Here is a 57671-nt window from a genome sequence, read left to right as displayed (position 1 = left end):
CCTCACGACCCGGTTCAAATCCAAGTCCTTTCAGAATGCTTTGGGCATACTGGATTTGTTCATCATTCATATCCCGCTGCAACACCTTCTCAACGGCCAGCTGATGTGCATCAAAATACTCCGGTTGTTTCACTTTGATTGTCGGTTCGATCCCTTTTTTATGGATCCAGTTCCCTGAAGGCGTCAGCCACTTATATAACGTAAGTTTAATCTTACTGCCATCACCCATTGGTACAGCTTGCTGTACTGTACCTTTCCCGAAGGTCTTCTCACCGACCAATGGATAGTCTCCCGCCTCTTGCATAGCGCCAGCCAGGATTTCCGAGGCTGAGGCGCTGCCTTTATCCGTCAAGACGGCAATGGGATAACCTTTCGCTTTCTTAAGGCTTGTAAAAAACGATTGTGTTTCCCCCGTTCTTTCCGCAATTTGCAAATAGGGTTTGTCTTTCGTGATAAACTCGCCAAGAATCATTTCCACACTGGAAAGCAGACCGCCTGGATTGCCGCGTACATCTATGACCAAGCCCTTGATCCCCTGCTTTTCCAGCTCCTTCAACTGCTTTTTGAAATCAGTCGCAGTATTTTCCGAGAATGTGGTCAACTCGATATAACCGATTTGTTCTCCGGTGACTTCCTTAATTGATGAAAATACGGTATCCAACGGGATTTCGGCACGCACCATATTGAATTCTAGCGGATTGTCCACCCCGGCCCGCTTTATTTCCATTTTGACGGGTGATCCTTTTTCGCCACGGATTTTCAGGCGTGTCTCATACAGATCGAAACCTTCCACACTCTCGCCATTCACCTTAAGGATTTGATCTTTCGGCTTTAATCCTGCTTTTTCAGCAGGAGAATCTTTGTAAGGAGAAACAATGATGACCTTACCATCTTCCATTCCGATTTCAGTCCCAATCCCTTCAAAAGAGGAGTCCAGGGTTTCATTGAATTGCTTAGCGGTCTCCTTGTCCATATATACGGAATAAGGATCTTTCAACGCTGACAGCATGCCTTGGATGGCACCCTCGACCAGTTTGGAACCGTCCACTTGTTCCACATACTGGCTTACGATCAAACCGTAGGCTTGTTCAACTTTTGCCCATTCCTTATCCTTTGATATTTCTTGGCTTTCATCCATTGCTTCATTCTTGGCCGGAAGGCTTGTCCAATATATGCCCCCCACTGCTCCAATGGCTAGTGACATGATGATTGCTAGAGGAAGTACCCATTTTTTGACCATATTTATCCCCATTTCTGACCTGATATGTATTTCACTATATGAAGGGAATGGAAAGAATATGCTTATAGAAAATGGTGACCCCACACAAAAAAACAGACAAGGAATTTATCCTTGTCTGTTTTTCCATTGATATATTGGGTATTAAATATTTATATAGTTTAATGGATTAACAGCATTTGACTTGCTATAATTCCATGGGCCTTTATGTAGCTCAAAGTGTAAATGCTGACCGAAGGAATGTCCTGTGTTACCCATGATGCCAACTTGTTGACCTTTGGCAACTACAGCACCTTCGCCTACTTGTCTAGAACTTAAGTGTGCATACACAGTAGTCCATTGCTGACCTCCGATTGAATGGGTAACGAAGACGACGTTACCGTATGTACTTGAGAAGTAAGAACGGCTTACGACTCCGTCGGCTGCCGCTACAACTGGAACCGTTCCGCTAGCAGCTATATCGATGCCGGCATGCTGTTTATTCCAACGTTCACCCATTGTTGAAGATACATATCCTGCACTAGGTCTAGTGAAAGTACCAGATGATACAGCTGGCGCTTGACTTACATTAGACGAAGATTGTGAAGATGATGATGATGAGCTGTTGCTTTTTGCACTATATCCTGAAGAAGTGGATTGTTTTTTTGTTTCGGTTGCCTGTGATGCTTGTGCTGCCGCTTGCGCAGCTTCTTGCTCTGCACGTTTTTTCGCTTCAGCTGCCGCTTTTTTACGAGCTGCTTCCAATTCAGCAAGACGTTGATGCTCTAAGCTGATGGCTGATTTGATCGCTTTTTCTTGGGCGGCAAGATTCGCTTTCTCTTCCTCTAGACCCATCTTCTCGTCTTCATGCTTTTTAGTTTGTTGCTTTAATTTCTTAACCAAAGCATCCTTTTCTTGCTTCTGCTGTTTTTGCTGCTTTTGAATTTCCAATAGTTCAGCTTTTGCCACTTCTAAACTGGCTAGCTTCGTTTCTACGGCTTTTTGCTTTTCTTCCAGATCCTTTTTATCCAGCTCATGCTGCTTTAAAATATCGCGGTCGGCTTCAGCGATTGTCGCTACAGCTCCGACACGGTCAACTAAATCCCCAAAACTGGATGATCCGAATAATACTTCAAGGTAGTTCACGTCCCCGCCAGTCTCTTGGAAAGAAAGGGCCCTTTCCTTCAATACTTCATTACGTTTGGCGATCCGCTCTTTTAATACTTTAATCTCTTCTTTCAATGCCTCGATCTCTTTTTTCGTTTGAGTAATTTCAGCATTTTTAGCATCGATCTTTTTTGCAGACTCGGCAATTTTCGCTTCAATGGCAGCGATTTGATCTTCTGCTGTCATTTGCTTATCCTGCAGGTTATCGATTTTCTTTTCCGTTTCGGAAATATTCGATTCAACACCCGAACGTTTATCCTGGATGGATTCTTTCTGTTTTTCTAAATTCGAAATCGACTCAGCATACACCGAAGGTGCCGCTAGAATGCTTCCCAACCCGATCATGATGGAGGCATTCATGGCAATGATATTTTTTTTCAACGTTTCATTTCCCCTTTCAACCCGTTACATCCATGCCTTGTAACGTCTCTCTATGTCTGGCTTCTTTTGGCTTTCGAGTAAAGATACACTTTTATACTTTCAAGAACTTCCTGACGGACATCAAGCTGCCCCATATCCCGATAACGGCACCAATTACGATGAGGATGGCCGAAACTTGATAAATAAATGGATTTGCAGGCAGGAAATCTATGAATTTGAACGTGATTTGCGGTGCTGCATATTTATATAGATTGTAGTAGAATACTGCTATCAGACCTATCGGAATGATGGAACCGAGGATTCCCAACCAGAGACCCTCCAAGAAGAATGGCCAACGGATGAACGTATTCGTCGCCCCTACCAACCTCATGATCTCAATTTCTTTTCTTCTGGCTACAATGGTAATTTTAATCGTATTCGAAATCAGGAACATTGCAGTAAATAGTAAGCCTACAATAAGAACGATTCCTATGTTTCTAGCAATATTAACAAAGCTGAATAGTTTCTCGACGTAGCCTTGTCCATATTTAACACTTTGGATATACTCCAAACCTTCGATCTTTTTTGCCACCTTGATGACATCTTGCGGGGATTTCGTTTTGATGACATAAACGTCCCTTAATGGGTTATCTTGTTCAAATGGTTTAAAAGCATCACCATTATCTCCTAAATCATCTATTAAATTAGTAAGCTCTTCATCTTTTGGAGAGAAAATCACTGATTCAATGCCGTGCATCTCCGTAATTTGCTTACCGATAGCTTTTATATCGTCATCATTCGCCGCATTATCAATATGTGCCCGAACTTCGACATCTTTCTCCACATTTCCCGCGATATGATTTAAATTCATCATGAGCACTAAAAAGACGCCAACCAATGTTAGAGTGACCGTTACTGCACTGACTGAAGCAAACGTCATCCATCCATTACGGCCAATATTTTTAAAACTTTCACGGAAGTGACGGAGCAATGTTCTAAATTTCATATCCGTAATCACCTCGATGTTCATCGCGTACTATTTTTCCACTTTCAATGGCAATGACACGTCGTTTAATATTGTTGACGATGTCCCTATTATGAGTGGCCATGACAAGCGTAGTTCCGCGTTTATTAATTTCTTCAAATATGTTCATGATTTCCCATGATGTTTCGGGATCAAGATTACCTGTAGGCTCGTCGGCTATGACTACCTTAGGGTCATTGACGATCGAACGGGCTATTGCAACCCTTTGCTGCTCCCCACCGGATAACTCTGAAGGAAGCATCCTCGCTTTATGTTTAATGCCAACCAGATCGAGAACTTCCATGACTCTCTTTTTGATTTCTTCTGGTTCCTTTTCAATAACTTCCATGGCAAAAGCAACATTTTCATATGCAGTGAATGTTTGAAGGAGTTTAAAATCTTGGAATACCATACCGATATTACGGCGGAATAGAGGAACTTTCGAATTGCGGATACTTGGCAGGCTAAGGCCATTGACCAAGATATTACCGCTTGTAGGCTTTTCTTCCCTATACATCATTTTGATGAAGGTCGATTTTCCGGCACCGCTCGGACCCACTACATAAACGAACTCGCCTGCCTTTATTTTCACATTGATTCCATTAATGGCAATTACGCCATTTGGATATGTCTTTTTCACATCTATCATTTCTATCATTCTAAAACCACCTAATTTGCTTGGATTATCACTATGTACCAACAGCTTTTTCGACAATTTTCACTGAAATCTGACAGGAATCTCTCTTACTTGAGCACAGAAACATTATAACATCATATTTTGTCAAATTAAGCATAAAAAATATTACAGTTTCATTTCAGTTAGACATATATCAACATCTATGTAATAATTCCAGGATTTGATTGCTTGATAAAGGATTAAATGTGAGTTGTTTCGAGGTTTTTAAGGAGGCTAAATGAAACGTCCTGCTAAGGCAGGACGTTTCGTCTATCATTACTTATGTCCAGCAAGCCATTCAGCGACCATGCTCGCTTCCTTGCCCTGGATTATACCTTTTGGCATTCCTCCACCTTGGCCATTCGCTATGACTTTTTCGATATCTTCTTTCGAAAGCTTAGAACCGACCTTCGTTAAATTCGGCCCCACGCCGCCTTCAAGATTCACTGCATGACAGCTTGAACATTTGTTTTCATAAATTTTAGCGGCATCACCGGCACCTGCCGTAGTCGTTTCATTATTTTCACTTGCAGGCTCTTTATCTGCAGCATCATCGTTCCCGCCGCATGCAGCCAAGGCCAAAGAAGTACCCAAAACTAAGGCTAACCATTTCACTTTCATTGAATTTACCCCCTCTGATTTATACCAGCACAAGAACATTATACCAATTTCAATCCAGTTTAAAACCCTCCCCAAGTACCTCCGATGCGTCCATTACAATTACAAACGCTTTAGGGTCAACGAGTTTCACCAATTGTTTCAATTTGGTGAATTCCGACTGGTCTATTACGCACATCAAAATTGGACGAGTATCATCCGTATAGCCGCCATACCCGGATATGCCTGTTATACCCCGGTCCAGCTCATGTATGATAGCATCCCTTACTTCCATTTCTTTATTCGTGATAATTAAAGACATCTTCGAATGGTTCAATCCAATCTGGACGAGGTCGATCGTCTTGCTTGTCACATATAGCCCTATTAATGCATAAAGCCCTTTTTCAATATCAAAAACGATGGCAGCACTTAAAACGATGATTCCATCAATGACAGCCACACAGGTCCCCAATGACAGATGGGTATACTTATGGAAAATCTGTGCCGCCAAATCGGTCCCCCCTGTGGAACCCTTCCCGCGAAAGACGATCCCCAGCCCAAGTCCGACCATCATCCCCCCGCAAATCGAACCAAGCAATGCATCATTCGTCCATGCATCCCAATCCTTTGTCAGAAATACCACTAAAGGCAGAAACAAGGTTCCAATCAGGCTCTTGGCTCCGAAATGTCTTCCAAGGATAATAAGCCCCGCAATGAACAAAGGGATATTAAAACCCCAAAGTACATAAGCCGGCTCCCAACCGAGAGTTGAATCGAGAATCGTGCTAATCCCGCTGACCCCGCCAGATGCAACCTGGTTTGGCAGTAAGAATACATTAAAACCAATGGCAATTATGGCCGAACCGACAATCACCAATCCATACTCCATTAACTTTTGAATTAAAGGGTGCTTCTGCTCCCGGTATCTTTTCTTCATTTTGCATAAGTCTCCTCGAACCATCATTATTATCTAGTATTGGCCGAACGAGGTAGAGCATCCCTTTTCCATCCTGTAAATGTCAGCCAGAAGATTCGTTAAAAAGGCAATCATAAAAAAAAGCCGGACCGGGGATACCGGTCCGACTGGCTGATCTTATAATTTTGAACGCAAGTACGCATCAATGAACATATCGATATCCCCATCCATGACCGCTCCCAAGTTTCCGGTCTCCGCACTGGTACGGTGATCTTTAACCATGGAATACGGGTGGAAAACATAAGAACGAATTTGGCTGCCCCAGCCAATTTCCTTTTGCTCACCACGGATTTCATCCAATTCCGCTTGTTGCTGTTCAATTTCACGTTGATACAATTTGGCTTTCAGCATATTCATGGCCTGGGCCTTGTTTTTGATTTGAGATCTCTCGTTTTGGCACGTTACCACTGTGTTCGTAGGTAAATGGGTGATCCGGACTGCGGAGTCCGTTGTATTGATATGCTGACCACCTGCACCACTTGCACGGTACGTATCGATTTTCAAATCTTCCGTGCGTACTTCTATATTGATCGTATCATCGAATTCCGGCATGACTTCACATGAAACGAATGAAGTATGGCGTCTCCCTGAGGAATCGAAAGGAGAAATCCGGACAAGACGGTGGACCCCTTTTTCCGCTTTCAAATAACCATAGGCGTTATGGCCTTTGAAAATTAAAGTGACACTCTTGATTCCAGCTTCATCACCTGGAAGGTAGTCAAGGGTTTCCACTTTAAATCCTCTTTTTTCACCCCATCTTGTATACATACGAAGCAGCATGGAACCCCAATCCTGGGACTCCGTTCCGCCTGCACCAGGATGCAGTTCAAGAATGGCATTTTTCGAGTCATATTCTTCACTTAGTAAAAGTTGAAGTTCAAAGTCATTCATCTTTTGTGAAAGAATCGTGATTTCTTCTTCCAGCTCAGCCAAAAGTTCTTGATCATTCTCCTCTTTCACTAATTCATATGTCAAATCCAGATTTTCATATGATTCATTCAGATCGGACAATTGATTGACTTGTTCTTTCAAAGCATTCGTTTCATTGATGACATTTTGTGCTTTTTGCTGATCATTCCAAAAATCGGGATGTGTCATCTCATTTTCAAGCTGTGCGATTCGCGCCTCTTTTTCATCTAAGTCAAAGAGACCCCCTAAAGTCCGTTAATCGTTGCGCTGTCCGTTCAAGTTCATTTCTTATTTCTGCTAATTCCATTTCTCTTCACCTCATTAAGTATGTTAAAAAAAATCCCTGAAGAGGGATTCGCTTCATTACAAATAAACCTCTTCAAACTATATGCAAATATATTGCTTTATGCAAACTAAACATGAAAAGAGGCGGCAAGCCTCACACTTAACCGTCCCATAATCATTATACACCTAACTTTAGCCTAAATTACCATGGCAATTCTTATATTTTTTACCGCTGCCGCATGGGCATAACGCGTTTCGGCCAACGTCTTCCTTTTTACGGGCAGGGGCTTTTTTCACTTTTCCCCCGTCTTCTTCCTTCGGATTGACCGCTTGTCCTTTTATGACTTCCTTACGCTCCAAATTGTTGCGGATTTCAGCCTTCATGATGTATTTGGCGACTTCATCTTCCATTGAAGCAATCATGGCTTCAAACATTGCGAAACCTTCAGATTGATATTCACGTAACGGATCGATCTGGCCATAAGCACGAAGGTGGATCCCTTGGCGCAATTGCTCCATTGCATCAATATGGTCCATCCACTTACTATCGACTGCACGAAGAACGATTACTTTTTCGAACTCACGCATTTGTTCTTCGGATAGCTCTTCTTCTTTTTGATCATAGCCCTCTTTCACTTTTGCTAAAATGAACTCAACCAATTCCGTTTCATTTTTTCCTTCCAAATCAGCTATAGTGATTGAACCTTCATTAAATAGGTTACCATTCAGGTAATCCACAAGGCCTTGTAAATTCCAGCCTTCCTCATCACCCATTGGTGCAAAGGCTACAACATTTCGCTGGATGGATGCCGTAATCATCGTTTCGACGATTTCACGTAAGTTTTCACTTTCCATGACATCGAAACGCTGTTTATATATAATTTCCCGTTGTTGACGGAGAACATCATCATACTGCAGTAATTGCTTACGTGAATCAAAGTTATTGCCTTCGACCCGTTTCTGTGCGGATTCAACGGCCCTTGTCACCATTTTACTTTGGATTGGCTGAGAATCATCCATTCCAAGGCGTGCCATCATGTTTTTCATGTTATCCGAACCGAAGCGGCGCATCAATTCATCTTCCATTGATAAATAGAATTGAGTGACCCCTGGGTCTCCTTGACGGCCGGACCGACCACGCAGCTGGTTATCTATACGCCTGCTTTCATGACGTTCCGTGCCGATGACAGCAAGGCCTCCAAGCTCCTTGACTCCTTCACCAAGCTTGATATCCGTACCGCGCCCTGCCATGTTCGTAGCAATCGTAACTGAGCCTTGATTACCTGCATTCGCAATGATTTCTGCTTCACGCTCATGGTTCTTGGCATTCAAAACATCGTGAGGGATTCCTTTTTTTGATAAATAGGCGGATATGACTTCAGATGTTTCGATGGCAACCGTACCGACAAGCACAGGCTGACCCTTTTTATAACGCTCGGCGATGTCTTCCACAACAGCCTTGAATTTCCCATCAGTTGTCGCGTATATAAGATCTGCCCTGTCATCCCTAATGATATTCCTGTTTGTCGGGATCGCAATGACATTCATATTATAAATATTGCGGAATTCCTCTTCTTCCGTTTTGGCTGTACCGGTCATACCTGAAAGTTTTTCATACATCCTGAAATAGTTCTGGAATGTAATCGTCGCAAGAGTCATGCTTTCATTTTGAATTTCAAGTCCTTCTTTCGCTTCGATCGCCTGGTGGAGACCTTCACTGTAACGGCGGCCTTTCATCAAACGGCCAGTGAATTGGTCAACGATGACTATCTCGCCTTCCTGGACCACATAATCCACATCCAAATGCATGGAAACATGCGCCTTTAACGCCTGATTGATATGATGATTCAAAGTAACGTGATTAATATCGAACAAATTATCGATATTAAACGCTTTTTCAGCTCGGTTCATCCCATCTTCCGTCAGCTGAACACCTTTTGTCTTTTCATCATATGTGTAGTCCGTTTCTTTTTTTAAGGTTCTCACAAACGCATTGGCCTGGATATAAAGCTGAGCCGATTTTTGTGCGGAACCGGAAATGATCAATGGCGTTCTCGCCTCATCGATCAAAATCGAATCGACCTCATCAATGACAGCAAAGTGCAGCGGGCGCTGTACCATTTGTTCTTTATATAACACCATATTGTCACGAAGGTAATCAAAACCTAACTCATTATTCGTACTGTACGTAATATCCGCATTGTACGCCGCCTGCTTTTCTTCTTTAGAATGACTGTTCAAATTCAATCCGACGGTCAAACCAAGGAAATCATACAATACACCCATCTCGGTGGCATCACGGTGTGCCAAGTATTCATTGACAGTAACGACATGTACACCTTTACCGGTAAGCGCGTTTAAATAAACAGGCATGGTGGATGTCAAGGTTTTACCTTCCCCTGTTTTCATCTCGGAGATATTTCCATCATGAAGGGATGCCCCACCCATGATTTGAACACGGTAAGGATATAAGCCCAGAGCACGCTTTGCACCTTCACGCGCAACCGCAAAAGCTTCGACAAGCAAATCATCAACGGTTTCCCCATTTTGATAACGCTCTTTAAACTCATCCGTTTTGACACGCAACTGTTCATCCGATAGCGCAGCCGTCTCATCAGCCAATGCTTCGACCTGATCGGCAATTTTTTCTAATCGTTTGATTTCTCGCTTATTCGGATCAAAAACTTTATTTAATATATTAAGCATTCAATAACGCTCCTCTATTATGGTAATGATCGTTCAATGACTAAATTCATATAAGTAAGAAGAAACACAACTTCTATTATTACTAATGCACGCTTAATTTTACCACTTCTATTCTGGAGGTACAACTTCATGTCACTTACCTGGTATAGACCTGAATTCAATTCTTGCGAAAAACAATGGATAAATGAGGAGTAAAACTGTTAAAATAGAAGGAAGTATAAAAAATATGTTGCAAACTCCCTACTATTCCATATGTAAATGAGAATTATCCATAACCTTCCATTAGGTGCTATGTCCTCTCTAGCGATAGCATGTCAAGGTAATCCAACCATACAGGCGTCATGTTTTGAATGATAAGGTGGGCTACTGAAACTTAATAGCGGAAGATAAATAGAACATGTTTCGAGGTGGTATTGATGATTGGTGAACGTGTAAAAAAACTGCGAGAAGAAAAGAAAATGTCGATGACTGAACTTGCCGATAAAGCGGGTGTGGCAAAGTCTTATTTAAGTTCGCTCGAGCGGAACTTACAAACGAATCCTTCTATTCAATTTCTTGAAAAAATCTCCGCCGTACTTAACATTCCTGTTGATGCCCTGCTTTATGATGCACCAAATAAGGAAACCTTGGACACTGACTGGATGAAAATCGTTGAGGAAGCCATGAATTCGGGTGTTTCAAAACAACAATTCAGGGAATTCATCGAGTTTAATAAATGGAGAAAAGATAAAGAAGAGTAGAGTGGTAGTGCACTAGTTTACCTACATAATCCTGAAGAATACAGTTTGAATAAGCTAGACTCTCCAGAATCTCAAGGAGAAATAAACCCTATAAACAGCTAATGAATCGAACCACTGTTTATAGGGATGTTCTCGATCTTGTTCGAAACCTATTTTCCATCGTTCTCCTCAAAAGATACCTCAAGGCTTTCCCTTTTCAAAAAAGCACTGATTTCCTCTTTTTTGAAACCCAAGCTCCTTGCTTCTGAAATCAATTTCACCCATTCTTGATCCATTGCCACATTAGCCACCTCTTCTACCTCCTAAAATACTCTTTGTATTTCAGGCAGACCAGCCATCATAGTCACAAGGACCTTAGACCTGTGCCTTTGCGCCCTAATCTTTCAATAAGTTTGCCTTTGTCATGGTACTTATTACCAAATACAATGCCTATAATCATATTATAACGGATACATACTCCATATATTGCTATTTTATGTCGGTAATCCACATAAAAGCAAAAACTTTTATCCGACAAAATATTACAAAATTAAGAAAATTCATAGTGCAGGTTATTTATCATGGACTAATTCAATTTCGCTTTTTTGTATAATAGTGAATATTGCTTCTCTTAATATTTCGTTAGGGTGTATTGATTCTCTCAATTATAAGTGCATCGAGGGCTTTTTGCGCAGTTAAATCCTCACCGCAGGTCGGGCAAAGCCACCTTCCATATTCCGCACTGCTAAAAGAAGCCCTATGGCATGTATGGCAATTCTTTTGATACATATTATCCAACCCCTCTGCACCTTAATCAAATTGTTTTTTATAAATAACTAGTTGTTCTTTTTAAAGAACTAACAATTCGAGTATAGTGCAAAAGTTAGGGGTGTTTAAATAGGTAAAACTGACTACTTATCTTAATGAAGAACTTTTTTGTTCTTTTAAATGAACTTTTCGATGTTTTAGAGAACAAAATTATAAATCCAACAGCCAACGAATTCTATTAAAAAAGCACAACCCAGAGGCTGGGTTGTGCTTTTGATCTTAGATTAATAGTTAACTAGGTTCAATCAATCCATAGCGCCCATCTTTTCGGCGGTACACTACGTTTGTTGTATTAGTATCCGCATTCGTGTAAACGAAGAAACTGTGACCAAGCATATTCATTTGTAAAATCGCTTCTTCACTGTCCATCGGCTTTAAATCAAAGCGCTTATTTCGGACCACTTCAATATCATTATCGTCTTCGAATTCATCCACCACTTCGTCAACATCCGTATTGAAGGCGAATGCATCGGGTGTCGTCGATAGATTGTTCCGGAACTTACGGTTGACCTTCGTTTTATGTTTACGAATTTGGCGTTCAAGCTTATCATTGATCAAGTCAATGGCAGCATACATATCCGCATTTTCCTCTTCAGCGCGAAGAACCAAATTCTGCATAGGAATCGTCACTTCGACCTTAGATGTATTATTGTTCACTTTTAAATTCACTAACACATTTGCATCTGGTGTATTGTTAAAATATCGTTCTAACTTGCCAATTTTCTTTTCGACGTATTCTCGAATTGCTGGAGTTACCTCAATGTTTTCACCGCGTACGTTGTAATTCATAAAGTGAGTCCTCCTTAAATTAAGACTATACAGTTAGATTCTACAATACCCCTCCGGTTCCCTTTAGAAACACATCATGAAATATGTCGAAATAATGAAACAATTGTCGGAAGGTTTGGAAAGGGTTGATGTCTGCCCTAGCTTCATTATATCAAATGCTATGCTATAAAGAAAAAATTAAGCCTATATTATTTACAGAAAATTTAAAAATATATAACATAAAAACCGTTTGGAATCCAAACGGCAGGGTAATCAGTTTCTTTTATCATAAAATATGCCATCCACTGATAGACTTTCATACGGGTTCGTGTATTTATTGGACGATCGTTTCTTCTTATTTATTTCCTGGATATCCCGCTGTATCTCCTGCTTTTGGAGCTTAAGCAAGTGATCGACCTGTTGGTTGAGCAACAGTACTGCACGGCCCAATTGTTGCTCTTCACCAGTAAAAGGCGGTTTGATTTGAGAAAGAAGCTCATCCCGATGATCAATCAGCTTTGTGATCCTTTCTATTTTATCATCACGCTCTGTGATCGTGCGATCTTCCAGAACGGCAAGCAATTCAGCAGTCAAATCATGAAAGGTTCTAATTACCATTACACTTGACCGCTTTGGGTAAATTGTTTTTTTCGATTGATCTGAATTAATTCCTTCCAAGTATTCCGGAACTCAGTAACAAGTCCTTCCACTTCTTCCAAGGCAGAAACGTCATTTTTCATATTCGCTTCGATCAGACGCCGGTTCATGAAATCATACAGACTCATCATATCTTTGGATACATCCATATCCATATTCAGCGTCACCATCAATTCGCGGATAATATTTTGCGCCTTGATGATGTTCGTATTCTTCGCTTCGATATTTCCTGCTTCAATGCCCTTCTTCCCAAGCATGATGAACTTCAAACAGCCATTATAAAGCATTAATGTAAGCTCTCCCGGGGATGCTGTATTGACTGAATTTTGCTGATACGATTGATATGGATTATTTATCGCCATACTTAACTTCCTTTCCAACTTACCTTAACTAAAATAAGAAGCTAACGATGCACTTTGGCTGTTTGCCTTTTGAATCGCTTTTTCCATCGCTGTGAACTGGTTGTAGTAACGTGATTCCAATTTCGTTAACTTTGCTTCAAATGTTGAGATCTTCTTGTCCAGCCCGTCCACCAATTTTCCGATTGTAAAATTGTTATTAACATAGCCGGCCTTTCCGGCTTTTTCAGTAATCACCTTCATCGATGATTCTATATCATCCCTCAACCGGCGCGCGAGGCCTTTGTCGCTCTTTTCCGAACCATTGGCCATGAACATATCATAAATCGCATTGGGATCCTCACTAATGGCTGTCCGGAGCTTGTCCTCATCAATCGTTAATTTACCGCCCTCCAAATAATTCTTGGTCGTGGTGATCCCCAAACTGCTGAGATTGTTTTTTCCAGTGATTCCATCCACCGAGGTGTATAGAGATGACCTCATTGTGGTCAGGAGACTTTTTAATGTCGAATCACTTTTTAACGTTCCGCTCTTCGCTTTTTCTTCCCACAGCTTCACTTCATCCTCTGTCATTGCCTTCTTTTGCTCAGAGGTAAGCGGCGTAAAGGAGCGATATTTCGCTTCGCCCGTTTTATCTTGAACCTTTTTAATGACTTCATTGTATTTATTCACAAACTGAGTGATTGTATCCAGGATGGCATCCACATCAGCTTTTGATGAGAATGTGACTGTATCGGTCGTTTTTTGCTTTACCGTTATTTCCGCTCCATTAATCTGAAACGTATTCGAAGGCCGGGAAATTTCCAGTCCATTATAAACAATGGACGCATTTTCCCCTTTTGAGCCGCCAGCTCCTTCATTGTTACTGCCCAGTTTTAACGTATCGAAAAAATCTCCGGTGCCTCCCAATTCAATTTCAGGCCGACCTTTAACATCACCGGTATTTTTAGCAGTGATGGAAAACTGCTGGGACGTTTCATCGAAAAATAGAGTCACTCCCGAGTTAGCGTTAATTTTATTTATCACACTCTCTAACGTATCGTCCGCATTAAGGGTAAGCGTGTACGGTTTTTCCACTGTCACTCCATCTTTTACTTCCGTATCAAAACCGCCATCTTTATTGATGGCGAGTATCGTAATATCTTGTGGTGTCGTGAAACCCAATTCCGATAGTTTCTTTTTGGGGTCGGTAACAGCTGATTTTTCCGTACTTGTCATGGTTGCTGCTTTAGCAAGTCCATTCACTTGTATATTCCCGGAAAAATCACTGGTCGAATTCACATTTCTCACTGATACAGCATCTGGATTCGATACCGACACCTTCTTTTTAATGAAAGAAGACTGCTTCCCGATTCCATCACGAATGAGCGTATCCAATTCTGATAAAGCTGTATTTACCGAACGGTAATCATCCCGCTGCCACTCGGAATACTGCTTTTTCTGTGTTAATTTATCCAACGGCACCCGTTCTGCCTGCATCATGCTCTTAACTAGTTCATCAATGTCCATCCCGCTTGCTAAACCACTGATTCGTACCAAAATAAATCACCCGCTTATATTTTTTCATCCACCATTATGCCGACAAACTCCGTCATTGCCGCATAGAAATCCAATAACTTCTTCGGTGGAATTTCCCTGAGCGTCTCATCCGTCACGTCATCGACTACCTTGACAAAGTACTCATTCAGCTTCTCGTGATATTCAAAACGAACGGCCGTATGTGTCGGATTCAGGAAGGTGTTCAAACTATCCACCATTTCCTGCACCTTTTCTTTTGAAGGCTCATCAGTAGATTCCACACTTTGTTCCGAATAGGCAAGCGTATTCATTTCCCGCTGATAATATGAACTGATTCCTTCCGAGATTGCTGTTCTAAGTTGTGAGGAAAGAATATTCGTGGACAAACTCTCCAGCATCTAAATAGCCCCCAATATGATGTCTTTACTTTTTATATCGGTTCTTACAGTTTTATATTTAGTAAAGCTTTTTGATTTTGGTTTCAACTGTAGACTATCATGAATGATCTTTTTCTATAAAAGAGATTCTACTAAAAAACTCCAGAAGAATAACTGGAGTCTAGTTAATTTCCACTCCAGGCACTCGCTTTCCGCAGGCGGTCCGGGAGCCTCCTCGGCGCTTTTGCGCCTGCGGGGTCTCCCTTGGACACGTATCTCCCGCAGGAGTCTCGCACACCCGCTCCAATCAACCTTGTTTTAACATTTAGATAGAAATCCTTTTATCTACAGTCTTTTTTTAAAATTAGAAAGATTAAAACTGAGGGTGATAATCACTTCTCTACGTTCGGAAAAAATTATGACTGATGATTTTAATTTATAGAACTCCCTTTTTATTCAAATGAATCTGCGAACATACTAGGAATGGATATATCCCATCCAGCTTGTGATTGATAGCTGTGTTCACCAGTCATTTCACCATACACAGTAATCACATCTTCATCTACGTATTTTGTAGTCCCATCATACTCAATGAAGATAATATCTAGCCATAAGATTCCTTGGTGATAGATAAACCGATGGTCCCTTACTTTTTAAGGGCCAGTAATCCCATTTTTCTGCATCGTAGTGTTCCTTGCACCCTTCAATCAGTACAAATAAAAGAGCCTAACACAAAGTGTCAGACCCTTTATTAGGCTAACTATTTAATTACCGAAGTAACTGAAGAACGCCCTGCGGTTGCTGATTTGCTTGAGCTAGCATTGCTTGTGAAGCTTGCGCCAAGATAGAGTTCTTAGTTTGCTCCATCATTGTTTTAGCCATATCTGTATCACGAACACGTGATTCAGCAGCTGTCAGGTTTTCAGAAGAAGTACCTAAGTTGTTGATCGTATGCTCTAAACGGTTTTGGTTAGCGCCTAGTTTAGAACGTTCTGCTGAAACAGTGTCAATCGCAGATTGAATTTTTGTAATAGCAGCTGATGCGTTTTTAGCGTCAGAAACATCCAGGCCAGATTCAACACCTGTAGAATCTGTACCATTGCTTACATTTGTATCAGTTGTGAAGCCTGTACCAGTACCAGTCAATCCAAGAGCACTTGCACGCATATCACCAATTTCAAGTGTCAGGCTTTGATTTTCGTTTGCACCGATTTGGAATTGAAGACCTGCTCCGGCTTCAACAGCTTCTTTGGCTTTTACTTCCGCAGACCCATCTACAGTTTCAGCAGCATCTACAGATAGACCGCCAGTTCCAGTGATAGTTGCTGCAGTTGCAGATTCAGCTCCAGTCTTTTGTTCTAATTTAAGTTGTCCGCCATCTTTAGTTGCAGTGTACTTAGCGCTTAATTCAGCATCTGCTCCAATAGCAGCAATTAATCCATCAAGATCTGTGAACTCTCCAGCAGCGGCATCATCAGCAGCGGCAACCGTAAATGTTTTTCCATCTACTACTACTGTGTCGCCTGCAGTTGTACTTAATGTTCCTGTTGATGTTACGCTACCGGCCACGGCAGGAGCAGCTTCCACTGCTGCTTGAGCTGCAGTTGCTGAATCCTTAGAACCATTCAATAATTTCTGTGTATTGAATTCAGTAGTGTTACCGATACGGTTGATTTCAGATGTTAATGAATCCATTTCCTTTTGGATTTCTCCACGGTCACTAGTTGTATTAGTATCCGTTGATGCCTGTGTAGCAAGCTCACGCATGCGTTGAAGGATGTCAGTCGTTTCGTTCAATGCACCTTCAGCAGTTTGGATCAAAGAGATGGCATCTTGTGAGTTACGGGAAGCTTGGTCCAATCCGCGGATTTGTCCACGCATTTTTTCAGAGATTGCAAGACCGGCTGCATCATCGCCTGCACGGTTGATGCGCATGCCTGAAGCTAGTTTCTCCATTGATTTGGATTGTGCATTCGTTGCACTTGATAATTGACGGTGCGTGTTTAGAGCTGAAATATTGTGATTGATAATCATTTATGTTTCCTCCTTGAGCCTTAAGTCCCCACGTCCATGTGGTTGTTTACGATGGGCAGTGAATAAGTCGGACGCCTATTTCACAGCCCATCGTTGTATAGTTAATATCGACCTGCTTGGAAACATATTTAGCGGATTTTTACGATTTTTTCTTGAAATACTCATTTATATTTTCCAGAAAATTGGTTTCTGTTTTTGAAGCTTTTCTATTTTCCTGCTGGATGGACAGGTAGACTTCCTTCCTATGGATATCGACGTTTTTAGGGGCATTGATCCCCAGTTTGATCTGTTCCCCCTCAACGGACAGAATCGTAATTTCGATATCATCGCCAATCATGATCGCTTCATTTGGTTTTCTGGTCAATACGAGCATCATTTCCCCACCTGTTCTGCTGGAGGTTCAAACAGTCTGTGCTTTGTAAGGTATTCACTAGCATTCATGATAAATTGCTTACCCACTTTTTTAGGTCCGTTTATGATGATGGGAGCTTGGAGGTTGGCCGTCGTTTCATTGAAAGGGTCCTGGATCGTTAAGATGACGAAAGTGATGACTTCCAGTTCCGTTTCAATTTGTAAAGAAGATAACACTTCATCCGTAAGCTTCACTTCGTAATCATGAAACACTTCAAAAGGGTCCGTCACAATGAAGGCAAGCTCTTTTGTTTCTATCGATTGCAGGACGAAAAATTGCGTGTCATCCAAAGCTAGCAAGCAAAACTGTTTTTCTTCTAAAAATCCTGGTATCCCGCTTTCAAATACATAAATCTCTTTCTCTGCCAATTCTAGTTCGCCATGAAACTTTGTTTGTATGATCATCTATGTTTTCACTTCCCTATCTCATCCGGTAATAAATTTGGTGAAATCTATATCCAGCGCATTTTTTTGTAGAATTTCGACATCCACACTTCCTGGTGTGTATGTATGGTTCGCCCCATTGATTTGAGCATCAATGATCGGTTTTTGTACGGTTGCTTCAATCTCCACTCGGGCAGGCTCGTAGTCCAGCTTCACGCTGAAATGAGAGGGAATCCATCCGAGATTGAATTGCTTATCATGCCCTATGCTGTTTTGCCTGGCATGTTCAGCGAGTGGATTACCCCCTTTTTCAATATGCCTCAGCTCCGTTCCCTGTTGGGCACGTCTTGCCATACCCGCCAGCCAATCTTGATATCCCTGCTTCGCAAATTCATCGACTCTTCTTGAGAGGCTTTTCAAATCCATGTCTTCCCTTGCTTGTAACTGATCGATCGTCAGCTTGCCTGGGGCCGTTTGAATCTCCAGTATGGCTTGCGGCTGTTCGATAGATTGGACCGCCGCCTTCTGTTCGATTTGCTGTACAGGCTGCTCTATATTCAATCCAATCTTCATTGGGGTGGATTGCAATCTGATTTGTGGAATCTGCATCATCAACACTCCTTATAGAAAAAAGCTATCCATTTAAGAATAGCTTAGCGAAGAAAATCCAATAAACTCGGTTGCATGATTTTTGCTCCGATACTTAATGCAGCACTATGGACACTTTCCTGGGTCGTCAAATCCATGATCGCCTTTTCGATATCGACATCCTCATTTTTCGAAAGGATTTCAGTGGCAAAAACCTCCTGCTGCTTGAGACGGTCCGTCATCAGCTCAATCCGATTCTGCCTTGCGCCAACCTGTGCCTGCATGCCTAAGAAAGTATTTATCGTTGTGTCAAGTCCTTCAAGCGTCCCGCTCACGTCCCCGCCGTTTTCGAGTGCATCGATTGTTCGGTCGATGCTTCCGCCGGCAGCGAGTGCATCACCAAAAATCTTGGAACCGTCCGTATTAATTTTAAGGGAAATCCCGGAAAACACTTCAAGGTTTATGTCCCCTGTGCCATACACCGTATTTCCATTCGCATCTTTAACGGACGATGGTCTCACATTCGTATCCTGACCGTTAAAAATATACTTCCCGCCAATCTGTGTGTCGCCGAGAGTTATGAGATGTTCATTTAATTGTTTAATTTCTTCAGTAATGGTTTTAAGTTGTTCTCCTTCATACGTGCCATTGCTGCCTTGAACGGTTAATTCACGAATCCGCTGCATGGCGGAAACCGCTTCCGTAATGGCATCATCTGTGCTGTCGATCCAATTGGTCGCCTCCGCAATGTTACTTTGATACTGCCCTATTTGATTGAGGGTCGTCCGGTACCCCATTCCCATCATGGCCGCAACAGGGTTATCGGATGGTTTGGAGAATTTCTTTTGAGAGGAAACCTGCTCTTGCAGCTTGGACATCTTTTCGTAACTGCTGCTTAAATTCCTCAACATATTATTGGTTAGCATCGATTGCGTTACCCGCACGTTCGTCCCCTCCTATCATCTGCCTGCCGTACCCATTCCGTTTATGATTTTATCGAGCATTTCATCCATCATCGTCATCATTCTTGCAGATGCGTTGTATGCCTGCTGGAATTTGATCATGTCCGTCATTTCTTCATCAAGGGATACGGAACTGACGGACTCCCTATTTTGATTGACCGATGCAGCAAGCACGACAGAATTGGAAAGGTTTTTTTTGGCGCTTTGGGAATCCACGCCAAGCTTTCCGATGATACCGGTATAATAGGTGTCGAAGCTTCCTGTCAATTCATCAGAGTTTTGGTCTTTAGTCGAGTACTCACTGAACGCCTTCTTTTTAAGGTCAGCCAGGAGTTTGGCATTTTCATTATCACCGGATGCCCCTCCGCTTTTTCCGCCTGCGGCTATTTTTGTGGGATCCTTAACAATTTCACTATTCACCTTGATGCTTTGGGCGGCACTCTTACCAGGTTCAACTTCAAAGAAGTTCAATGTTGAATTGTTGTCATCACCTAAGGCATATCCTTGTTTATGGATGGCATTGAACTCATTCACAAAAGCCGTCGTCATATTATCGAGCTTTTTCAGCATATCAGGATAAGCGCCGCCGATCATGCCATCAGCCTTCATATAGCCGAAGCTTTTGATCAAACCGGATAGTTCTCCCGAGAATTTGTAATCCGTCAATGTTTTCGAACCAAATTTCAATCCGTCTACCATACCTGTCTTTTTATCATGGCTAACTTCAACTTTCGAAGTTCCCGCCATCCCGGTTTGGTTAACACTGACAAGATTGATGGGCGGCGCAAAAGACGAACCGTCTTCTTGCATCAATTCGATGTTGTATAGCCCTGTAGCCACATCACTGGCTCTTCCGTAATCCTTCGGAATGACGTTATTCACTTTAATGCTGACAAGCTGCGAGAGATTGTCCACGAGTACATCACGTTTATCATAAAGATCATTGGGGATATAGCCATGCGGCTCCACTTTACTGATCTGTTGGTTAAGCTGATCAATACTGCTGATGAGCGTATTGATTTCGTTCGCTTTGACGTTTATCTGATTGCCTATATCCGTTTGAACATTCGTTAGCGAGTTGTAGTAGTAGTTCAGGGTATCCGCGACCATGACACCTGTCGAGGCAACGACTTCACGGGCCCCGGAGTTTTCCGTATTGGCCGTCAGCCCCTGCAGCGAATTCCAGAACTTCTCCATCGTGGCGGCTAATCCGCTGTCGGTCGGTTCGTTCATGATCCCTTCCATTTTCGTCAGGGATTCGCTCATGGCCCCGTAATAACCGATTTTATTACTTTGTGTCCTGTATTGTGCATCCAGGAAACTGTCGCGGATCCGCTGAACCGTTTCAGCTGCCACCCCTGTCCCGATTTGGCCGGCAACACGCGGGCTGTTCAAACCGACAGTAGGAAAGCCCGACGTCTGGACCAAGTTGACCCGCTGCCTTGAATATCCTAATGTATTGGCATTGGCCACATTATTTCCTGTTGTATACAAGGCTCCTTGAGAGGTGGATAATCCGCGCTTGGCGGTCTCAAGACCCATAAAGGTTGAAATCATTTGCTCGCACCTCCATCTTTTTTCTGCTTCTTATGCTTTGGAATCAAACATACCCATGCCTATTTTCGCCGTTTTCCTAACCGAATCCCCGTAATTCAGATTCTGGTTCTGCGGCCTTAGAATATCCAAAGAGACATTGATGAATTGAAGGGACTGATAGATCAATTGCTGATTTAAGCCGTTCCTCTCCTTCAGCTTTGACACTTCTTCAATCAATTCCGCTTTTAGCATTGCAAGGACTTCCGTTTCTTCAGGTCCTGTCAGCTCCGTTACGGTATGGATGGAGGCAGGCTGTCCCACCGTTCCATTGGCTGCAAGAAATTCCTCGACTGCCCTTTCTCTTTCCTTATCCGTTTGACTGATGGCTTTAATATGCTTTTGTTCCGAAATCAGCAGGGCAGTAATCGCCTCGGTATCATTTGCTTTCAAAATGGCCGTTTTCCTTATCGCCAATTGATTGAAGCTTTTATGAAGCTTGATCAATTTTTCAAGCGATCCGATGATGTTCCGTGCAGACATTTTCCTGCCTCCTCCGCTCATAAATGAAGGACGGAAAATGGCTCCGTCCACTTCATTCAAGCTTTTTCATTGAAAATTCATTTCCGGTAAAAATCGATGAGACCCTTAGCCGTTGCTTGTGCATTCAATTTATAATTTCCTTTTTCAACTTGGATTTTCAATTCGTCCACTTTTGCTTGTCTTGCAGCAAGAATCGGAGATGATTGCTGCATTTCTTTTGCCGCTGAAGAAATTTCAACTTTATCCGAGGATTTGACCTTGGATTCTTGTATATTCCCCGTTTTATTGGCTTGTAGTTTATAAGGGTTAACACCTGTCATACCGACGTTATTGATTTTCATATTCCAGATCCTCTCCTTCGGTCGATTTTATAAATCCCATTGATTCCTAACACATGAAAATGGCTCTGGACTGTGTTATTCTCCCTATCTTCATTATCGACAAGGTTTGGATTTCTTTAATTGTTTCCTGCTAATCTTTCCTTCGACACCCATTGTCGAATATTGTTCTCAATATCGAATATTTTAACAAATGCCGCATCATGATTCCATGATTTATCCTTTTTGATCATCCTTCATGTAGTACGTATTTTTTTTATCATTTCCTTGAATTTCAGTAAGGCGCTTTTCCTCATTTTCAAATGCCCGCAAACCCGATCGCAGTGAATCGCCGCATTTGCCGCATAACCTTCCGCTCTTGATGTTAGTTCCGCAACTTTCACATGGAATTCCTAGATTAGGAAACTGCACCAGCTTTCCGGTTCTCACAAATTTAATTAATAACGTTTCTTCAACGCCGGTGTCCGTAACCACCTGCATCATGGACGCCGTTCTATTTATTTTTTTGCGAATATATGCATACACTTTATCATATTGGGCTTCTTCTTCTTTATAACAGGCATCGCATACATCCCGGAATTTCGTCATAACGAATAACGAATTACAGTTTGGACAGTTGAATACTTCCATCGAGTTCCCTCCTTCACCATCACAGCGATTATTCTTTAGTGTATATATCGAATAATCCCGGCGATACTTTAGGGATGTTCATTAAAATAAGCTGTTTCACCTAGCCAAGGTGATGGATGATACTTCTTTGGCCCCAGCCGTTATCAATGCTTTCGCTGCATGCCTGAGAGTTGTGCCTGTCGTGTAAATGTCATCAATGACCAAAATTGATTTATGCTCCAGCAAATCAGATTGCATCACCTGAAAAACCTGCGGCAATGAGATCCTCTCCTGCCGTGATTTTTTTGATTGTTTTTCCGTATGGATTCTTGTCAAAGTCTCAACCGTGTGAAGTCCAATCAGATCTGCCAAAGCCTGCCCTTGGTTGAATCCCCGCTCCCTAAGCCGTTCATGACTAAGCGGGATGGCCGTTACCAGGTCAAATTCCATGTCCTTTAACCTTTCTTTCAAAAAAGGAGCGAAAACCTCAGCTAATGCATAATCCCCCCGGTACTTATATTTAGCAATGATATCTTTTAAGTATTCATTGTAATGAAATAGCGATATGTTCTTCGACAAATAGCCTCCCCATTCCCCGTCCCTTTCCCATCTTGAACAATCCAGACAGAGGCCACTGGTCATATATTCCCTGTCCAACTGCCTTGAGCACATTGTACACGTCTCTCCGGTAATCCTATTAAGTTTCCCCTCACATCCATCGCAGATTACCCTTGCCTCGGCCCGTTTAAGCAAGCTCCTCCATGTCAATGCCTGCTTCATTCCCTCATCACAAACAAGACATCTATTCATCGAGCAGCCCCCTTTTCATGGCATCTTTATTCATCATTTGTATATGGTGAACCGCCTCGACCATCGCTTTACTTTTACCGTAATGAAAAAAGGTGATCGTCCCGGCAGGGTTAGCAAGGCTTCTCCCTACCCTGCCGGCAATCTGAACGAGGGCACTTTCAGAAAACACTTCATGTTCAGCACCAATCACGGCTACTTCCAACCGATCAATTGTCACGCCGCGTTCCAGGATGGTCGTTGTCAGTAATCCCGGAATCATTCCATTCCTTAGTGCCATTACCTTTTCCTTTCGATCAGGGTGCCGGGAGTGGACAATCGATAATTTTGGGGACAGTCTTTGGAACAGCGGAATGGCCTGCTCCATCACTTGAATGCTTGGAAAAAACAATAGGAAGGGGATGTTCTGCTTAAGGCGTTCACTTACCCATCCATTAATTGCGGGGGGAATCTTTTGTTGAAGAAATAGTTTTTGCCAATTGCCGCTCCACTTCATTCCAGGGACAGGAATTGGCTGTCGATGATAACGGGCCGGGATTATGACGGCTTTCAATTTACCGCTTCGGTATTGCCGCTGCATCCGTTTCGAAGGTGTGGCGGTCAAGTAGATGGTCGCCGCAGAAACCTTTTTCGATTTATTAACCGCATAATGCAGCGAATCATCAATTGAGTAGGGAAACGCATCGACTTCATCAACGATGATGACATCGAAAGCTTCATTAAAACGGAAAAGCTGATGTGTCGTGGTAACTGTCAGTGGCGAAAAGCCATGTCTATCTGCACTGCCGGCATAGAGGGTCGTGACGTCAATGGCAGGAAAGGCTTTTTTTAACCTTGGGGAGAGTTCGAGAACGACATCGGTCCGCGGTGTTGCCAAACAAATCCGTTTCCCGGCATGCAAGGCTGCCTCAATCGCCGGAAATAGGACCTCCGTCTTCCCTGCCCCGCATACAGCCCATACCAGGAATTCATCTTTTCCGTTCACGGCTTCAACGACACAGTCGGAGGCATTTTGTTGACCTGCCGATAAAGTGCCTGCCCACCTCATAACATTTTCAGGAATCGTAAACTGAATGCCGGGCCCGGTCCACCTATAAAGCTTTGCACATTCACTGACCCGTCCCATCATGATGCATGAGCGGCAGTATGTGCAATCTTGATTGCAAATCTTGCAAGGGAATGTATAAAACAACGTTTGATCTTTGTTACCGCAGCGTACACAGTTAAAACTGCTGTTCCCCGATTGCACGCCGCAAGTTTCCGAGACATACCCATTCTTGAGGTGCTCTGCGAGGAGTTCTTGGGAGAAGGGGATTTCGAAGGCCAAAAGGTGTTTTCCGGTGAGATGGTTCTGAAGTTCCGGGGAATAAGGGGGGGAAATGCTCATGTTTTTCAAACTGCAACCTCCATTTCTTGATAAATTACACTCCTCCTTATCATTCGCTTTTTACTCCCGGATTCCTTTTTGCTCCATAAAAAAACGCCTTACACTTAGTAAAGGCGTCACAGCTTAAATTTTATACCAGCCCATCCCCATTGAACCTTCGCCCAGATGCGTTCCGATTACCGGACCGAAGTAGCTGATGTCGAACTCGACATTTGGGAATCGGGCTTCAAGTTCGGCTTTCCAGTCTTTAGCTTCACTTTCCCGTTTTGCATGAATGATGACGGCTTTATATTTCTCGCCGCTCGACGCGTCTTCCCCAAGTAAATCGGCAATCCTTTTCATCGCTTTTTTTCTTGTACGGATTTTTTCGAATGGGACGATGACTTTATCAACAAAATGGAGGACAGGCTTCACTTGAAGCAAACTGCCAATCAATGCTTGGGCACTGCTTAAGCGGCCGCCGCGCTGCAGATGGGATAGGTCATCTGCCATGAAGTAGGCCCTTACCGATGGTTTCATTTCTTCGAGCCTTGCCATGATTTCTTCTGCACCCTTACCATCAAGTGCCATTTTTGCCGCCTCGATCACGTAAAACCCCTGTACCATGCAGCTGATTTCCGAATCAAAGGCATGAACCCTAATTCCCTCGACCATTTCACCTGCAGATACCGCTCCTTGATACGTTCCGCTGATGCCGCTCGATAAATGAATGGAAATAACATCATCATATTCTTTCTGCAGTTCCTCGAACTTCTCGACAAACTTCCCGATTGGAGGCTGTGAAGTGGTCGGCAATTTCTCCTGCATCTTTACTTCCTCATAAAACTCATCCGCAGTTATATCAACTTCCTCCCGGTAAGCTTCATTGGAAAAAATGACATTAAGCGGCATCATATGTATATGTAAACGATCACGTATTTCCTTAGGTATATATGCAGTGCTATCTGTTACGACTGCGGTTTTCATAATAGTACCATCCTTATAAAAATTTACTCTGTATCATATTCACCATTTTATCTGAAAATGCCCTTATTTGCATTAAATAGCCTTCTGCATTACCAAAAATATGAAACCGAGAATTTGAATCGAGTCATCCATTCAAAAAAAATCCAGCCCTTCAGCACGCATTGCGGTATCTGAAGAGCCGGACTTATCGAACGCTTTAATTACTTCACTTCCACCCAGCCATTTTTAATAGCTAGTACAACCGCTTGTGTACGGTCATTCACATTCATCTTCTGAAGAATGTTACTCACATGGTTCTTGACTGTTTTTTCACTGATATATAGAGTTTCGCCGATGGCCCGGTTGCTTTTCCCGTCCGCTAGAAGTTGAAGCACTTCACATTCGCGTCGAGTCAATAGGTGTAGCGGCCTCCTGATTTCTATCGTATGTACGGAATCACGATCAGCACCCTCTTCAGCTGCTAAGCGGCGATATTCTTTAACTAAATTATGGGTCACCTTTGGATGAAGGTATGAGCCGCCTTCAGCGACTACACGCACAGCATCAATCAACGCATCTGCGTCCATTTCTTTCAAAAGATAACCTTGTGCTCCTGTTTTCAATGCGTGCTGCACGTAGTTTTCATCATCATGAATGGAAAGGATGATGACTTTTGTTTCAGGGTAACGGTTCACGAGCATTTTTGTTGCTTCGATCCCATTCATGTTCGGCATGTTGATATCCATTATAACAACATCAGGTTTATGTGTTTCAACGAGGTCCATAGCTTCGCTTCCGTCATCACCCTCGGCAACAACATCAAAGGATGATTCAAAATCTAATATGCGCTTTACGCCTTCACGGAAAAGCTGATGGTCATCGATAATGATGATACTAGTCTTCAACGGCTTCTTCCTCCTAATTTCTATTTAATATGTTTATTCTCTATTATTTATAAATGGTAGGGAACTTGTATAAATACCAAAGTGCCTGCCCCCGGTTGTGAATCGATCGTCATTTCACCTTCCAGCAGCTCGACTCTTTCCCTCATTCCTACCAAGCCAAATGAACCTTCTTTTTGAATCGAAGAGTCAAACCCCTTTCCATCATCTTTGACGACGACGGTCACCATCTCCTTGGAAATGGACAGTTTAACTTGAATCTGTTTTGGATCCGCATGCTTCAATGAATTTTGTACAGCCTCTTGAACCAGCCTGAATAAAGCGACCTCCATATCGGAAGGAAGCCTTTTGACCTGTCCAAGGTTGACGAAATTCAGATTCACGCCATTATTATAGTCTTCGGTCGTTTGCAGGTACTTTCTGAGGGTAGGTACAAGGCCTAAATCATCAAGCGCCATAGGACGAAGGTCATAGATGATCCTGCGCACTTCATATAAAGCATTCCTTACCATGACCTTTAAACTGCGGATTTCCACTAACGCTTCATCAGGACCTCTCTCCCGTTGCACTCGTTCTATCAAGTCTGAGCGCATCATGACGTTTGCCAGCATTTGCGCAGGACCATCATGAATCTCACGTGAGAGCTTTTTACGTTCCTGCTCCTGGGCTTCGATTATTTTCAGGCCGAAGTCCTGTTTGCGTTTCGCTTCTTGAAGGGCTTCCCCCACAAATTTAAGATCCTGTGTCAAATAATTCTGTACTACCGATATTTGCGAAACGAGATGCACCGCTTTATCGATCGTCTGCTGTAGACCCCTTAACCTTAACTCAAGCTCATCCCGGCGATTACGGAGCTCTTTCTCCAATTGCCGGTTAATTTGTAAATCGACTTGCAGCTTATGTGCCCTTTCATAAGCATCGCGCACCTGTTCTTCAGAAAAATGGTTGAAGTGCATACTGACTTCTGAAAGCCTTTTTCGAGCAAACCTGGCTTTTGCATCCAATGCATCGCTGTCGGTTATCACAATGGCAACCCTGATTTTCACATCATCAAGCTCTTTTGATAATGACTCGAAATCCTTTCGGCATTGTTCGCCGATATCAAAGACTTCATCCTTACTCTCACTAACAGTGCTCACCATTGTTTCTAAGATCTTGTCCAATGCTTTAGCATCAACCTTTTTTATGGACATTAAGATCCCTCCACTTAAATCAAAAGACTTAAACAATTTATTGTCTTAAAGACTATGTATATGGAAAAAAGTTCTTTCCCTTTTTCATGAATGGTTAAATTTCAGGTAAATTTTGTATGAAGTAACCTTCATGAACATATTGTACCAAAAAATGATTAAAAATACGTTAATTCCCTTTTATGATTTCCATAAAATGTACCTATTTACTATACATCTCATATTCCCGGCCATTAAGTCTGCCTATTAAAGGCAGTAAGCCATTTCAATTATCCTAATACAAAATATCCTTTTCAATCAAATGAGATATTCCGCTCCATTGATTATCATATGAAATAGATGCATTTATTAAATGGCAAAATCCCTGAAATGAGAGGACGCGTTAAAGTAAAGCCAGGATATTGGCACAGAACTTTTGTTTTTCCAACAATGTTATTCTTTTAAGCATATATGACCAGCTAATAACAATAACAGGCAATGAAATTAATTATAACACGTACAGCTTTTTCTTATATTAAAGTTTCTTTACACATGCGGTATGTAAATGAATCGTCATTGCCACTTTTTCCGCAAAGCCTTATAATAAATCAACTAATAGGAAGTACGAAGGTGGAATAGTTATGCTCACTCAATATTTAACGGTGGCAGGTCGCGGCGAACATGAAATCGTCATTGAAAAATCCCGTTTTATTTCCCACATCGCCCGAGTTGAAACCGAAGATGCCGCACAGGCCTTTATCCAGGAAATCAAGAAAAAGCACAAAGATGCTACACATAATTGTTCCGCTTATATGATCGGGGAACAAAATCAAATCCAAAAAGCCCTCGATGATGGGGAACCGAGCGGAACGGCAGGCGTCCCTATCCTGGAAGTGCTTAAGAAAAAAGAACTGAAAGACACCGCTGTTGTTGTCACACGATATTTTGGCGGCATCAAACTTGGTGCTGGCGGTCTCATTCGCGCTTACAGCAAAGCGACTTCAGAAGGAATAAATACCACAGGTGTGGTTGTAAGAAAACTAATGCGGGTCATTTCGACAACCGTCGACTATACCTGGCTAGGAAAATTGGAAAACGAATTGCGATCTTCCATTTATCAAATAAAGGAAATTCAGTACCTTGATCAGGTCAATATCCTTGTATATGTTGAGGAAACACAAAAAGAGACATATACCGCTTGGATTACAGAGCTGACAAATGGTCAAGGCCATATCACTGAGGAAGAAATGCTTTATTTGGAAGAGGAACTCGCCTGATAAACTCCTGCATATTTTTCCTTTTTTATGCTGTAATATAATTGAAAAGAAATATTTATTTTACGAAATTATTAAATCATTGTAAAATTAGGTGTAATATATGACGAAATATAAACTGCAGGATTCGAAAAATAGCGATATATGTCTGATGTTCGTTATTTAAAAGGAGAAGAAAAAGATGTCTACTACTAGGCGTGTTTATAAAATTAAAAAAACAAAGAAAAAAAGGCGAAAGAGGCTTTGGTTATTGCTTGTTCCCCTGCTGGTACTTGGTCTGGGAGCTTCTACGTATGCTGCAACCCTGTATATGAAAGCCCAGAATGTATTCAGTGATTCTTATGACCCTGTGGAAGCATCAGCAAAGCGAGATGCAGCGATCGACCCGCTCGAAGATAATTTCTCGATCCTTTTCATAGGAATCGATGATAGTAAGGACCGTGACTTAAAAGGAAATTCCCGCTCGGATGCTTTAATGCTGGCCACATTCAATAAAGATCAAAAATCTATCAAACTATTAAGCATTCCACGTGATTCCTATGTGTACGTGCCAGCCAAAGGCGTAACCACGAAAATCAACGCGGCCCACGCAGCCGGCGGGCCAAAAGCGACGATGGACACCGTAGAGGAGTTATTCGATATCCCTGTCGATTATTATGTTCGCATGAACTTTAATGCTTTCATCGATGTCGTAGATTCATTGGATGGTATCGAAGTCGACGTCCCTTATGAAATTAATGAAATCGATTCACATGACAAGAAGAATGCCATCCATCTCGAAGAAGGATTACAGACCGTTGATGGTGAAGAAGCATTAGCGTTTGCACGGACACGTAAAAAGGACAGTGATATCCAACGTGGTGAGCGTCAGCAGGAAGTCCTAAGAGCCATCATTGCCAAAGCAACCTCTGCCGGATCACTGACGAAATATACAGACGTAATGGAAGCTGTCGGTGACAATATGACAACGAACCTTCAATTCTCACAAATGAAAGGTTTCATAAAATATGTAACGACCGATAAAGGACTCAATCTTGAAACCATCAAACTTGAAGGTCAGGATTCTACCATTAACGGAACCTATTATTATCAGCTGAACGATACATCAGTAGCGAACACTAAACTGTTGCTTCAATCCCACTTGAACCTGGGACCGAATGAAGGCAATCAAACCGAAGCTGCTCAATCACAAACACAAGAATAAAGTGCAACCCCCACTCACTCATGAGTGGGGGTTTCCTTTTTGAAGCGTTCGCCTCCATATAGCTTAACTTATATGAAATGACATGCTTCACAGACAGCCTTAAATGATCCGCACTCAACAAAAAAAGCCACCAACCGTTATTTAAACGGTTGGTGGCTTTTCATTTATACACTAGCAAAATTAGCTAATCTAGTAATCTATTTCCAAAACAATCATGACTTGTTTTTAAAGTTGAGCATCTTCAGCAACGGCTGATAGTTTGAATTGACCAAACCAATTTTCTCCACAAAAATTTCTATGATCAGCAGGAGTCCCGTTACAAGGATCAAAGCTCCCCACACCGTTGCAAATTGAAAGATTATTGCCGCTAAGCCAAAGCAAGCAGCTAAAGCGTAAATGAGCAAGACAGTCTGCTTATGAGTGAATCCCAAGTTTATCAAACAGTGATGTAAATGGGATTTATCAGCAGCCGAGATCGGCTGTTTATTGACGACCCTGCGGATAATCGCGAAAAATGTATCCGAAATGGGAACACCCAAAATGATGATCGGTACGATCAATGAAATCATCGTAACGTTTTTAAACCCTTGCAGGGACAGAACGGCAATGATGTAACCTAAGAATAATGCGCCTGTATCTCCCATGAAAATCTTTGCCGGATGAAAGTTATATTTCAAAAAGCCAAGAGTGCTTCCAATCACGATCAATGCTACCATAGCAACAAATAGGTCCCCTTTAATAAGGGCCATAGTTGCAATTGTCACTAATGCGATCGTTGAGACACCGCCTGCGAGACCATCCAGTCCGTCTATTAGGTTGATTGCATTAATGATGCCGACAATCCACAAAATTGTGATCGGTATACTTAAAACACCAAATTCAAGTGTATCGATAAAGAACGGCAAATTGATGAATTCCACTTCAAGACCGCCCCATAATACGATAATGAGGGCCGCTAAAACCTGGCCCAGGAATTTGGGTGCAGCTCTTAATTCAAAAATATCATCAGCCATCCCGATCAAAATGATGACAAGGGCTCCCACCAGAAGGGGCAGCTGCTCCCCAAAATCATCCATGAAAAGCAAGTAGGTAATGAAAGTAATGAAAAAACTCAAAAATATAGCTAAACCGCCCATACGCGGCATAATTTTACTATGCACTTTTCGCTCATTCGGTTTATCGGTAGCTCCTAACTTAAAGGCCAGCTTTCCGACAAAAGGAGTCAAAAAAATGGATAATAAAAAGGCTACCAACAAGGCCCCTATTAACATCAAGAACATCAAGAACATCAAGAACCACCTCAATTCAACTAAAAATCTAATACCCGTAACGATCTATAAGAAAACCTATATATAAATGCTTATTTTAATTTTTCATCCTCAAATAAACATTATATACGTTATTGGCTAAAATCTCTATAGAAAAGTTGTTTTTTGCAAATTTTTGTAAATCCAACCCTATCTTTGTCAGGTCCCCGGATTTTTTTAATTCTATAGCATTGCAGATGGCCAATTTCAGCTGTTCGACATTGCCGATATCCGTAATCCAGCCCTTGCTCCGATCGGGAATCAATTCCTGTACACCTCCGACATCACTTGTGATTGCCGGAAGACCCGACCTTGCTCCTTCAAGTAAAACCAGTGGAAAACTTTCGCTTAATGAAGTCAATAATGTGATGTCCCCTAACGGGTAGATTCGTTCTAAATCTTCACGATACCCTAAAAAGTGCACATGATCGGATAATCCCTTTTCCGAGACCATCTCTTCCAAAGCGGATTTCCTGCTCCCGTCCCCTGCAAGCAACAGCTTTACATGGGGGAATTCCGATACCACTTCACTTAATGCCGCTAAAGCAAATTCATGACCTTTCACCGATTCAAGCCTTGCAGGCATGATGACGATGAAATCATCCTTTCCAAACCCGAAATCTTCTCTTTGAAACGGGAAAGGCAATTCCTTTTCAAAGTCAATTCCGTTTAGGATCTTTGTTATTTTTGACGAATGGATTCCTTGGTCAATCAAGTCCTGCTTAAAGCGGTCGGAAACTGCCAGTATATGATCGGCATATTGAAATGACCTTACATGAAGGCCCGTAAACAATTTTCCTTTTACACCCTGCCCCAAAAAGTCATGATGGGGTGAACTGTGAACAGTAAGAAGCCAAGGGCATTTAATGAGGCGCTTTATAAAGGCACCATATATATTCGCCCGCGGACCATGTGTATGGATGATGTCTATATTATTTAGACGGATAAAGTCCCGTAAAGGTTTCAAAATTGAAAGGTCATATTTGGAATGTTGCTTGAAAAGTTCGGTTTGTATCCCGGAAGACATGGCCCGCCGGTAAAGTTCACCATCTTCAAATACACCAAGCAAACACTCCTCTTTATTCAATTGGTTCAGTAAGGACATAATATGAAACATTCCGCCGCCAGTTTCATTCCCAGCGTTTAAGTGCAAGATCCTCATCCAGTCCACTCCTTATGTTCAGGAACGCTGCACCGTTTTCCTTAACCGCCTAACCTTTAAAACGAATCTTGGCAGCGCAAGCATCCGTTTCCACCGCGAAGGTTGCTGGATCAGTCGGTACAACCATTCAAGACGCATCTTTTGCCAGAAAACCGGGGCACGGTTCACCTTTCCCGCAAGGACATCAAAGCTTCCCCCAACTCCCATGAATAACCCCTTATTGAATAGCCCATAGTGCTTGGAAACCCATTTTTCCTGCCTAGGGAACCCTAATGCAGTCAAAATGATGTCAGGTTCAAGTTCCGCTATCGACTTAGGCAGGGCATCATCCTTTATATCAATGTAACCATGGTTGTATCCCACCAACTCGAGACCCGGGTATGATTCTTTTACTTTCAGGGCCGCTGCTTCAATCACGCTTTCCTCCGCTCCAAGCAGGTATACCTTCAGCGCTTTTTCATCAGCGATCCGAAATAATTCATTCATCAAGTCGAATCCAGTAATCCGCTCTTGTAAAGGTTGATTTAGCCATTTAGAGGCCATAATAATACCAACACCATCCGGAGTGATGTAATCAGCCGATATAATGATGTCTTTATAATCCTGATGTTCATTTGCATACTCAACTATTTCCGGATTTGCCGTAACGATAAACGTTTTTTCCTGATTCATCAATCTTGGATAGATCATTCCATTCACGAATTCATCCATATTGCTATCAATGAATGGTATGGATAGTATCTCAACAAACTTTTCTGTCATTTCACTTCAGCCTTTCATATGTACTATACATCTAAAGGGTGGGGTATTATTCAAGAAATTTTTTCATACACATCATAGAACGTGATTTTTGATTCAAAGGTGGTTAATCAATTGAAGTTTATAGAAAAGCAATCGTTACCCATTCTATTTCTGTGCCTGCTCGTCCCATCGGCAGTGCCTCACCCTATCGCCGGTTACATGGCAACGGCGCTGATGCTCATTTTTATCGGTATAAATAAAAAAAACCTGTTATTAATTCTATTCATTTATTTCCCTGCCCGTCCCTTATTGATGGAACTGAATAGCGGCTTAACCTATACAGGTGACCTTGTCATCCTCACCTTATTCATTTCTTTGCTTATTGAAAGATTCAAAAAGAACGAATGGCAATTTTCGAAATATCATTTTACTGCGCCATTTTGGTTGTTTTGTTTAATTGGTGCCGGGGCTGCACTCATAACCGGAGTAGGAATCCTCCCCATCCTATTCGAACTCCGTGCATTGCTTATTACATTCTTGCTTCTTTACATTATCGGTGAATTAAATCTAGAAAGAAAGGATATCTTTCGCTTTTTAAAGGTAATCCTAATATTTACAATCTTACTTTGCCTGCATGGCATGGTGGAGAAAATCTTTTCACGTACGATCCTGCTTCCCCATGCATGGGAAATGTGGAATCTTTCTCCAACAAACCGGATGAGGATTTATGGAGCACCTGCCAATCCTAATGTATTTGCCTTATTCTTAAGCATCCAATTATTCCTTAGTTTCTTTCTATTTCAGTCGCTGAAAAAATATAAATGGATCGTCTTCCTGGCAGCCATCCTGCTTTCCGGAACGTTACTGCTTACCTATTCACGGGGCACGATGATCGCATTCGGGCTCTCGGCGCTTGTCTTTATGATATGGACTAGAAATAAACCATTTCTCAAATATGCTGTAGGAGCATTTTGTCTCGGCCTGCTTCTTATTTATTACCCAGTTTTATTTGCATCAAGTAAAGTGGAGGTATCCGCATCGATTCCCATGGAAAATGTGGTAATTGGCAGCCCCCCCTCTTCTGAACACGAACATGCCCTCTCCAATCGTTTTTCAGAAATGTTCTCTGATAAAACTCTGCACCAAAGTACGGAATGGGGCCGGTTATATGTCCTAATCAAAGGAATTGAAATTTTCAAAGATCACCCGATAATCGGTACCGGGCTAGCAACCTTCGGAGATTCTGCCACACTTTCCTATTCCTCACCAATCTATCAGGAATACCAAATTGGTGAAAGGATGTATACCGATAATCAATATATCCAGATTCTGGTCCAAACTGGTGTGCTGGGATTTCTTGCAGTTCTTGCATTCATCTTTTTCACCTGCCGTAAAATCCTAAAGTCGGGAAATGGCACTTTAGCAGCGTTCACCATCTGCCTGATGTTGTCCGCATTATTAGCAGGACTTTTCTACAATATTCTCGAAGATAAAACGTTTACGCTGATATTTTATAGTTGTTTGGGAATCTGTTTACAGAAGGACATCATTTTAAAGGATTGAAAATATGCCTACTCTTTCACATATCATTAAATCGGTCGGGCTCGTCACCATCATTGCAGCCATTGGAAAAGTCCTCGGATTCGGGCGGGAATCGATCATAGCCGCCTATTTCGGGGCATCATCAATGGCAGATGTTTTTTTCGTGGCAAGCCTCATACCGACCATTCTTTTTACGGCTCTCGGCAGCGGTCTTCAGGCCGGCGTTATTCCCATTTACTTGGAAAAGAAAGCGGACAATCCGTTGAAAGCTGATGAATTCATCAGTGTTTTAGGCTCATTCTTCATGCTGGTAGCCGGAGTCCTGACCATCGCCTGCATGATTTTCATAAAGCCGCTCGTCATGTTGACAGCCCCGGGTTTCTCTAATTCTGAGCTTGCCCTGACGGAGTCATTGACCCGGATCATGCTGCCAAGTTTACTATTTTTCACGCTTTCATACATGGCGACGGGGGTCCTGAATGCGAATAAGCGTTTTATTCTGCCGGCACTCACTTCAACTGCACAAAACACGGTCATTATAGCAGCCACTGTATTGTTCGCCGCTCCGTTTGGGATTGAAGGATTGGCTTGGGGTTTTTTATTCGGTGCAGCAAGCCAATTCCTTATTCAATACCCATCATTGAAGAAATACGGAATTCGGCCCATCGTCGCTTTCCTGCCTCATAAAAGGCAGATCGTTCAAACACTGTACACCTTTTATCCAATCATCATCGCCGCTTTGGCGATCCAGTTGAATAGTGTCGTCGACCGGATTATTGCGACTTCGCTCGAAACAGGGAGCGTATCGGCACTGAACTATGCGAATCGCCTGCTGTGGCTGCCATTAAGCATTGTCCTCACGCCGCTGATTACCGTATTGTATCCTTCAATCGTCGAGCGTGCACTTATAGGGTATCAATCTTTTCTTAATTTGACCTTAAAGGGATTGAAATCGCTATTATTTTTAGCGATTCCGTTCATGGTCGTCATGTTAATCAGCGGAAACAGCTTAATCACTCTAGCTTTCCAACGCGGGGCATTCGATGCTTCAGCAACCGAGGTGACTTATAGGGCATTCATCTTTTATTCCGCTTGCCTCCCGTTCTTTGCACTGCGGGATTATCTGATGAATGCCTTCTACGCCTTAAAGAAAACGAAAGTGGCCATGTATTCCTGCCTGATTGCCGTATTACTTAACGTCCTGCTCAGCTGGGTCCTATCACGTTATCTCGGCGTCGGAGGAATCGCTTTAGCATCAGGCATTTCCATGCTCCTGCAATCTCTCTACCTTTTCGGCTACCTATGGCTAAAGACAGAAAGAACGGACAAGGCAGCTTTCAGGGATGTTTTTCAGGAAAGCAGCAAGCTTGCCATCATCGGAATCATCATTTACGGACTCGCTCTCTGGATCCATCCGCTTACCATGACGTTGCCCATCATCATGGAATTAGTGATCATCTCGTCTCTGGTATTCGGATTATATCTCGCATTATCCATTCTTTTTAAAGTAAGCAGCCTGCAAGCGATGAAAAGGATCAGATCATCAAAGTAATACATTAGAAGGAGTGCCATTATGAACATTTTAATCACGACGATTTTCAACTACCCTCATGAAGGAGGGCTATCGAGCCATATCACTACGTTAAAAAAGGGTTTAATGTCGCGGGGCCATAATGTGGACATATTATCTTTCTCTCAATTACCACCTTTCAAGAGGAAGATGCTCGCCCAGGCTCCAGGATTTTTATTAAATAAAGTAAAACAGGGGAGCGGCCAGCTTTTCAATGACCGCCAACGCCAAAAATTATTGGCTTCATCTATTAAAGCCTTGAAAAAGAACTATGATGTCATAAATGCTCAAGACATTTTCGCAACGCTCGCCTCCATCGAATCCGGGATACCAACGGTGCAAACCGTCCATGGGTATTATTCATTCGAGGCAGTCAGCAGGGGCGCCCTTCTCCCGGATAGTGAAGAAGATTTGATCATTCGGGAGCTGGAAAGAAAAGCTTATCAGTCAGCTGCAAAAGTGGTGACGGTCGATCAAAGGATCAAAGACTATATAAATCATTTGGCACATATAGAGGCGGATACGATCAAGAACTTCATTGACGTGTCTGCTTTCAAACCGGAAATGGCAAAGCGGGAGCAAACTCGCCGGGACTTTCAAATACCCCAACATAAAAAGATGCTTTTCGTTCCGAGAAGAATGACGGAAAAGAACGGTGTCATCTACCCGCTCCTTGCTCTGCCGGAGGTGCTGGAAAATCATCATGAAACGGTATTGGTCTATGCAGGTACAGGAGAACAGCGAAGCCGGCTTGAGGAAACGGCAGCCAGGCTCCAAATATCTGATTCCGTACTTTTCCTGGGTTCAGTGCCGTTCGAGAAAATGCATAATCTCTATGAAGCATCGGACATCGTACTCATCCCAAGCGTTCATTCCCACGGGGTGGAAGAAGCGACTTCCATTTCTGCATTAGAAGCGATGAGTTGCCGCTCACCCGTCATTGCAAGCGCAATTGGAGGTTTAAAGGAGATTCTCATTGATGGTGAAGACGGTTTGTTAGTGGAGGAAAAAAATAAGGAAGCACTTGCACAAGCCATCTCCATTCTGCTTAAAGACACTGCTTATGCAACAAAGTTAGCTGCGAAAGCAAGATATAAAATGGAAAGCGAATACTCCCACCTTTCAGCTGCCGAGCGGTTTGAGAAAGCTTATGATGAAGTGCTGAACTAAAAAAAGCAGACCCGAAGCCCGGGTCTGCTTTTCACTTTCATACCAGTGCGGAACTACGCCTTTTCATTTGTTCTTCACGGTATTTTTTCTGTTCTTGTTTAGACATGGCGTTATATTCTTTTAAGAATGCTTCATATTGCGGCATTACCTCGTTCATGGCACCGTATGCCTTTAACTCTCCATATTCAAGCCATAAAGCCTTTTGGCAAAATTTCTTCATCTGACCGATTGAATGGCTGACAAAGAACATCGTTTTGCCTTTTTCCTTAAATTCGTTCATTTTCTCCAAACACTTTTCAGCAAAGTTTTTATCCCCGACTGATAAGGCTTCATCAATAATCAGGATATCTGGATCAATATGCACGGAAATGGAAAAACCAAGCCTGGACTTCATGCCGCTTGAATAGGATTTCACCGGTTGGTCAATGAACTTGCCTAGCTCTGAAAACTCGATGATCTCAGGCTCAAGTTCTTTGATCTGATTTTTGTCGAATCCGAGCATCAGCATTTTCAGTTCGATGTTTTCTCTGCCCGTCAACTGATTATTCAGGCCCGATGCAACGGCAATCAAAGCCGTTTTCCCGTTGGTTTGGACATTTCCGTCCGTGGGCGGGATAATGCCTGCAATAATATTGGACAATGTGGATTTCCCTGATCCGTTGACCCCGACAAATCCTATTACATCGCCTTTTTCAGCTTCAAAACTTACATTTCTCAGAGCAAAATACTCTTCTCCATAGCTTTTGGGCAAAAGGAGATCCAATAATTTTTCCGAGTTTTTATTATATAATTTATATTTTTTCGTTATATCTTTGACTATTACCGATTTTTCCAACTTTTCTCACTTCCAGTTTACTTAAAGTCAACAAAGCGATCTCTAAACCTGACATGCAGCGAGGAACCTATCAAAAACAAGATGATAACGACTGCCCAGAAATAAAGCGTATATTCCCAATGCTCTATTAGATACCATGATTCCCCCAACAATGAAGCTCGATACCCATCCACAATATAATATAGTGGATTCAGCTTCATGATATTGACTAGAACAGGATGGTCCTTAGCATCCAATACCCAAAGGATTGGTGTTAAATAAAACAAGACTTTCATTAAGGACACGATTATATTATGAACGTCACGAATAATGGTTGATAATGTTGAAGAGATTAACCCAAACGAAAATAACAGCAAGACCGTTGCAACAATATAATACGGCAGTTGCAAGATATAGACTGTTGGGAGGTATCCAGTAAAACCTAATAGGATGATGATGACTCCCAGCAGCATTAAATGCTGATACAACTTGGCAAAGATGACATACGAAGGGATGACACTCATCGGAAAGCTCATCTTGGATACCATATTCAGTCGGGAAAAGACGGATTTGGACGTTTGGGTTATTGAAGGGTTCACAAAAAACCAGACAACGATCCCTGCCATTAGCCATGGAAGGAAATTTTCACCGCGATTTAAGATTATAAAGCCGAATACAAACCAATAAATCGCAATCTGTATCATCGGATTGATGATTTCCCATAGGATTCCCAGGTAGTTATTGCTGTTGGCACTTTTCACTTCATAAACAGATAAACGCCTTACCAAATAAAAACTATTGATTTGTTCTTTTAAAACGGTCAAAGCTGAACTCATAAATTACACAGACCTTCCTAAAAACACTTTTTCTACGACACGGCGTGAAGCCTGGCCATCCTCGAGTGCACAAAACCGCGCGTGAAAATGATTGATATCATTGGTATTTTCGTATTTCATCGTCTTGATACTATCAATGACCGCATCAGATGTTTTGACTAATAAACCAGGTGCATTCTTTTCAAAATCAAAGTAAAACCCGCGAAGCTTGTCCCTGTAATTTTCAATATCATATACATAGAAAAGCATCGGACGCCGTAAATTTGCGTAATCAAAGAACACGGATGAATAATCAGTTATTAATAAATCCGAAATAAGATACAAATGACTGATATCCTCGTAACTGGATAAATCATAGGCGAATCCTTGATACGCCGATAAATCCAAGTTCTCTGAAACCAAATAATGAAGACGGAGCAAAATGACATACTCCTCCCCCAATTCCCGTTTCATTCGATCCAGATCCAGTTTTATTTCAAACTTATATTTTCCCTTGCTATAAAACTCATCGTCCCTCCAAGTCGGGGCATATAAAACGATCCTTTTCTCTATTGGTATACCCAACTTCTGTTTCAATGAGTCGATTGTATCACGATTATTCCCATTGTAAAGTATATCATTACGAGGATAACCGGTTTCCAGAATTTTAGAAGTATCGACATTGAAGGCCCGGGCAAAAATTTCACTGGAATAAGCATTCGGTGAAATTAAATAATCCCATTTACTTGATTCGGCATGGAAATTTTCTTTATATTTATCCGTCGTTGTTCCAGGCATATGAACTTCATTCATATCCGCCGCAAGTTTCTTTAATGGAGTACCATGCCACGTTTGCAAATAGATCGTGTGCTTTGGCTTCGGAATCCAAAGCGGGAGCCTGCTGTTCGTTACCCAATAATGGGCCCTTGTCATTTTGAGCAGCCAACTAAATGAAAAACGATTGAGATATGGGATGCCTGCCTCTTCGAAATGAGCTGTATATCTTTTATCTACGCTCCAATACATTTTATATTCAGGATGGTGACTCTGCAAGTATTCATAAATCGCCCGGGGATTGCAGCTATACTGCTTGCCCAAAAAGCTCTCAAAAATAACCAACTTCCGGTCCACCGGCAATACTGTGCCCGCCATTGCAAAAACCACTTTATATGCTCTTAAAAAAAGTGCTTTAGCCTTATTTTTAACTAGCGATAGAAAGGAAGGTCTCTTTGAGGTTTGTATTTTTTCATTTGACATATCCGATCTCCCTTTTTATTGATTAATGATAAAGGAACCATGCTAATAACTCGAATTAAAAATAAGCTCGCCCAATAGAAGGGAGAGCTTATTTTTGGTGTACTTCTAACAGCTACTCCAAAGACTTTATTGCCAGTCCCAAATTATTTGCCACTGTTGTATAAAACTCCACATTTTTCTTATTATATGTCATCTTATTTTTCAGGATCCTTTTAATATTCACCAATTGATAATCATTGTAGCGAATGAACACCGTAAATAACGACTTTTCCATTTTATCAATTTCATCTAATGAAACAGTGAAATGGCCTCTATTACCTTCTATTTGAACTCCGCAATTGATTTCATTGTCAAATCTTGTCCTATCACGTATCAATACAGAATCTATGTTGTCAATATCATCACCATAAATCTCAAAACTTTGGTGGTAGGCATTATCCATAATATAAGAATCCAGTGCACGGGCAAGCATCGGTATCCTGACAAAGCGATATTCATCTTCCAGAAATGGAAGTTCATAATAAGGTAAACCATCTTTTATATGATATTTTTTATTGGAATCTCGCTTTAACCATTCAAACAACTTTATGAAATCATCAATACGATCCTCCATGAATAATTCAAGTGCTAATTTATAAATAGGTACTTTAAATTCATTCTTGAAGTCATATGACAAGTTTTTCGCAGTTTCGACGGCTTCCCCTAATATTTCAATAAAATCTTCTTTTTTCTTGGATTTCACAAAGGTTTGACTGTCAAACGTTTTTACAATATCGTACTCATAAATCCGGTTAAGAGCCACCCTTTTCAATTCAATGGCAATATCCTTGGATTGAATATACTTTATTATGCCAACATCCGCTTTTCTTTTGTCTAACATATTCGTAACACGTGTTAAAGAAGATGAGTTTTCCGAAGTTCTATTGACATAATAAATAGGTTTTTTGGTAGTTGATACAGCTCTAACTTTAAAGAAAACATCAGTAAAAAACCATTTATCTTCACCGAATTTCATATTCGGAAAACCAATTTCATTTTCTTTAACCATATGCAGATTCATCATCCTGGCCGTTGGACCCATATGATAAAAAAAGTGCGGAACATCCATTGGGGTGATGCTTCTTCTTTCTTTAATGGAAGCAAACTCCCCGATCACACTCTCTGACTCAGATTCGACTTTTACCGTTTTGCCCACTACATAATCATCACCGGTTTCCTCCAGTATGTTATAGAGGCTTTCCAGTCCATCATGTGCAAGCCAGTCATCCGCGTCTAAAAAAGTGATATATTTGGATGTTCCCAATTCTATTCCAATGTTTCTCGGGGTCCCAGGTGACCCATTATTTTCTTGAAGGGTAACTGAACAGATATTCTTATATTTGGCTGTATACTCTTGAATGATTTTATTTGTGCCATCTGTCGAACAATCATCAATGATGATATATTCAATCTGATCTATGCCCATGGTTTGATTGATTACTGATTCAATCGATTTTCTGATGAATTTTTCAGCATTATATGCAGCAGTGACTACTGTGACTTTTTTTCCTTTTCCTAAAAATTTATTTCTTAAGCTTACAGGACTATTTTTCAATTGAATATTACCGCTCTTTAAAAGTTCCCTCGCTTTTTGACGTACCAAGAAATTCATACGATTCCTCTCTCCTTTTATGTCTAGAGGTAACATAGACGTTTCGACCAGGCAGCCAAATTCACCAGTTACTTAAGCAACAATACCCTTTATTTTAGGAATCAATCATTAAAAAATTTATCCACGATTCTCTGGGTAGCTTTACCATCCTCTATTCCACAATACTTCTCTCTAAATAAACCATATCTTTCTTTATATTGCATGTTTATATCATCAATATTGGTAATAGTTTCGATAATCTCCTCAGTTGTTTTTAAAAATGGACCTGGTGCTTCCTTTTCAAAATCCATATAGAATCCGCGGATGTTATCTCGGTAATCTTCCAAATCATACGTGTAATACAAAATCGGCCGAGCAGTATTAGCAAAATCGAACATTACTGAAGAATAATCCGTAATCAATATATCAGAAATCAGGTAAAGTTCCTGAATATCTGAATAATTGGATACATTTATCACGAAATCCTCAAATTCGCTTGGGATGCTGAGATTATTACTTATAACAACGTGCATCCTTAACAACAGGATATATTCATCCCCAAGTTCTTCCTTCATTCTTTCCAAATCAAATTTCAGCTCGAAAACAAATTTATTATTTTTCGATGTTTGATTATCCCGGAATGTAGGAGCATATAAGATGACTTTTTTCCCTTTTGGTATCTTCAGTTTTTCCATCACTGACTTGGAAATTATTGAAGAATCCTCCCTGTAAAACAAATCATTTCTTGGATATCCCGTTTCTAAAATTTCCCCTTCATACTTGAAAGCGCTTCTGAAGGCCTTGGATGCGTATGGACTTGGTGATATTAAATAATCCCAAGTTCTCGTTGCACCATGCACTCGATCTAAGTACCCATCGTCTCTTCCTTGAATATTATCTATATCAAATAGCATTTTTTTCAATGGGGTACCATGCCAAGTCTGAATATAAGTCGTTTCCTTCCTTTTGCTTAAATAGGTAGGGAAGTTTTGATTATTTATCCAATAACCTGCTTTGGCTAAATAATAATAGTATTCCGGACTTAAGCGTTTTATCAGCTTCGTATTCTTTCCTTTTATCGGTAAATTACCATTATACACCCAAACTTTTTTATATTTATTATCCCTTTTGACCAGTTCTTCATAAATATACTTGGGGCTATCGGCGAATTGCTTCCCTATCCCACTCTCAAAAAGAATAAGGTTCCGGTCAACCGGGATAACCCTGGACATGATTTTATAAACTTTTTTCATGACAGGGAAATATTTATCACTTTTCCTAAACCGATTCAAAATGAGTTTGGATATCGGATGGTTATATAATTTAGTTAGTGAATTTTGATCTTTTTCTGCATTTTGAATCACTTCGAATATCCTTGAATTAGAATGGACATCGCGATATTTAATAAAACGGTTGGCCTTGTCCATATACTTCCTCTTCATGACAAAATCAGTATTGGCATATTCGGCTAATACACCTAACAATTCATCCAATTCATCAACGATTTCACCTGGAAGATCGTTATCCAAATCCAAATGTGACGGTCTTTTTCCTATGAAACGGTCTCTATCAAATTGATAGTAAATTACCGGTTTATGCAGGAAACTAAAGTCAAAAGCTACACTTGAATAGTCCGTAATCATTATCGCACTTTCCTTGATTAACCTTTGGACATCCACTTCACCCTGGCTAATTACCCTAACTGGGGCATCCTTAAAATAAGACGTGAATTTCTGCATATTAGGGTGAAGGCAAAAAATGATTTCAAACCCATTGTTTTTAGATAAATCATGTAATACCGGGTGATTCACTAATTTCTGATACCTTTCAAAATACTCGCTTTCCAAAAATATTTCATCGGAAGTAATCCAATCTCTCCATGTTGGAATGATCAATAATTGCCTCTTTGTTGAAACATCATCCTTAAACAGCGAGTCGAACCTCGAAAGTCCCGTCGCGAATACTTCTTTTTCGTTGTAACCAAAATCAGTTACAATCATATCCTTTTCGAAGTCTGAACTTACTAGAAAAACATCCGTACTAAAACCGGAAACTGCATTTTTCCCGTAGTTTGCCACCATATTCTTCGTGCCCATAACACCATGTTGAAGGAAAACCTTAACCCCCTTAACACGATTTTTAAATTCAGATGTCCTTAAAGGATATAAATAATCCGGGTGATGTGATGAAATGATACGTGTCGATTCCATCGTCTTTTTAATATGATCCTTTGACTTGAAATAAAGTACATTTCCAAAGGGCTCGACGTTCTTGGCTTCCACGGAATTTTCTTCTATTACATAATACACTTCTTTTTCTGGATGATTTTCCCTCATATATTTAAAAAAGTGATATCCAGTATCCTGGGCTTTATACGTTCTTTCTCCAACTAGCCAGACATCCTTTTTCTTTTTAAATAAAGTCAGGAATCTCCTCCACCCCATCATCCTTTTTAAATACCGATAACTATCTGTAGAGAAGTTAAACACTTCCAAAGATAAATTGGATGCTTTAAAGGTATAGTAAGGATTGACGATAGCAACTCCAGCATTCGAGCTGACATCAGTCTTTTTAGTAAATAATTTAGTTCTGGTGGTTGGTCTTCCGACGCGTACCATTTTCGGCTCTTCCTGATCATGTAAATGTAGTTTCATGTAAATGTCATATACATCATCTTCCAAATCCGCACTGACTAATCGTTCTAGATCCAATATCAAATCATATAGATAACGATTCAGTCCATATTTCTTAATATTCATTTCCTCATTATGAATAAAAGATATATCTGCCTGATATTCTTTGCCACTTTGCCTTCCTCTTACAAGTCCCTCACCTTTTATGATTCTTGAATGCTTGGTGAAAATTTGACCATTAATTTGCATGGTTTTCGACTTGTTTTGGATTTTTTCAATTTGAGACTTAATCGAAATTTTAGGGGCCATATTGAAGTAAAGAGATAAATTTCCTTTATTCGTTATAGAAAATATACTTTGTTTATTTTCATAGGTGTAAATACTCAAATTGTTCACGTACGTTTCCTGAAAACGCCCGAGGCGAATTGGATATTCGATATGAACCTGTTCGTTCACATCTACATATTCACCTTTATGTTCAATACTAAGTATCGTTTTTTTGCTCAGCTTTTCAACCGGAACGGTAACCTTTATATAACAGTCATATACAGTCGGTTCATCATCTTCCAATTTCCGCATTAAATCTTTCATATCTACTTTAAACTCAAATTTAGATGAGCTCACTGATTCAGCAATTTTTATTTTTTGATCTTCGTTTTCCCTAGAATATAGCCATAGTTCTTTTGCGCAATAATGTTCTATTGAAAATTCCCCTTTTAACAACAGCGTATCTTCCTCTTGCGCAATGGTCAGAACTTGTTTTAGCTTAATTTTAGGAGCTTTTTTTGCTTTCCCTTTTCCAAGAAGCTTTTTAATCATTTTAGACCACCTATAACAAATTATTATTTAAATAAAAATGAATCATTTATTGTACTTTAAAATCATAAACTTTTTTCGGTTTTTCCTCAATATCATTAAACAGACAGGTAAAACGACCATAAATTACCTCTAATTCCTTCAATAAACAAAAAAGACAATATTGGTTAGTTCGATGTTGAAAACGAACATACTAAAACTAAAAACATTTCGTAAATATGTACGTCCTTCCATGTTGCCAGAATGGAAAGGGAATAGCAAAAACATGTTTCTTAATTGCAAAGAAGTCTCTTGACATCAAAGTGAACGCTTTCAAAACAGGCCGACTGTTTATACTTGCACTTCATTAATCGGGCTATTAAATGTGAAGAGATAGATTGTGGCCTATACATGACCCATCTATTAACAGGGATTTATGATGCTCCTCTAGTTGTTCTCTCCTAAACGTGGTAAAATTGTGAATGGCTTATTCTGATTGCAGCAAGATAATGAAATTTTTCTTATCATATCGTTATCGTTCATCAGCTTACTTAAAGTAATTTGATGAACTTATTTTTAAATGCCTTTCATTATAAATCATGCATTTCTATAGATACTTTATTATGCCCTGCTGAGTAAGACAAATTAGTCAACATTTTATTTTAGCTTAAAAAATAATATTAACAATAATCATCAATGTAAAAAATTGTGGTTTATTTGTAAAAAAATTGTGGTTTATTTGTAAAGCTATTAAGTTATAATTAGTTAGAGAATGTCATTGCCAAAAAAAATATAGGAATAAAACAAGCAGAATTGAAATGCTGGCTGCCTGTTTTATTGTTCCATTTCATATTCTAATAGACCAAATATATATTAATTTGATTGAATAACAGTTTAAGAGTCTTAAAGGAGGAATAAAAATGAAGAAAGTAATCACTTACGGAACCTTTGATTTGCTTCATTGGGGCCATATCAATCTATTAAAACGCGCTAAAGATTTAGGAGATTATCTGATCGTTGCCATTTCAACGGATGAATTCAATGCTTTAAAAGATAAAAAAGCTTATCATAGCTTTGAAAACAGAAAAATGATCCTTGAATCAATCCGTTATGTGGATGAAGTTATACCGGAAGACAATTGGGAACAAAAGAGGGAAGATATCGTTCGTGAGGGTGTAGATATTTTTGTAATGGGTGATGACTGGAAAGGCCAATTCGATGAATTATCCGAAGTTTGTGAAGTGGTCTACCTTCCAAGAACAATCGGCATTTCGACTTCCCAAATTAAAGATGACCTTTTACAAGTTACTAATGGCTAAAGAATTCGCGATAGGGATTTATCTTTTTTGTTTCAAAATTTTATTCTCTATCTTTAAGCTTTTCCCTTTATATGACAAAACGACCTTTGTCACATCATTCGGGGACAATTGCCAATATATCGCAGATGAAATGGACAAGCAGGACATTTCCGTTCAAAAAGTTTTTTTAATGAAATCGAGCAGTTCTATACAAGTTAAGGACGATGGGGAAACCATCGTCCTTCCGTTTGAATCAAAAAATATCATTGCCATGATCCGATCGATTTATCATCTGGCTACATCAAAATGGATTATCATCGATAATTATTTTGGCTTTCTTTCAGCTATTGCATTCAAAAAGCAAGTGACATGTGTTCAAGTGTGGCATGCGGCAGGGGCCGTGAAGCAATTCGGGGCAAAAGACCCTTCCATTCAAAACCGTTCAGCCGGTGCAAGGAAAAGATTTTTGGAGGTATATAAAAAATTTGACTATGTTACGGCAGGTTCAGAGATAATGGCCGGTATTTATCAGGAAAGTTTTCAACTACCGGCATCCCATATCCTAAGGACCGGAATACCTCGGACCGATTTCTTTTTTAATGATGAATCAAAAAGAATTGCCCGTAATGCTTTGCTGGCCAAGTATCCAGAACTTGAGCATAAGAAAATCATGTTATATGCCCCTACATTTCGTAATGACGGCTTGAACAACGGAGAGATTGCACTTGATTTAGAATTGCTCTACAAGGAACTTCAGGGCGAAAATTATGCGTTATTACTAAAACTGCATCCAGCTGTAAAAGCAGAGCATGATTTACAAGATAAATTCCCGGGATTCATTTACCCTGTAAATAGTGAATTTCACGTTAATCAACTGCTGATCAGTACGGATCTTTTAATTACCGATTACTCATCGATACCATTTGAATTCTCTTTTTTGGGAAGACCCATGATATTCTTTGCATATGACTTAGAAAAGTATGTGCAGGAACGGGGATTCTGGGAGGATTACTCTTCTTCCATGCCCGGACCCGTGGTATCTACCACGGAAGAGATCTTAAGGGAAATACGTACCGCCGATCATTCATTAATGAAGATCGCTTCCTTTAACCAAAAATGGAATGAATACTCCACGGGAAATTCAAGCAGGGATTTAGTTGATTTCCTTTTTAAATAAAACCGCCCACTTCGTAAAACGAAGTGGGTTTTTTCAATAACCCCTCGATGTAGGCACACCCTAAAAACAGGGGGATTTTTACAGCAAATGACAATCGAAAACAGGAAGCTCCACAATGTGAAAAAAGACTCACAATATAGAAAATATTGTAGATTACAATACTCAAACCCCACCAATATAAACCAGTAAAATACTACTATTTTCCCCATGTAATAAAAATGTAATATGTTTAATCCCATTTAATTTGTTAGAATAGGGAAAAAGACATATTAGAGGTGGAAAACCGTGAAAAAAAGTGTTGTCGCATTTTCGACATTAGCCATTTTATCTTCGACTTTTGTTTCTCCTGCCCTTGCCGGTACATATACAGTCAAAAGCGGTGATAACTTAAGTAAAATCGCCCAGAAGCATAATACAACGGTAAAAGACTTAAAACAGCTTAATAACTTAAAATCAGACTTTTTGAGAATCAATCAGAAATTAATTACACCCAACTCCACAACAACATCAAATGCTTCTTCTGTTTCCGTGAAAAAAACAAAGAAAACCACATATACCATTGTTCCAGGTGATACCTTAACCAGGATAGCAAACAAGCATAACCTTACACTTGCTGAATTGATGAAAATGAATAACTTAAAATCCGATAGAATTTATGCAGGCGCCAAACTTATCGTATCCAAATCAACCACCACTACTACCATTGATTTACCCGGCAGCTCCAAACCATCCAATGTGACTCAGACCCCAGCCAATTCGTCTACATACATAGTGGTAAAAGGTGACACTCTTTCCAATATTTCCAGAAAAACCAACTTGACCGTAGCCCAGCTTAAATCAATCAACTCGTTAAAGTCCGATTTAATTAGAGTGGGTCAAAAACTAAAATTAAGTAAATCGGCAAGCACTGCCCCTGCAGATAATAACGATGTTGGAAAAGTGGAAGCCCCAAGTTCGGGGAACAAAGTGGCCAAGCTCGTTTCCGAAGCAAAGAAATTAATTGGTACACCCTATTCGTGGGCGGGTGCCTCCCCATCAGGCTTCGATTGCAGCGGATTTATTTACTATACGTTCAAGAAGGCTGGGTATGAAGTTCCCAGGCTTTCATCTTCCACATATTATGATATGGGTAAAAAAGTTACTTCACCGAAAAGCGGCGATCTTATCTTCTTTGCAACTGGTTCCAATAAATCAGTGGTAAGCCATATGGGAATCTACTTGGGCGGCGGGGAATTCATTCATGCCTCATCAAGTAAGGGAGTAACTATCAGTGCTACTTCAAACTCTTATTTCAAAAGTAAAATCATCGGTTATAGAAGTTTATAAGATTTTCTTGCCAGACTTTCCTCTTAAAGTCTGGCAATTTCATGTAAAAGAATCATAGTTTCTTTATCTCTGGGTTATACAATTTACGAAACATTCGAATGATTTGCCAACGAAGGAATTCGATTTCTCTAGAATCCTTCGTTTTTTTGGATAAAAAAAGGAAAATATGCACTCTAAGTACAAAAAGAAACTATTCTATTTTTGACAAAAAAAAGGTATAGTTAAAAATACCGACTAGGTACTTTTTCACACCTTCCATTTTGTGGGATGGTTAAGGGAGGAATATTAAATGAGATCCGAACATAAAAAAAAGAAAAAGAAACGTAAAACGTTTAAAATAATCGGCTTCACCCTTCTTATCCTTTTCATTGGCGCAGGTGTTTATGGCGCTTCAGTTTATCAATCATTAGCCGGTGCGATCAGCACCATGCAGGGTACAGCCCATAAAACGGATAAGCGGGTAGAGGACATCAAGTTCAAAAGCAAAGATCCATTTTCATTACTAATTCTTGGTGTGGATGAAAGAAAGAATGACTCAGGTCGATCAGATACGATGATCGTCATGACGGTTAATCCTAAAAAGGAATCGATTGAGTTATTGAGTTTACCGAGAGATACGCGTACAGAGATCATCGGTAAAGGTACAACTGATAAAATGAACCATGCCTATGCATATGGCGGAGTTGCCATGTCGATAAATACAGTGGAAGCCTATTTGGATATTCCGATTGATTATTATGTCAAAATGAATATGGAAGGCTTTCAGGATATTGTGAATGCCGTTGGTGGTGTCACAGTCGATAATGATATGGACCTTGCCTATAAAGGATATACCTTCAACAAAGGCACGATCGACTTAAATGGTAAAGAGGCCTTGATTTATTCCCGAATCCGTAAAGAAGATCCCCGCGGGGATTATGGACGGCAAATGCGTCAACGCCAGGTTATCCAAGCTGTCATGAAAAAAGGGTCAAGCCTATCAACACTTACCAATTATGACGATATATTCGAAGCTCTAGGTAAAAACGTGGAAACCAATTTAAGTTTCAATGAAATGTTAAGTATCCAAAATAACTACAAATCATCCCTCAAAAATATTGAACAATATACACTCGAAGGTGACAATCAACGGGTAAATGGCGTTTGGTACAACATCGTTCCAGAAGATACAAAGCTTGAAGCCCAAAATCGTGTGAAAGCACATCTGGGATTATAATGAATGGAGGATGGCTTTTATCAGTCATCCTCTTTTTTTACCTTTTTTCCAATTTGTTTAAAGTAATCGGAACGTATCACTTGATCACTCAGATCGATCTCCTTTTGGTCTACAGGTGAAAATCCATCGACCTTGCCTTCCCCATTTATTTTCATTTGAGAACCATAATCCCCTTTCAATACCAAAGCATCACCCTCTTGCCCATTCAGCATGCTCTCTCCAAAGTATGAAGAACTCTTAATATTGAACAGATCATATAGAGTTGGTAGAATATCGATTTGGCCCGCTACCTTATCAATCGTTCTTCCTTCCATATCCTCCTGATAAATGATCACGGGAATGGGCATATATTTTTCAATCCACTCTTCATCGCTAATTTTACTGCCATAATACGCTTCAACCTCTTGTTTATCTTTTAAAAATAGGCCATCATGATCTCCGTATATGACAATCACGCTGTCTTTCAATTTCCCGTCATCCTTCAACTTCTTTATGAAATCCCCGATGGCGGAATCTGTATAATGAATGGCTTCAAAATATTTGGTCAGGTAACTGTTCTCTTTTCCAACTTCAGGCTTCAATGTTATCTGTTCATTCGGTAGTGAAAAAGGTACATGGCTGGTCAGAGTAACGAAAAAGGCGTAATAGGGATTTCGTTTATCTTTTAAGAAATCATAGCTTTGATTGAAGAAACTGCGGTCTCCCAACCCCATCGAAATCATCTCATCCTGCTGCATATCCTCTATGGAAAGATAGTCATCAAACCCTAGCGAGGGATATGCATGCTGCCTATTCCAAAAGTCTTCTTCATCTCCATGGAAAGCAAAACTTTGATAATCCGACTTCTTCAATTCCTTAGCAAGGCCCGGAAAATCATTATAAGGGAATCGAAAAAAGGTCGCACCTTGCTTTAAAGGAAATAGTCCGGTATTCACGATAAGCTCTCCGTCAGATGAATTTCCAAATACCGTCTGTGGATATACACGCGGGAAGTACACCCCCCCTTTCGCCAGTTCATTCATGAATGGCGTGACCTCCTGCCCGGCACTACTTTGAAATAGCGGAAACGCCTGTAAAGATTCCACCTGGATGATAATGAGATTCTTCCCCTCCAAGGATCCGGAATGGACATTTTCCTTTCTTTTCTTTTTATTGAAGTAATCAGAAACGGCCTTCTTTTCTTCCGAGGACATTCCATGCCTTCCCGAGTCAGTAAAATAGGCATACGTATCCAATGCGTGATGACCGATAGGGCCCCAGTTTCGCAAGAAGGTATTCGCCTCATAACGCCGGGTTATATCTACTTTGTCGATAAAGATATTCTTGACCGGCTTTAATCCTGCTATCATCAGGAATATTACGGCCGGCACTAGAGCCATATGCTTGAGGGGGTATTTTTTCTTCACAAATGATTCAGCAATTGGAATGCCTAACAGAAGAAAGATTGCATCCTTCATTTCCACCATACTGAATATACTTTCACCTAGCCCATTCAGATTACTTTTTTGCATCCACATATAGGACGTTATAGGTGTCGAATAATAACGATAAAACCAGATGTCCCCAAGGAAAAAGAGCATGATCGAAAGAAGGAAAACTGAAAAAATGATGCCCTTTACGACTCGACTCGTTATCCATTCCTTCAGATAGACAATAAAACCGGCAACACCGATGATTATCGTAATGATCCCAATAGAAAGATCGTTACCCATCCTATCATTCGTATAAATGAAAAGTATGGCGACGATTGAAAATGACAATATCTCAAATAGCCTCTCCTTCAATCGTTGATTCAGGTTATTCTTCATGCTCCTGCCACTTTCCTCTTCATTATTTCCAAGCCTTAGTTAAGCCTGATTGCGGAAGATTACTTATAAATATTACTTAGCGTTGCCATTTATGAGAAAATGCACACAGAAAACGGCATAAATATTTGGCACTAATGACTTCCCTAATAAACAAATAGCCTTCATCACTAAAAGGATGAGGGCTTTGCTTTGGCACTTGCCGCCAGATCATGCGGTTGTTTTCCTACTTCCTCTTCCATTCAAAAGCAATCTTCCAACCTTCATCAGGAATCGATTCCGCCAACAAATCTCCTTCCTCGAATAAGAAACGCCATGGCATGCTTGAAAGTGCTGGAATCTCACCAAGCTCTGTAAGATCGAATGTCTTTTTTGCGAGGAATTTCCCATCTCCATCAACTAACAGTAAATCCACGATATCAAACCTGACAGCTTTCTCTATTGAATTTCGTAGAAAAGCCACTATGATTACATCATCTTCCACCCTGGTCAGCTTGATGCCGGATATTGAAATTTGGTTCGGTTTTAATGCAGGCAGCCTTTGATGGTGGAATTTATATACATATTCCTCTTGCTTGGAAATTTCCCACCCTTTGTGAAACATCAGGGCAGTATGAATGGTGTCATCCTGATTTAATAACTCATGTACATCTGAAGCTGCATTATCCCTTTTTCCAAATAAACTCATCGTTCCTCACCCTCCAAAGCAGCTGCATCTTTCTGATTGCTTTTCATATATTCCATAAAACGGATGCTTATCTCCGACTCAATTTTACTTAATAGAAGGTTGAATTGACTGAGAGCCACTTTTTCAAAAAGTGTATATGGGTCCTGCTGACCATATCCGCTTAAACCAATGCCTTCCTTCATACTGTTCATTTCATCTAAATGGTTCATCCAATTTGTATCAATATGCTGCAGCATGAAAGCACGCAACTGGTTTCCCCATTCTGCATCGTTTTGAAAGATCATCAGCCTCAGCCTCGATTCCAATTCACTTAAAGCATCCAACGCTTTTCCTTCAATTTGGCCTTCTAAATCCTGAAAATCACTTGCCTGCCAACCTAACGACGGGAAAACAAGGGAAAGCTCCTCAATATAGGCAGAGGGATCAGGTTCCACCATATGTTCAGGGTAATATTTCACTGTAAGCCGAGTAATGTATTTTTCGATATATTCAAGTAAAATGGCCGACATCCGTCCAGGCTCCATATCAAGTATCCGATCTCTCATTGCATAGATGATTTTACTCTGCTCATTTAATGCATGTTCTAACTTCAATAAATGGTAACGGCTTGATTGATGCATCTGCTCTACCGTTTCCTGAACCATTTTTACGAATTTATCGGGTGCAGGGCTCAGCACCAATCCATTTTCATCCGTTTTGATTTTCTTGATATAACGCCCGATTTCTTCTTCATCATAGTAATCAAACAAATCATCTTCCAAAGAAATGATGAATTGTGTTGAACCAGGATCACCCTGCCGTCCGGAACGTCCTCTTAGCTGCATATCGATCCGACGGCTTTCGTGACGCTCCGTACCAATAATATGAAGGCCGCCCAATTCCTTGACATCATTCGCAAGTAATATATCCGTTCCTCTCCCAGCCATGTTCGTAGCCAGCATCACTTGATTTTTTTGCCCGGCATTCGCAATGATTTCCGCTTCATCCTCTTCCGTCTTCGCATTAAGGATTTGATGTTTAATTTTCCCCTTCTCTAGTTGAAACGAAATTTTTTCAGATTGCTCAATGGAGGTCGTCCCGATCAGAATAGGTCTGCCTCCATCATGAATCCGTTTTACTTCCGTGACGATTTTGTTGATTTTGCTGGTTTCATCTTTATAAATCAAATCAACCTCATCAACTCGAATGATGGGCTCATTCGTTGGAATTTCAATGACGGGGAGCTGATATATTTCCTGGAATTCAGACTTTGATGGCATTGCACTGCCTGTCATCCCAGACATTGAATGATATAATCGAAAATAATTTTGGACGGTAATCATGGCCTGTGTTTCATTCTCTTCGGAAATCTCCAAGCCTTCTTTTGCCTCAATCGCTTGATGAAGACCATCACTGAAGCTTCGCCCTTCCATCACCCTGCCTGTGAATTTATCGATGATTGCAACCTTACCATCGATGACAATGTAGTCCACATCCAATTTCATGATTGCATGGGCTTTTAGCGCCTGTGTAACATTATGTAATAACTCTTGATGTTCCATTCCATACAGATTGTCGATACCAAAGGCCTCTTCAATCTTTGAAGCCCCTTGATCCGTAAAAAAGGCAGACCTTGAATCGCTGAAAATCTCGTAATCATCATTTTCTATAAATGTCTTCATGATTTGCGCCGTGATCTGGTGAAGCTCGGTTCCGTCGCTTGCCCTGCCCGCAATGATTAATGGTGTCCTCGCTTCATCAATCAAGATGCTGTCAATCTCATCGACGATGGCAAATCGGTGCCCTCTCTGAACCTTTTCTTCTCTTCGGTAAACCATATTATCACGCAAATAATCAAAACCGAACTCTGTTGCCGTTCCATACGTGATATCTGCCGCATACGCTTCACGTTTTGCGGAAGGCCCCATTTGGGAAATATTCAAACCAACCGTCAACCCTAGAAATTCATGAATTTGTCCCATTAACTCCATATCACGTCTGGCCAAATATTCATTGGCCGTAATAATATGGACACCATTACCGTACAGTGCATGTAAATAGCTAGGCAAAGTAGAGACAAGCGTCTTCCCCTCGCCCGTATTCATTTGTGCGATGCCCCCTTCACTCAGGACAAAACCGCCTGCAAGCTGAACATCATGGTGCCTAAGATTCAATACTCGTTTAGAAGCCTCCCTCACGACCGCAAAAGCTTCGGCTTGTATATCCAATATATTGTCACCAGCATCCAATACGCTTTTAAATCTATCCTTCATTCCGCTTAATTCCAGATCTGAATAACTTTCATATTTACCCTCTAGCCGATTCACATCTTCTACCAACTTATAAATTCTCTTTAAGTCTTTAGAACCTTCTTTGAAGAACTTTTTCATACTGGATAGCATAGGGTTTTCTCTCCTATTAATTCAATTGAACTTTAGTTAAATTATATCAGTTAAATATTTACTGTTTATTAATTATCATAGAAATTCTTTCTTTTTTTGAAAGATAAATTACGTAAAAAGCGGCTGGATGCCCCTCCATTAAAAGCGCTAAAAAGATTAGCTCCATCCTGAATATCAGGGAGGGGTTTTTTTATCGATTTAAACAAATAATAGGAAGACTTTCACCCAATGGAGGATTACAGATGAATAAGAATTTCATTCATAAACTTGCACAGCCGCATCTCTTCGGATTATTCGTTCTTATATTTTGCCTTATTTACATGAGCTCCCCTATTCAAGCAGAGACAAAAAACACCCCCAAGAATGTCATATTGCTGATTGGCGACGGCATGGGGGTAGGGGCCATAGAAATTGCCCGGCAATTGGAATATGGAAAGACAGGTGTTCTACATTTGGAACAACTGGAGCATGTTGCCCTGATGCGCACGTATTCCGCCAATAATTTCGTCACTGACTCTGCAGCAGGAGGGTCCGCGATTGCCACTGGTATAAAAACCAACAATGAATCTATCGGTGTCGATGCCAATGGTTCCGAGGTGGATAGTATATTGGATGCGTTTCAGAGCAATGGAAAAAAAGTGGGGATCATCTCAACCAATATGGTAGTCGATGCCACACCCGCTGCCTTTGGTGCAAGTGTTCCTAACCGCTGGACAGGTGGCGCAAATATCGCTAGGCAGCTATTTGATAACCGCATCGACGTCATTCTCGGCGGAGGTGCCAACTATTTCGAGGCGGATAAGCAGAATGGCGAGGATTTAATCGCTAAATTTAAACAAGCTGGCTATGGGATTACGACGACGAAAGAAGAACTTAGCTCCATTAATAAACCGGAAAAACTTTTAGGGTTATTTCACCCTACCTATATGAATTTTAAACTGGATAAAGAAGTATTACATTCTCAAGAGCCATCCCTGCAGGAAATGACATCCAAAGCCATGGATATTTTATCAAGGGGTGATAAAGGATTCTTCTTGATGGCTGAAGGTGCGCGTATTGACCATATGGAGCATGCAGCCGATATCACTGGAATATGGAAAGAAACGATCGAATTTGACCAAACCGTGAAAGAGGTTGTAAATTGGGCAAAAAATCGAAATGATACATTGATTGTTGTACTTGCAGACCACGAAACAATGGGGATCTCCGCTTCTGAAACAATGGATATCACTGCATTGAAAAAAATCAGGGTTTCATCTGAATATATGTCCAAACAACTTACATTCGATAAAAATAATGAAATCAATCCAGAAAGTGTCGTTTCCACATTCAAGAAGTATGCACATATATCCCTTACGAATCAGGAAGTCGATCAATTCATCGATAACGTAAGAAAGAATAGAACGCTTGTCTATCCACAACATCAAATCGATTGGGAAATCGGAAGCACTATCGCCAGGCATCATAAGGCGGGTGTAGCTGATCGAAGCATACGGGCGGCCAGTTCCACAGGAGGGCACACAGCCAATATGATTCCCGTTTTCGCCTCGGGTCCAGGCAGTGAAGCCTTCGATGGAGTCCTTGAAAATACGGATATTTCGAAAACCATCTCAAAAGCCGCCGGTGTTCCGTTCACACCCGGTCAGCATAAAACAAAAGAGGAATGAATACATTCAGTCCTCTTTTAAAATTCTATCTAAATTAACTGGATTTTTTCCGTATACATTTCTATTGAGGTCGTTAAAACAAAGTTTTGGGGCATTTACTCGTGAGTTTGGCGCATTTACTCGTGAGTTTGCTCCTTTTACTCGTGAAATTGCGCTTTACTCGTGAGTTTGGCGCATTTACTCGTGATTTTGTGCCCTTTACTCGTGAGTTTGTGCCCTTTACTCGTGAGTCTGGCGCATTTACTTGTGAGTTTGTGCTTTACTCGTGAGTTTGGCGCATTTACTCGTGAGTTTGCTCCTTTTACTCGTGAGTTTGTGCCCTTTACTCGTGAGTTTGCGCCTTTTACTCGTGAAATTGCGCTTTACTCGTGAGTTTGGCGCATTTACTCGTGAGTTTGTGCTTTACTCGTGAGTTTGGGCCTTTTACTCGTGAGTTTGCGCTTTA

General features: G+C 40.9%; 50 protein-coding genes, 1 pseudogene and 1 riboswitch (1 of these 52 running past the window's edge). Of the genes and pseudogenes, 11 read left to right on the top strand and 40 right to left on the bottom strand.

Going from position 1 to position 57671, the window contains the following annotated elements:
• The 8 genes from FNK51_RS06420 to secA (FNK51_RS06385) form a co-directional block, all read right to left on the bottom strand.
• Positions 1-1240 carry the 5' portion of a S41 family peptidase gene (locus FNK51_RS06420; protein ID WP_141992803.1) on the bottom strand. The gene continues 185 nt to the left of window position 1, outside the view, so only the first 1240 of its 1425 coding nucleotides appear in the window; its start codon is at positions 1238-1240; its stop codon lies beyond the left edge, outside the window.
• A gap of 141 nt (positions 1241-1381) precedes the next feature.
• The gene (locus FNK51_RS06415) at positions 1382-2764 is read right to left on the bottom strand and encodes a murein hydrolase activator EnvC family protein (RefSeq protein WP_141992802.1); all 1383 of its coding nucleotides are present in this window, start codon (positions 2762-2764) and stop codon (positions 1382-1384) included.
• 91 nt (positions 2765-2855) lie between these two features.
• Positions 2856-3749 carry a permease-like cell division protein FtsX gene (ftsX, locus tag FNK51_RS06410; RefSeq protein ID WP_141992801.1) on the bottom strand — a complete coding sequence of 298 codons (894 nt, stop codon included), beginning with the start codon at positions 3747-3749 and terminating at the stop codon, positions 2856-2858.
• Complete coding sequence (gene ftsE, locus FNK51_RS06405; RefSeq protein ID WP_076368273.1) at positions 3739-4425, bottom strand: cell division ATP-binding protein FtsE; 687 nt, start codon at positions 4423-4425, stop codon at positions 3739-3741. Before ftsE ends, ftsX begins: the two co-directional genes overlap by 11 nt.
• A 294-nt stretch (positions 4426-4719) precedes the next feature.
• A complete protein-coding gene (cccB, locus tag FNK51_RS06400; RefSeq protein ID WP_141992800.1) occupies positions 4720-5064 on the bottom strand; it encodes a cytochrome c551 in 345 nt (114 codons plus the stop codon).
• Between the two features lie 49 nt (positions 5065-5113).
• Complete coding sequence (locus FNK51_RS06395; RefSeq protein WP_480339391.1) at positions 5114-5929, bottom strand: YitT family protein; 816 nt, start codon at positions 5927-5929, stop codon at positions 5114-5116.
• Positions 5930-6133: 204 nt separating this feature from the next.
• A protein-coding gene (gene prfB / locus FNK51_RS06390) for a peptide chain release factor 2 (RefSeq protein WP_286178587.1) occupies positions 6134-7232 on the bottom strand; the annotation gives its coding sequence in 2 pieces (ribosomal slippage) (positions 6134-7168 and positions 7170-7232; 1098 coding nt in all).
• 170 nt (positions 7233-7402) lie between these two features.
• Positions 7403-9916 carry a preprotein translocase subunit SecA gene (gene secA, locus FNK51_RS06385; RefSeq protein WP_141992797.1) on the bottom strand — a complete coding sequence of 838 codons (2514 nt, stop codon included), beginning with the start codon at positions 9914-9916 and terminating at the stop codon, positions 7403-7405.
• A gap of 416 nt (positions 9917-10332) precedes the next feature.
• Between secA (FNK51_RS06385) and FNK51_RS06380 the strand changes: the two genes are divergently transcribed.
• Complete coding sequence (locus FNK51_RS06380; protein WP_063233922.1) at positions 10333-10656, top strand: helix-turn-helix domain-containing protein; 324 nt, start codon at positions 10333-10335, stop codon at positions 10654-10656.
• Positions 10657-10805: 149 nt separating this feature from the next.
• Here FNK51_RS06380 and FNK51_RS06375 read toward each other — a convergent pair whose 3' ends face one another.
• From FNK51_RS06375 to FNK51_RS06280, 21 genes are all read right to left on the bottom strand, one after another.
• Entirely contained in the window at positions 10806-10946 is a 141-nt protein-coding gene (locus FNK51_RS06375; protein ID WP_286178586.1) for an anti-repressor SinI family protein, read from the bottom strand.
• 31 nt (positions 10947-10977) lie between these two features.
• Positions 10978-11063, bottom strand: a riboswitch (cyclic di-GMP riboswitch).
• A 214-nt stretch (positions 11064-11277) separates the two neighbouring features.
• Entirely contained in the window at positions 11278-11424 is a 147-nt protein-coding gene (locus FNK51_RS26410) for a hypothetical protein (protein WP_181762198.1), read from the bottom strand.
• Positions 11425-11694: 270 nt separating this feature from the next.
• Complete coding sequence (gene hpf, locus FNK51_RS06370; RefSeq protein WP_098371577.1) at positions 11695-12252, bottom strand: ribosome hibernation-promoting factor, HPF/YfiA family; 558 nt, start codon at positions 12250-12252, stop codon at positions 11695-11697.
• Positions 12253-12504: 252 nt separating this feature from the next.
• A complete protein-coding gene (fliT, locus tag FNK51_RS06365; protein ID WP_141992796.1) occupies positions 12505-12849 on the bottom strand; it encodes a flagellar protein FliT in 345 nt (114 codons plus the stop codon).
• The gene (gene fliS, locus FNK51_RS06360) at positions 12849-13250 is read right to left on the bottom strand and encodes a flagellar export chaperone FliS (protein ID WP_141992795.1); all 402 of its coding nucleotides are present in this window, start codon (positions 13248-13250) and stop codon (positions 12849-12851) included. Before fliS ends, fliT begins: the two co-directional genes overlap by 1 nt.
• Positions 13251-13274: 24 nt before the next feature.
• Positions 13275-14786, bottom strand: a complete 1512-nt coding sequence (locus FNK51_RS06355; protein ID WP_141992794.1) for a flagellar hook-associated protein 2 — start codon at positions 14784-14786, stop codon at positions 13275-13277.
• A 14-nt stretch (positions 14787-14800) separates the two neighbouring features.
• Complete coding sequence (gene flaG, locus FNK51_RS06350) at positions 14801-15163, bottom strand: flagellar protein FlaG (protein WP_286178585.1); 363 nt, start codon at positions 15161-15163, stop codon at positions 14801-14803.
• Positions 15164-15910: 747 nt separating this feature from the next.
• Positions 15911-17176 (bottom strand): flagellin N-terminal helical domain-containing protein, encoded by a 1266-nt coding sequence (locus FNK51_RS06345; RefSeq protein ID WP_141992793.1) that lies wholly within the window; start codon positions 17174-17176, stop codon positions 15911-15913.
• 139 nt (positions 17177-17315) lie between these two features.
• A complete protein-coding gene (gene csrA, locus FNK51_RS06340; protein ID WP_141992792.1) occupies positions 17316-17549 on the bottom strand; it encodes a carbon storage regulator CsrA in 234 nt (77 codons plus the stop codon).
• Positions 17549-17992 (bottom strand): flagellar assembly protein FliW, encoded by a 444-nt coding sequence (gene fliW, locus FNK51_RS06335; RefSeq protein WP_141992791.1) that lies wholly within the window; start codon positions 17990-17992, stop codon positions 17549-17551. The genes csrA and fliW overlap by 1 nt, the downstream gene beginning before the upstream one ends.
• 21 nt (positions 17993-18013) lie before the next feature.
• A complete protein-coding gene (locus tag FNK51_RS06330) occupies positions 18014-18580 on the bottom strand; it encodes a DUF6470 family protein (protein ID WP_141992790.1) in 567 nt (188 codons plus the stop codon).
• Between the two features lie 44 nt (positions 18581-18624).
• Complete coding sequence (gene flgL, locus FNK51_RS06325) at positions 18625-19503, bottom strand: flagellar hook-associated protein FlgL (RefSeq protein ID WP_141992789.1); 879 nt, start codon at positions 19501-19503, stop codon at positions 18625-18627.
• A gap of 15 nt (positions 19504-19518) precedes the next feature.
• Complete coding sequence (flgK, locus tag FNK51_RS06320) at positions 19519-21078, bottom strand: flagellar hook-associated protein FlgK (protein ID WP_141992788.1); 1560 nt, start codon at positions 21076-21078, stop codon at positions 19519-19521.
• Between the two features lie 30 nt (positions 21079-21108).
• Positions 21109-21597, bottom strand: coding sequence for a flagellar protein FlgN (locus FNK51_RS06315; RefSeq protein WP_181762197.1), 489 nt, complete (start codon positions 21595-21597; stop codon positions 21109-21111).
• A gap of 77 nt (positions 21598-21674) precedes the next feature.
• Positions 21675-21938, bottom strand: coding sequence for a flagellar biosynthesis anti-sigma factor FlgM (flgM, locus tag FNK51_RS06310; protein ID WP_098371589.1), 264 nt, complete (start codon positions 21936-21938; stop codon positions 21675-21677).
• Positions 21939-22151: 213 nt separating this feature from the next.
• Positions 22152-22565 carry a TIGR03826 family flagellar region protein gene (locus FNK51_RS06305; RefSeq protein ID WP_141992786.1) on the bottom strand — a complete coding sequence of 138 codons (414 nt, stop codon included), beginning with the start codon at positions 22563-22565 and terminating at the stop codon, positions 22152-22154.
• Positions 22566-22661: 96 nt separating this feature from the next.
• Positions 22662-23354, bottom strand: coding sequence for a ComFC family protein (locus FNK51_RS06300; protein WP_141992785.1), 693 nt, complete (start codon positions 23352-23354; stop codon positions 22662-22664).
• A complete protein-coding gene (locus tag FNK51_RS06295) occupies positions 23347-24738 on the bottom strand; it encodes an ATP-dependent helicase ComFA (protein WP_286178591.1) in 1392 nt (463 codons plus the stop codon). The genes FNK51_RS06300 and FNK51_RS06295 overlap by 8 nt, the downstream gene beginning before the upstream one ends.
• Positions 24739-24861: 123 nt before the next feature.
• Positions 24862-25704 carry a DegV family protein gene (locus FNK51_RS06290; RefSeq protein ID WP_098371592.1) on the bottom strand — a complete coding sequence of 281 codons (843 nt, stop codon included), beginning with the start codon at positions 25702-25704 and terminating at the stop codon, positions 24862-24864.
• A gap of 200 nt (positions 25705-25904) precedes the next feature.
• The gene (locus tag FNK51_RS06285) at positions 25905-26588 is read right to left on the bottom strand and encodes a response regulator transcription factor (protein ID WP_098371593.1); all 684 of its coding nucleotides are present in this window, start codon (positions 26586-26588) and stop codon (positions 25905-25907) included.
• A gap of 47 nt (positions 26589-26635) precedes the next feature.
• Positions 26636-27778 (bottom strand): sensor histidine kinase, encoded by a 1143-nt coding sequence (locus FNK51_RS06280; protein ID WP_098371594.1) that lies wholly within the window; start codon positions 27776-27778, stop codon positions 26636-26638.
• 617 nt (positions 27779-28395) lie between these two features.
• Between FNK51_RS06280 and FNK51_RS06275 the strand changes: the two genes are divergently transcribed.
• Together FNK51_RS06275 and FNK51_RS06270 are read left to right on the top strand one after the other, a co-directional pair.
• Positions 28396-29031 carry a YigZ family protein gene (locus tag FNK51_RS06275; protein WP_141992784.1) on the top strand — a complete coding sequence of 212 codons (636 nt, stop codon included), beginning with the start codon at positions 28396-28398 and terminating at the stop codon, positions 29029-29031.
• A 178-nt stretch (positions 29032-29209) separates the two neighbouring features.
• Positions 29210-30232 (top strand): LCP family protein, encoded by a 1023-nt coding sequence (locus tag FNK51_RS06270; protein WP_141992783.1) that lies wholly within the window; start codon positions 29210-29212, stop codon positions 30230-30232.
• 212 nt (positions 30233-30444) lie between these two features.
• Here FNK51_RS06270 and FNK51_RS06265 read toward each other — a convergent pair whose 3' ends face one another.
• The 3 genes from FNK51_RS06265 to FNK51_RS06255 form a co-directional block, all read right to left on the bottom strand.
• Positions 30445-31503 (bottom strand): glycosyltransferase family 4 protein, encoded by a 1059-nt coding sequence (locus FNK51_RS06265; RefSeq protein WP_141992882.1) that lies wholly within the window; start codon positions 31501-31503, stop codon positions 30445-30447.
• Positions 31504-31597: 94 nt separating this feature from the next.
• On the bottom strand, positions 31598-32701 hold the full coding sequence (locus FNK51_RS06260; protein ID WP_141992782.1) for a glycosyltransferase family 4 protein: 1104 nt from the start codon (positions 32699-32701) through the stop codon (positions 31598-31600).
• An 18-nt stretch (positions 32702-32719) separates the two neighbouring features.
• On the bottom strand, positions 32720-33463 hold the full coding sequence (locus FNK51_RS06255; RefSeq protein WP_141992781.1) for a WecB/TagA/CpsF family glycosyltransferase: 744 nt from the start codon (positions 33461-33463) through the stop codon (positions 32720-32722).
• A 111-nt stretch (positions 33464-33574) separates the two neighbouring features.
• Between FNK51_RS06255 and FNK51_RS06250 the strand changes: the two genes are divergently transcribed.
• From FNK51_RS06250 to FNK51_RS06240, 3 genes are read left to right on the top strand one after another with little or no spacing between them, the layout of a single operon-like run.
• Entirely contained in the window at positions 33575-35005 is a 1431-nt protein-coding gene (locus FNK51_RS06250) for an O-antigen ligase family protein (protein ID WP_141992780.1), read from the top strand.
• Between the two features lie 4 nt (positions 35006-35009).
• Positions 35010-36536: a murein biosynthesis integral membrane protein MurJ gene (gene murJ / locus FNK51_RS06245; protein WP_141992779.1), complete on the top strand. Its 1527-nt coding sequence runs from the start codon at positions 35010-35012 to the stop codon at positions 36534-36536.
• A 21-nt stretch (positions 36537-36557) separates the two neighbouring features.
• A complete protein-coding gene (locus tag FNK51_RS06240) occupies positions 36558-37724 on the top strand; it encodes a glycosyltransferase family 4 protein (protein ID WP_141992778.1) in 1167 nt (388 codons plus the stop codon).
• 37 nt (positions 37725-37761) lie between these two features.
• Here FNK51_RS06240 and tagH read toward each other — a convergent pair whose 3' ends face one another.
• The 5 genes and pseudogenes from tagH to FNK51_RS06215 form a co-directional block, all read right to left on the bottom strand.
• Positions 37762-38559: a teichoic acids export ABC transporter ATP-binding subunit TagH gene (tagH, locus tag FNK51_RS06235; protein WP_098371602.1), complete on the bottom strand. Its 798-nt coding sequence runs from the start codon at positions 38557-38559 to the stop codon at positions 37762-37764.
• Positions 38560-38576: 17 nt separating this feature from the next.
• A complete protein-coding gene (locus tag FNK51_RS06230) occupies positions 38577-39374 on the bottom strand; it encodes an ABC transporter permease (RefSeq protein ID WP_098371603.1) in 798 nt (265 codons plus the stop codon).
• 3 nt (positions 39375-39377) lie between these two features.
• Positions 39378-40583 (bottom strand): annotated as a pseudogene (locus FNK51_RS06225) (CDP-glycerol glycerophosphotransferase family protein); the annotation flags it as partial.
• 139 nt (positions 40584-40722) lie between these two features.
• On the bottom strand, positions 40723-42261 hold the full coding sequence (locus FNK51_RS06220; protein ID WP_181762196.1) for a glycosyltransferase family 2 protein: 1539 nt from the start codon (positions 42259-42261) through the stop codon (positions 40723-40725).
• Positions 42262-42362: 101 nt separating this feature from the next.
• Positions 42363-45692 (bottom strand): CDP-glycerol glycerophosphotransferase family protein, encoded by a 3330-nt coding sequence (locus FNK51_RS06215; protein WP_141992775.1) that lies wholly within the window; start codon positions 45690-45692, stop codon positions 42363-42365.
• Positions 45693-46588: 896 nt separating this feature from the next.
• Here FNK51_RS06215 and tagD point away from each other — a divergent pair.
• The 4 genes from tagD to FNK51_RS06195 all read left to right on the top strand — a co-directional run bounded on the left by tagD (position 46589) and on the right by FNK51_RS06195 (position 50685).
• Entirely contained in the window at positions 46589-46987 is a 399-nt protein-coding gene (gene tagD / locus FNK51_RS06210; RefSeq protein ID WP_057278149.1) for a glycerol-3-phosphate cytidylyltransferase, read from the top strand.
• The gene (locus FNK51_RS06205; protein ID WP_181762195.1) at positions 46980-48143 is read left to right on the top strand and encodes a CDP-glycerol glycerophosphotransferase family protein; all 1164 of its coding nucleotides are present in this window, start codon (positions 46980-46982) and stop codon (positions 48141-48143) included. Before tagD ends, FNK51_RS06205 begins: the two co-directional genes overlap by 8 nt.
• A gap of 285 nt (positions 48144-48428) precedes the next feature.
• Complete coding sequence (locus FNK51_RS06200) at positions 48429-49469, top strand: C40 family peptidase (protein ID WP_141992773.1); 1041 nt, start codon at positions 48429-48431, stop codon at positions 49467-49469.
• A gap of 289 nt (positions 49470-49758) precedes the next feature.
• A complete protein-coding gene (locus FNK51_RS06195; protein ID WP_098371609.1) occupies positions 49759-50685 on the top strand; it encodes an LCP family glycopolymer transferase in 927 nt (308 codons plus the stop codon).
• 20 nt (positions 50686-50705) lie between these two features.
• On the opposite strand, the gene FNK51_RS06190 is transcribed toward FNK51_RS06195, so the two are convergent.
• From FNK51_RS06190 to secA (FNK51_RS06180), 3 genes are all read right to left on the bottom strand, one after another.
• Complete coding sequence (locus FNK51_RS06190; RefSeq protein ID WP_141992772.1) at positions 50706-52493, bottom strand: LTA synthase family protein; 1788 nt, start codon at positions 52491-52493, stop codon at positions 50706-50708.
• A gap of 223 nt (positions 52494-52716) precedes the next feature.
• Entirely contained in the window at positions 52717-53178 is a 462-nt protein-coding gene (locus FNK51_RS06185; protein ID WP_141992771.1) for an SLAP domain-containing protein, read from the bottom strand.
• Positions 53175-55559: a preprotein translocase subunit SecA gene (secA, locus tag FNK51_RS06180; protein ID WP_141992770.1), complete on the bottom strand. Its 2385-nt coding sequence runs from the start codon at positions 55557-55559 to the stop codon at positions 53175-53177. The genes FNK51_RS06185 and secA (FNK51_RS06180) overlap by 4 nt, the downstream gene beginning before the upstream one ends.
• 242 nt (positions 55560-55801) lie before the next feature.
• On the opposite strand from secA (FNK51_RS06180), the gene FNK51_RS06175 reads away from it, so the two are divergent.
• On the top strand, positions 55802-57226 hold the full coding sequence (locus FNK51_RS06175; RefSeq protein ID WP_141992769.1) for an alkaline phosphatase: 1425 nt from the start codon (positions 55802-55804) through the stop codon (positions 57224-57226).
• The last annotated feature ends 445 nt before the right edge of the window (positions 57227-57671 follow it).

The sequence above is a fragment of the Bacillus sp. B4EP4a genome, assembly GCF_006680105.1.
GTDB lineage: Bacteria > Bacillota > Bacilli > Bacillales > DSM-1321 > Peribacillus > Peribacillus simplex_E.
Note: the sequence above shows the minus strand (reverse complement) of the source record. Positions and strands in the feature narration are given on the sequence as shown.

Excerpts from the sequence above, each read along its gene's own strand:
- FNK51_RS06215 (WP_141992775.1), bottom strand. The coding sequence starts at position 45,692 with ATGATTAAAAAGCTTCTTGGAAAAGGGAAAGCAAAAAAAGCTCCTAAA.
- FNK51_RS06230 (WP_098371603.1), bottom strand. The coding sequence starts at position 39,374 with ATGAGTTCAGCTTTGACCGTTTTAAAAGAACAAATCAATAGTTTTTAT.
- FNK51_RS26410 (WP_181762198.1), bottom strand. The coding sequence starts at position 11,424 with ATGTATCAAAAGAATTGCCATACATGCCATAGGGCTTCTTTTAGCAGT.
- FNK51_RS06240 (WP_141992778.1), top strand. The coding sequence starts at position 36,558 with ATGAACATTTTAATCACGACGATTTTCAACTACCCTCATGAAGGAGGG.
- FNK51_RS06330 (WP_141992790.1), bottom strand. The coding sequence starts at position 18,580 with ATGCAGATTCCACAAATCAGATTGCAATCCACCCCAATGAAGATTGGA.
- fliW (WP_141992791.1), bottom strand. The coding sequence starts at position 17,992 with ATGATCATACAAACAAAGTTTCATGGCGAACTAGAATTGGCAGAGAAA.
- FNK51_RS06195 (WP_098371609.1), top strand. The coding sequence starts at position 49,759 with ATGAGATCCGAACATAAAAAAAAGAAAAAGAAACGTAAAACGTTTAAA.
- FNK51_RS06295 (WP_286178591.1), bottom strand. The coding sequence starts at position 24,738 with ATGAGCATTTCCCCCCCTTATTCCCCGGAACTTCAGAACCATCTCACC.
- FNK51_RS06280 (WP_098371594.1), bottom strand. The coding sequence starts at position 27,778 with ATGTCCATAAAAAAGGTTGATGCTAAAGCATTGGACAAGATCTTAGAA.
- FNK51_RS06205 (WP_181762195.1), top strand. The coding sequence starts at position 46,980 with ATGGCTAAAGAATTCGCGATAGGGATTTATCTTTTTTGTTTCAAAATT.
- FNK51_RS06260 (WP_141992782.1), bottom strand. The coding sequence starts at position 32,701 with ATGAGGATCTTGCACTTAAACGCTGGGAATGAAACTGGCGGCGGAATG.
- FNK51_RS06220 (WP_181762196.1), bottom strand. The coding sequence starts at position 42,261 with ATGAATTTCTTGGTACGTCAAAAAGCGAGGGAACTTTTAAAGAGCGGT.
- FNK51_RS06175 (WP_141992769.1), top strand. The coding sequence starts at position 55,802 with ATGAATAAGAATTTCATTCATAAACTTGCACAGCCGCATCTCTTCGGA.
- FNK51_RS06300 (WP_141992785.1), bottom strand. The coding sequence starts at position 23,354 with ATGAATAGATGTCTTGTTTGTGATGAGGGAATGAAGCAGGCATTGACA.
- FNK51_RS06315 (WP_181762197.1), bottom strand. The coding sequence starts at position 21,597 with ATGTCTGCACGGAACATCATCGGATCGCTTGAAAAATTGATCAAGCTT.
- secA (WP_141992770.1), bottom strand. The coding sequence starts at position 55,559 with ATGCTATCCAGTATGAAAAAGTTCTTCAAAGAAGGTTCTAAAGACTTA.
- flgM (WP_098371589.1), bottom strand. The coding sequence starts at position 21,938 with ATGAAAATCAATAACGTCGGTATGACAGGTGTTAACCCTTATAAACTA.
- FNK51_RS06255 (WP_141992781.1), bottom strand. The coding sequence starts at position 33,463 with ATGACAGAAAAGTTTGTTGAGATACTATCCATACCATTCATTGATAGC.
- cccB (WP_141992800.1), bottom strand. The coding sequence starts at position 5,064 with ATGAAAGTGAAATGGTTAGCCTTAGTTTTGGGTACTTCTTTGGCCTTG.
- fliS (WP_141992795.1), bottom strand. The coding sequence starts at position 13,250 with ATGGCGATAAATAATCCATATCAATCGTATCAGCAAAATTCAGTCAAT.
- hpf (WP_098371577.1), bottom strand. The coding sequence starts at position 12,252 with ATGAATTACAACGTACGCGGTGAAAACATTGAGGTAACTCCAGCAATT.
- FNK51_RS06345 (WP_141992793.1), bottom strand. The coding sequence starts at position 17,176 with ATGATTATCAATCACAATATTTCAGCTCTAAACACGCACCGTCAATTA.
- FNK51_RS06185 (WP_141992771.1), bottom strand. The coding sequence starts at position 53,178 with ATGAGTTTATTTGGAAAAAGGGATAATGCAGCTTCAGATGTACATGAG.
- FNK51_RS06265 (WP_141992882.1), bottom strand. The coding sequence starts at position 31,503 with ATGTTAATAGGGGCCTTGTTGGTAGCCTTTTTATTATCCATTTTTTTG.
- ftsE (WP_076368273.1), bottom strand. The coding sequence starts at position 4,425 with ATGATAGAAATGATAGATGTGAAAAAGACATATCCAAATGGCGTAATT.
- csrA (WP_141992792.1), bottom strand. The coding sequence starts at position 17,549 with ATGCTCGTATTGACCAGAAAACCAAATGAAGCGATCATGATTGGCGAT.
- FNK51_RS06190 (WP_141992772.1), bottom strand. The coding sequence starts at position 52,493 with ATGAAGAATAACCTGAATCAACGATTGAAGGAGAGGCTATTTGAGATA.
- flgK (WP_141992788.1), bottom strand. The coding sequence starts at position 21,078 with ATGATTTCAACCTTTATGGGTCTTGAGACCGCCAAGCGCGGATTATCC.
- fliT (WP_141992796.1), bottom strand. The coding sequence starts at position 12,849 with ATGGTAATTAGAACCTTTCATGATTTGACTGCTGAATTGCTTGCCGTT.
- FNK51_RS06380 (WP_063233922.1), top strand. The coding sequence starts at position 10,333 with ATGATTGGTGAACGTGTAAAAAAACTGCGAGAAGAAAAGAAAATGTCG.
- tagD (WP_057278149.1), top strand. The coding sequence starts at position 46,589 with ATGAAGAAAGTAATCACTTACGGAACCTTTGATTTGCTTCATTGGGGC.
- secA (WP_141992797.1), bottom strand. The coding sequence starts at position 9,916 with ATGCTTAATATATTAAATAAAGTTTTTGATCCGAATAAGCGAGAAATC.
- FNK51_RS06395 (WP_480339391.1), bottom strand. The coding sequence starts at position 5,929 with ATGGAGTATGGATTGGTGATTGTCGGTTCGGCCATAATTGCCATTGGT.
- FNK51_RS06270 (WP_141992783.1), top strand. The coding sequence starts at position 29,210 with ATGTCTACTACTAGGCGTGTTTATAAAATTAAAAAAACAAAGAAAAAA.
- FNK51_RS06290 (WP_098371592.1), bottom strand. The coding sequence starts at position 25,704 with ATGAAAACCGCAGTCGTAACAGATAGCACTGCATATATACCTAAGGAA.
- ftsX (WP_141992801.1), bottom strand. The coding sequence starts at position 3,749 with ATGAAATTTAGAACATTGCTCCGTCACTTCCGTGAAAGTTTTAAAAAT.
- FNK51_RS06275 (WP_141992784.1), top strand. The coding sequence starts at position 28,396 with ATGCTCACTCAATATTTAACGGTGGCAGGTCGCGGCGAACATGAAATC.
- murJ (WP_141992779.1), top strand. The coding sequence starts at position 35,010 with ATGCCTACTCTTTCACATATCATTAAATCGGTCGGGCTCGTCACCATC.
- flaG (WP_286178585.1), bottom strand. The coding sequence starts at position 15,163 with ATGCTGGAGAGTTTGTCCACGAATATTCTTTCCTCACAACTTAGAACA.
- FNK51_RS06305 (WP_141992786.1), bottom strand. The coding sequence starts at position 22,565 with ATGGAAGTATTCAACTGTCCAAACTGTAATTCGTTATTCGTTATGACG.